At 71.6% G+C, this 56,520-nt stretch carries 51 protein-coding genes and 6 pseudogenes; 33 read left to right on the forward strand and 24 right to left on the reverse strand.

What is annotated here, in order from left to right; all coding sequences use genetic code 11:
- The first annotated feature begins 302 nt into the window (after positions 1-302).
- The 3 genes from ACIO5D_RS35680 (at position 303) to ACIO5D_RS35690 (ending at position 4,227) form a co-directional block, all read left to right on the forward strand.
- Positions 303-1,499 (forward strand): alpha/beta hydrolase family protein, encoded by a 1,197-nt coding sequence (locus tag ACIO5D_RS35680; RefSeq protein WP_400800267.1) that lies wholly within the window; start codon positions 303-305, stop codon positions 1,497-1,499.
- Between the two features lie 170 nt (positions 1,500-1,669).
- On the forward strand, positions 1,670-3,025 hold the full coding sequence (locus tag ACIO5D_RS35685) for an NtaA/DmoA family FMN-dependent monooxygenase (RefSeq protein ID WP_400800270.1): 1,356 nt from the start codon (positions 1,670-1,672) through the stop codon (positions 3,023-3,025).
- On the forward strand, positions 3,022-4,227 hold the full coding sequence (locus tag ACIO5D_RS35690; RefSeq protein WP_363615050.1) for an LLM class flavin-dependent oxidoreductase: 1,206 nt from the start codon (positions 3,022-3,024) through the stop codon (positions 4,225-4,227). The genes ACIO5D_RS35685 and ACIO5D_RS35690 overlap by 4 nt, the downstream gene beginning before the upstream one ends.
- 85 nt (positions 4,228-4,312) lie before the next feature.
- On the opposite strand, the gene ACIO5D_RS35695 is transcribed toward ACIO5D_RS35690, so the two are convergent.
- The 4 genes from ACIO5D_RS35695 to ACIO5D_RS35710 form a co-directional block, all read right to left on the reverse strand.
- Complete coding sequence (locus ACIO5D_RS35695; protein ID WP_400800273.1) at positions 4,313-5,155, reverse strand: SAM-dependent methyltransferase; 843 nt, start codon at positions 5,153-5,155, stop codon at positions 4,313-4,315.
- A gap of 170 nt (positions 5,156-5,325) precedes the next feature.
- Positions 5,326-5,901 (reverse strand): hypothetical protein, encoded by a 576-nt coding sequence (locus ACIO5D_RS35700; RefSeq protein ID WP_400763585.1) that lies wholly within the window; start codon positions 5,899-5,901, stop codon positions 5,326-5,328.
- A gap of 63 nt (positions 5,902-5,964) precedes the next feature.
- A complete protein-coding gene (locus tag ACIO5D_RS35705; RefSeq protein ID WP_400800276.1) occupies positions 5,965-7,443 on the reverse strand; it encodes a M16 family metallopeptidase in 1,479 nt (492 codons plus the stop codon).
- 7 nt (positions 7,444-7,450) lie between these two features.
- The gene (locus ACIO5D_RS35710; RefSeq protein ID WP_400800279.1) at positions 7,451-8,464 is read right to left on the reverse strand and encodes a LysR family transcriptional regulator; all 1,014 of its coding nucleotides are present in this window, start codon (positions 8,462-8,464) and stop codon (positions 7,451-7,453) included.
- A gap of 70 nt (positions 8,465-8,534) precedes the next feature.
- On the opposite strand from ACIO5D_RS35710, the gene ACIO5D_RS35715 reads away from it, so the two are divergent.
- Both ACIO5D_RS35715 and ACIO5D_RS35720 read left to right on the forward strand, forming a co-directional pair.
- The gene (locus ACIO5D_RS35715; protein ID WP_400800281.1) at positions 8,535-9,134 is read left to right on the forward strand and encodes a short chain dehydrogenase; all 600 of its coding nucleotides are present in this window, start codon (positions 8,535-8,537) and stop codon (positions 9,132-9,134) included.
- A gap of 538 nt (positions 9,135-9,672) precedes the next feature.
- Positions 9,673-10,227, forward strand: a complete 555-nt coding sequence (locus ACIO5D_RS35720) for an HAD domain-containing protein (protein WP_400800284.1) — start codon at positions 9,673-9,675, stop codon at positions 10,225-10,227.
- A gap of 258 nt (positions 10,228-10,485) precedes the next feature.
- Here ACIO5D_RS35720 and ACIO5D_RS35725 read toward each other — a convergent pair whose 3' ends face one another.
- Positions 10,486-10,617: a hypothetical protein gene (locus tag ACIO5D_RS35725; protein ID WP_400656779.1), complete on the reverse strand. Its 132-nt coding sequence runs from the start codon at positions 10,615-10,617 to the stop codon at positions 10,486-10,488.
- Entirely contained in the window at positions 10,614-11,459 is an 846-nt protein-coding gene (locus tag ACIO5D_RS35730) for a protein kinase (RefSeq protein WP_400800287.1), read from the reverse strand. The genes ACIO5D_RS35725 and ACIO5D_RS35730 overlap by 4 nt, the downstream gene beginning before the upstream one ends.
- Before the next feature lie 367 nt (positions 11,460-11,826).
- Here ACIO5D_RS35730 and ACIO5D_RS35735 point away from each other — a divergent pair, with 367 nt between their 5' ends.
- Positions 11,827-12,528: a formylglycine-generating enzyme family protein gene (locus ACIO5D_RS35735; protein WP_400800289.1), complete on the forward strand. Its 702-nt coding sequence runs from the start codon at positions 11,827-11,829 to the stop codon at positions 12,526-12,528.
- A gap of 41 nt (positions 12,529-12,569) precedes the next feature.
- On the opposite strand, the gene ACIO5D_RS35740 is transcribed toward ACIO5D_RS35735, so the two are convergent.
- Entirely contained in the window at positions 12,570-13,259 is a 690-nt protein-coding gene (locus ACIO5D_RS35740) for a 50S ribosomal protein L11 methyltransferase (RefSeq protein ID WP_363611808.1), read from the reverse strand.
- 236 nt (positions 13,260-13,495) lie between these two features.
- On the opposite strand from ACIO5D_RS35740, the gene ACIO5D_RS35745 reads away from it, so the two are divergent.
- Complete coding sequence (locus ACIO5D_RS35745; protein WP_400800368.1) at positions 13,496-13,822, forward strand: hypothetical protein; 327 nt, start codon at positions 13,496-13,498, stop codon at positions 13,820-13,822.
- Between the two features lie 15 nt (positions 13,823-13,837).
- On the opposite strand, the gene ACIO5D_RS35750 is transcribed toward ACIO5D_RS35745, so the two are convergent.
- Positions 13,838-14,782, reverse strand: a complete 945-nt coding sequence (locus ACIO5D_RS35750) for a DUF5996 family protein (protein ID WP_400763569.1) — start codon at positions 14,780-14,782, stop codon at positions 13,838-13,840.
- A gap of 377 nt (positions 14,783-15,159) precedes the next feature.
- Here ACIO5D_RS35750 and ACIO5D_RS35755 point away from each other — a divergent pair, with 377 nt between their 5' ends.
- Entirely contained in the window at positions 15,160-16,338 is a 1,179-nt protein-coding gene (locus ACIO5D_RS35755; protein ID WP_363611812.1) for an ROK family protein, read from the forward strand.
- Here the strand turns inward: ACIO5D_RS35755 and ACIO5D_RS35760 are convergent, their stop codons facing one another.
- Complete coding sequence (locus ACIO5D_RS35760) at positions 16,339-16,770, reverse strand: hypothetical protein (protein ID WP_400800293.1); 432 nt, start codon at positions 16,768-16,770, stop codon at positions 16,339-16,341.
- A gap of 118 nt (positions 16,771-16,888) precedes the next feature.
- Positions 16,889-17,662, reverse strand: coding sequence for a GntR family transcriptional regulator (locus ACIO5D_RS35765; protein ID WP_363611897.1), 774 nt, complete (start codon positions 17,660-17,662; stop codon positions 16,889-16,891).
- 271 nt (positions 17,663-17,933) lie between these two features.
- Here ACIO5D_RS35765 and ACIO5D_RS35770 point away from each other — a divergent pair, with 271 nt between their 5' ends.
- The gene (locus ACIO5D_RS35770; RefSeq protein ID WP_400800296.1) at positions 17,934-18,740 is read left to right on the forward strand and encodes an exodeoxyribonuclease III; all 807 of its coding nucleotides are present in this window, start codon (positions 17,934-17,936) and stop codon (positions 18,738-18,740) included.
- Positions 18,741-18,760: 20 nt separating this feature from the next.
- Here the strand turns inward: ACIO5D_RS35770 and ACIO5D_RS35775 are convergent, their stop codons facing one another.
- The gene (locus ACIO5D_RS35775; RefSeq protein ID WP_400800371.1) at positions 18,761-19,288 is read right to left on the reverse strand and encodes a transposase; all 528 of its coding nucleotides are present in this window, start codon (positions 19,286-19,288) and stop codon (positions 18,761-18,763) included.
- A 186-nt stretch (positions 19,289-19,474) separates the two neighbouring features.
- On the opposite strand from ACIO5D_RS35775, the gene ACIO5D_RS35780 reads away from it, so the two are divergent.
- Positions 19,475-21,553: a hypothetical protein gene (locus ACIO5D_RS35780; protein ID WP_400800299.1), complete on the forward strand. Its 2,079-nt coding sequence runs from the start codon at positions 19,475-19,477 to the stop codon at positions 21,551-21,553.
- Between the two features lie 98 nt (positions 21,554-21,651).
- On the opposite strand, the gene ACIO5D_RS35785 is transcribed toward ACIO5D_RS35780, so the two are convergent.
- Positions 21,652-21,921 (reverse strand): hypothetical protein, encoded by a 270-nt coding sequence (locus ACIO5D_RS35785; protein WP_400656800.1) that lies wholly within the window; start codon positions 21,919-21,921, stop codon positions 21,652-21,654.
- 67 nt (positions 21,922-21,988) lie between these two features.
- Here ACIO5D_RS35785 and ACIO5D_RS35790 point away from each other — a divergent pair, with 67 nt between their 5' ends.
- A complete protein-coding gene (locus tag ACIO5D_RS35790) occupies positions 21,989-22,471 on the forward strand; it encodes a hypothetical protein (protein WP_400763549.1) in 483 nt (160 codons plus the stop codon).
- Positions 22,472-22,496: 25 nt separating this feature from the next.
- Positions 22,497-23,291: pseudogene (locus ACIO5D_RS35795) on the forward strand (integrase core domain-containing protein); the annotation flags it as partial.
- A gap of 152 nt (positions 23,292-23,443) precedes the next feature.
- Here the strand turns inward: ACIO5D_RS35795 and ACIO5D_RS35800 are convergent.
- Positions 23,444-24,046 (reverse strand): hypothetical protein, encoded by a 603-nt coding sequence (locus ACIO5D_RS35800; protein WP_400656804.1) that lies wholly within the window; start codon positions 24,044-24,046, stop codon positions 23,444-23,446.
- A gap of 462 nt (positions 24,047-24,508) precedes the next feature.
- On the opposite strand from ACIO5D_RS35800, the pseudogene ACIO5D_RS35805 reads away from it, so the two are divergent.
- The 9 genes and pseudogenes from ACIO5D_RS35805 to ACIO5D_RS35845 form a co-directional block, all read left to right on the forward strand.
- Positions 24,509-24,646: pseudogene (locus tag ACIO5D_RS35805) on the forward strand (exodeoxyribonuclease III); the annotation flags it as partial.
- A gap of 291 nt (positions 24,647-24,937) precedes the next feature.
- Positions 24,938-25,168: a hypothetical protein gene (locus tag ACIO5D_RS35810; RefSeq protein WP_400656806.1), complete on the forward strand. Its 231-nt coding sequence runs from the start codon at positions 24,938-24,940 to the stop codon at positions 25,166-25,168.
- Positions 25,169-25,404: 236 nt separating this feature from the next.
- Positions 25,405-26,913, forward strand: a complete 1,509-nt coding sequence (locus ACIO5D_RS35815) for a hypothetical protein (protein WP_400656808.1) — start codon at positions 25,405-25,407, stop codon at positions 26,911-26,913.
- Between the two features lie 23 nt (positions 26,914-26,936).
- The gene (locus ACIO5D_RS35820; RefSeq protein ID WP_400656810.1) at positions 26,937-27,386 is read left to right on the forward strand and encodes a hypothetical protein; all 450 of its coding nucleotides are present in this window, start codon (positions 26,937-26,939) and stop codon (positions 27,384-27,386) included.
- Positions 27,386-28,477, forward strand: a complete 1,092-nt coding sequence (locus tag ACIO5D_RS35825; RefSeq protein ID WP_400656812.1) for an ATP-binding protein — start codon at positions 27,386-27,388, stop codon at positions 28,475-28,477. Before ACIO5D_RS35820 ends, ACIO5D_RS35825 begins: the two co-directional genes overlap by 1 nt.
- A gap of 653 nt (positions 28,478-29,130) precedes the next feature.
- The gene (locus ACIO5D_RS35830) at positions 29,131-29,934 is read left to right on the forward strand and encodes a DUF6271 family protein (protein WP_400800303.1); all 804 of its coding nucleotides are present in this window, start codon (positions 29,131-29,133) and stop codon (positions 29,932-29,934) included.
- Between the two features lie 33 nt (positions 29,935-29,967).
- On the forward strand, positions 29,968-31,293 hold the full coding sequence (locus tag ACIO5D_RS35835) for a DUF6271 family protein (protein WP_363611826.1): 1,326 nt from the start codon (positions 29,968-29,970) through the stop codon (positions 31,291-31,293).
- Positions 31,290-31,787 (forward strand): GNAT family N-acetyltransferase, encoded by a 498-nt coding sequence (locus ACIO5D_RS35840; RefSeq protein ID WP_400656816.1) that lies wholly within the window; start codon positions 31,290-31,292, stop codon positions 31,785-31,787. The genes ACIO5D_RS35835 and ACIO5D_RS35840 overlap by 4 nt, the downstream gene beginning before the upstream one ends.
- A pseudogene (locus ACIO5D_RS35845) lies at positions 31,786-31,914 on the forward strand (exodeoxyribonuclease III); the annotation flags it as partial. The gene ACIO5D_RS35840 and the pseudogene ACIO5D_RS35845, both read left to right, overlap by 2 nt.
- A gap of 404 nt (positions 31,915-32,318) precedes the next feature.
- Here the strand turns inward: ACIO5D_RS35845 and ACIO5D_RS35850 are convergent.
- Entirely contained in the window at positions 32,319-33,062 is a 744-nt protein-coding gene (locus ACIO5D_RS35850; protein WP_400800306.1) for a hypothetical protein, read from the reverse strand.
- Positions 33,063-33,349: 287 nt separating this feature from the next.
- Positions 33,350-33,646 (reverse strand): hypothetical protein, encoded by a 297-nt coding sequence (locus tag ACIO5D_RS35855; protein WP_400800377.1) that lies wholly within the window; start codon positions 33,644-33,646, stop codon positions 33,350-33,352.
- Between ACIO5D_RS35855 and ACIO5D_RS35860 the strand changes: the two genes are divergently transcribed.
- Positions 33,572-34,546 carry an alcohol dehydrogenase gene (locus ACIO5D_RS35860; RefSeq protein WP_400800374.1) on the forward strand — a complete coding sequence of 325 codons (975 nt, stop codon included), beginning with the start codon at positions 33,572-33,574 and terminating at the stop codon, positions 34,544-34,546. The genes ACIO5D_RS35855 and ACIO5D_RS35860 overlap by 75 nt on opposite strands.
- 320 nt (positions 34,547-34,866) lie before the next feature.
- On the opposite strand, the gene ACIO5D_RS35865 is transcribed toward ACIO5D_RS35860, so the two are convergent.
- Both ACIO5D_RS35865 and ACIO5D_RS35870 read right to left on the reverse strand, forming a co-directional pair.
- Positions 34,867-36,063 carry a hypothetical protein gene (locus ACIO5D_RS35865; protein ID WP_400800309.1) on the reverse strand — a complete coding sequence of 399 codons (1,197 nt, stop codon included), beginning with the start codon at positions 36,061-36,063 and terminating at the stop codon, positions 34,867-34,869.
- Complete coding sequence (locus tag ACIO5D_RS35870; protein ID WP_363611838.1) at positions 36,051-36,728, reverse strand: DsbA family oxidoreductase; 678 nt, start codon at positions 36,726-36,728, stop codon at positions 36,051-36,053. Before ACIO5D_RS35870 ends, ACIO5D_RS35865 begins: the two co-directional genes overlap by 13 nt.
- Positions 36,729-36,813: 85 nt before the next feature.
- Here ACIO5D_RS35870 and ACIO5D_RS35875 point away from each other — a divergent pair, with 85 nt between their 5' ends.
- Together ACIO5D_RS35875 and ACIO5D_RS35880 are read left to right on the forward strand one after the other, a co-directional pair.
- On the forward strand, positions 36,814-37,395 hold the full coding sequence (locus ACIO5D_RS35875; protein WP_363611840.1) for a TetR/AcrR family transcriptional regulator: 582 nt from the start codon (positions 36,814-36,816) through the stop codon (positions 37,393-37,395).
- 318 nt (positions 37,396-37,713) lie between these two features.
- Positions 37,714-40,044: a collagenase gene (locus ACIO5D_RS35880; RefSeq protein WP_400800313.1), complete on the forward strand. Its 2,331-nt coding sequence runs from the start codon at positions 37,714-37,716 to the stop codon at positions 40,042-40,044.
- A gap of 391 nt (positions 40,045-40,435) precedes the next feature.
- On the opposite strand, the gene ACIO5D_RS35885 is transcribed toward ACIO5D_RS35880, so the two are convergent.
- Positions 40,436-40,873: a hypothetical protein gene (locus tag ACIO5D_RS35885; protein WP_400800316.1), complete on the reverse strand. Its 438-nt coding sequence runs from the start codon at positions 40,871-40,873 to the stop codon at positions 40,436-40,438.
- On the opposite strand from ACIO5D_RS35885, the gene ACIO5D_RS35890 reads away from it, so the two are divergent.
- Complete coding sequence (locus tag ACIO5D_RS35890) at positions 40,854-41,363, forward strand: hypothetical protein (protein WP_400800319.1); 510 nt, start codon at positions 40,854-40,856, stop codon at positions 41,361-41,363. The genes ACIO5D_RS35885 and ACIO5D_RS35890 overlap by 20 nt on opposite strands.
- Before the next feature lie 61 nt (positions 41,364-41,424).
- Here ACIO5D_RS35890 and ACIO5D_RS35895 read toward each other — a convergent pair whose 3' ends face one another.
- Positions 41,425-41,574, reverse strand: a complete 150-nt coding sequence (locus tag ACIO5D_RS35895; protein ID WP_400656833.1) for a hypothetical protein — start codon at positions 41,572-41,574, stop codon at positions 41,425-41,427.
- Positions 41,575-41,615: 41 nt separating this feature from the next.
- Positions 41,616-42,188 carry a MarR family winged helix-turn-helix transcriptional regulator gene (locus ACIO5D_RS35900; RefSeq protein WP_400656836.1) on the reverse strand — a complete coding sequence of 191 codons (573 nt, stop codon included), beginning with the start codon at positions 42,186-42,188 and terminating at the stop codon, positions 41,616-41,618.
- A 233-nt stretch (positions 42,189-42,421) separates the two neighbouring features.
- Here ACIO5D_RS35900 and ACIO5D_RS35905 point away from each other — a divergent pair, with 233 nt between their 5' ends.
- From ACIO5D_RS35905 to ACIO5D_RS35915, 3 genes are all read left to right on the forward strand, one after another.
- Positions 42,422-43,621, forward strand: a complete 1,200-nt coding sequence (locus ACIO5D_RS35905; RefSeq protein WP_400800322.1) for a cytochrome P450 — start codon at positions 42,422-42,424, stop codon at positions 43,619-43,621.
- A gap of 197 nt (positions 43,622-43,818) precedes the next feature.
- Positions 43,819-44,016: a ferredoxin gene (locus ACIO5D_RS35910; RefSeq protein ID WP_400800324.1), complete on the forward strand. Its 198-nt coding sequence runs from the start codon at positions 43,819-43,821 to the stop codon at positions 44,014-44,016.
- Entirely contained in the window at positions 44,013-45,212 is a 1,200-nt protein-coding gene (locus tag ACIO5D_RS35915; protein ID WP_400800327.1) for an NAD(P)/FAD-dependent oxidoreductase, read from the forward strand. Before ACIO5D_RS35910 ends, ACIO5D_RS35915 begins: the two co-directional genes overlap by 4 nt.
- A gap of 62 nt (positions 45,213-45,274) precedes the next feature.
- On the opposite strand, the gene ACIO5D_RS35920 is transcribed toward ACIO5D_RS35915, so the two are convergent.
- Both ACIO5D_RS35920 and ACIO5D_RS35925 read right to left on the reverse strand, forming a co-directional pair.
- Positions 45,275-46,765, reverse strand: a complete 1,491-nt coding sequence (locus tag ACIO5D_RS35920) for a multicopper oxidase family protein (protein WP_400800330.1) — start codon at positions 46,763-46,765, stop codon at positions 45,275-45,277.
- Positions 46,766-46,862: 97 nt separating this feature from the next.
- Positions 46,863-48,566 carry an alpha-keto acid decarboxylase family protein gene (locus ACIO5D_RS35925; RefSeq protein WP_400800333.1) on the reverse strand — a complete coding sequence of 568 codons (1,704 nt, stop codon included), beginning with the start codon at positions 48,564-48,566 and terminating at the stop codon, positions 46,863-46,865.
- 468 nt (positions 48,567-49,034) lie between these two features.
- On the opposite strand from ACIO5D_RS35925, the gene ACIO5D_RS35930 reads away from it, so the two are divergent.
- From ACIO5D_RS35930 to ACIO5D_RS35950, 5 genes and pseudogenes are all read left to right on the forward strand, one after another.
- Positions 49,035-50,105 carry a fatty acid desaturase family protein gene (locus ACIO5D_RS35930; RefSeq protein WP_400800336.1) on the forward strand — a complete coding sequence of 357 codons (1,071 nt, stop codon included), beginning with the start codon at positions 49,035-49,037 and terminating at the stop codon, positions 50,103-50,105.
- A gap of 71 nt (positions 50,106-50,176) precedes the next feature.
- Positions 50,177-51,322 (forward strand): glycosyltransferase family 4 protein, encoded by a 1,146-nt coding sequence (locus tag ACIO5D_RS35935; RefSeq protein WP_400800339.1) that lies wholly within the window; start codon positions 50,177-50,179, stop codon positions 51,320-51,322.
- A gap of 55 nt (positions 51,323-51,377) precedes the next feature.
- Positions 51,378-52,274, forward strand: a complete 897-nt coding sequence (locus ACIO5D_RS35940) for an alpha/beta fold hydrolase (protein ID WP_400800342.1) — start codon at positions 51,378-51,380, stop codon at positions 52,272-52,274.
- A gap of 34 nt (positions 52,275-52,308) precedes the next feature.
- Positions 52,309-52,638: pseudogene (locus tag ACIO5D_RS35945) on the forward strand (pirin-like C-terminal cupin domain-containing protein); the annotation flags it as partial.
- A gap of 471 nt (positions 52,639-53,109) precedes the next feature.
- Positions 53,110-54,201: a site-specific integrase gene (locus ACIO5D_RS35950; RefSeq protein WP_400800345.1), complete on the forward strand. Its 1,092-nt coding sequence runs from the start codon at positions 53,110-53,112 to the stop codon at positions 54,199-54,201.
- Here ACIO5D_RS35950 and ACIO5D_RS35955 read toward each other — a convergent pair.
- Positions 54,129-54,988: pseudogene (locus ACIO5D_RS35955) on the reverse strand (IS5 family transposase). The gene ACIO5D_RS35950 and the pseudogene ACIO5D_RS35955 overlap by 73 nt on opposite strands.
- Positions 54,989-55,013: 25 nt before the next feature.
- Positions 55,014-55,256 (reverse strand): annotated as a pseudogene (locus ACIO5D_RS35960) (family 1 glycosylhydrolase); the annotation flags it as partial.
- Between the last annotated feature and the right edge of the window lie 1,264 nt (positions 55,257-56,520).

Genomic DNA, 56,520 nt, shown 5'->3' on the forward strand with positions numbered 1-56,520 from the left:
AACGCGCCCAACACCGCAACTGGCCACCACCCCAACCAGCCACCGTCACGATCACCAAGCGAGACACGAATTAAGTCACCGGCATTGGGCCTAGGGCTTGTCTGGCAGTTCCCGCCGCGCGGGCCACCGGCGGCGCGCGGCAGCCCTCGGGGTTCGAGTGCGCTCGAACCCCGAGGCTTCTCACCTGCGATGCAACTTCCTCCGTACGCCCGGGAGATGATCCTTCGTCAGCGCGCAGGAGGACGCCGGGCTCCCCCTGTGAGGCGATGCCGGGCCCGGTCCGGCCGCCTAGCGTGATCGTCATGACCAGAATCCGCCGTACCGCCCTGGCCGTCGTCGTCGCGCTCGCCCTCCCCCTGCCGCTGATCGGCGCGAGCGCCGCCTTCGCCGCCCCCGCGCCCGCCGCCCCGGTCACGTCCGCCACCGTGTCCGCTGCCTCGGAGGTGTCCGACCCCTCCGCCGCGCAGGCCCGGCTGCCCCGCCCGACAGGCCCGCACGCCGTCGGCCGCGGCACCCTGCACCTCGTCGACGAGCAGCGCCAGGACCCGTGGGTGCCCGCGGCCGGGGCCCGGGAGCTGATGGTGTCGATGTACTACCCGGCCCGGCCCGGCACCGGCGGGCCACCCGCCCCCTATCTGACCACCGAGGAGGCGCGGCTCCTGCTCCAGGAGAAGGTCCCCGGCTCGGGCTTCCCGCCCGAGCGGCTCGCCGCCGTCCGCACCTGGGCGCACCCCGACGCCCGCCCGGCGCCGGGCAGGTTCCCGCTGGTGGTGCTCTCCCCCGGCTTCACCCTGCCCCGGGCCACGCTCACCGGCCTCGCCGAGGACCTGGCCAGCCGCGGGTACGTCGTGGCGCTGGTCGACCACACCTACGAGGCCGCCGGCATCAGCTTCCCGGACGGGCGGACGCTCACCTGCGCGATCTGCGAACAGCCGCCGGCCGGCGGAGAGACCGCCATCACCGGGAGCCGGGCCAAGGACGTCTCCTTCGTGCTCGACCGGCTCACCGGCCGCCACCCGGGCTGGCAGTACGCGCGGATGATCGACACCACCCGGATCGGCATGGCCGGCCACTCGGCCGGCGGGGCCGCCACGCTCACCACCATGGCGGCCGACAACCGGGTGCGGGCCGGGGTGAACATGGACGGCACCTTCTGGGACGAGGTCCCCGCCCAGGGCCTGAACGGCCGCCCCTTCCTGATGCTCGGCGAGGAGACCAGCGGCCAGGACCAGTCCTGGCAGCACACCTGGACGAGCCTGGACGGCTGGCGGCGCTGGCTCTCCGTCAACGGCACCAACCACGGCAGCTTCACCGACCTGCCGATCCTCGCCGCGCTGGTGGGCGTGGGCGACCCGGACGAGATCTCCCCGGAGCGTGCGGAGCAGCTCACCCGGACCTGTGTCGCGGCCTTCTTCGACCAGTCCCTGAAGGGCATCGCCCAGCCGCTCCTCGACGGCCCGTCCCCGGCCAACCCGGAGGTCGTCGTCCGGCTGCCCTGACCGCCCCGTGGGGGCGGGGCCCCGCCCGCGAGCCGCCGCCGCGCGGCGGGGCCCGCACACAACATCATGTCCGTCCGTGAACAGTTGATTTCATCGGTTGCCCCGCCCCTCCCCCGCTTGCAGGATTGGCGAGTCCTCACAGCCCTGCTGACAGGAGGCGCTCAACCGTCATGCCCGGCAAGCAGATTCACCTCGCCGCGTTCTTTCCCGGGATCGGCACCACCACCGTCTGGTCCGATCCACGCTCGCGGAGCCAGATCGAGTTCGACTCCTTCCTGCACCTGGCACGCACCGCCGAGCGGGGGAAGTTCGACTTCTTCTTCCTCGCCGAGGGGCTGCGGCTGCGCGAGCACAAGGGCGCGATCTACGACCTCGACGTGGCCGGCCGGCCGGAGTCGCTGACCGTGCTGAGCGCGCTGGCGGCCGTCACCACCCGGCTCGGGCTCGCCGCGACCGTCAACTCCACCTTCAACGAGCCGTACGAGGTGGCGCGGCGGCTGGCCAGCCTGGACCACCTCAGCGACGGGCGGGCCGCGTGGAACGTGGTGACCAGCTTCGACACCTTCACCGGCGAGAACTTCCGCCGGGGCGGCTTCCTCGCGGAGTCGGACCGGTACACCCGGGCCGCGGAGTTCCTGCACACCGCACGCGAGTTGTGGGACAGCTGGGCGGCGGACGACCTCCGGGCGGACGCCGCGGCCGGCCGGTTCGTCGCTCCGGGCGCCGGCGAATTCTCCCACCGGGGAAAGCACTTCGACATCGCCGGGCGGTTCAACACGCCGCGCCCGCCACAGGGCCACCCGGTGATCATCCAGGCCGGCGACTCCCCGGAGGGCCGGGAGTTCGCCGCCGCCGACGCCGACGTCATCTTCAGCCGGTACAGCAGGCCCGAGGAGTCCCGCGCCTTCTACCGGGACGTCAAGGGCCGGCTCGCCACTCACGGCCGCGCACCGGAGGACCTGACGATCCTGCCCGCCGTGACGTACGTGCTCGGCGACACCACGGAGGAGGCGCACGAGCGCGCCGCCGAACTGCGCCGGGCCCAGATCGGCCCGCAGACGGCGCTGGCCTATCTGGAGGCGGTCTGGGGCCGCGATCTCTCCTCCTACGACCCGGACGGGCCGCTGCCCGCCGTCGAGCCCGACCCGGAGAGCCTCCTCCTCAAGGGCCACGCGCTGTTCCGCACCGACCGCGTCGCGACCGCCAGGCAGTGGCGGGAGCTGGCCGAGTCCCGCGGGCTGAGCATCCGGGAGCTGGTCACCGAGGTCACCGGGCGTCAGACGTTCATCGGCACGGCCCGCGAAGTCGCCGACGCGATGGACGAGTTCGTACAGAACGACGGCTCCGACGGCTTCGTCTTCACCCCGCACCTCACCCCGGGCGGGCTGGACGAACTCGTCGACCGGGTCGTCCCGCTGCTCCAGGAGAAGGGCGTGTACCGCACCGACTACACCGGCACCACGCTCCGCGACCACCTCGGGCTGAAGCCGCCGCGCACCGCCGACACCCGGGAGACGACCTCGTGACCCCGCCCCCGCACCTCGCCGTGGCCCTGGACGGCGCCGGCTGGCACCCGGCCGCGTGGCGCGCACCGGACGCCGACCCGGGCGGGCTGTTCACCGCCCGGTACTGGGCCGGTCTGGCCGCCGAGGCCGAGCACGGCCTGCTCGACTTCGTCACCTTCGAGGACACCCTCGCCCTGCAGTCCGGCAGCCCGATCGGCCCGGACGACCGGACCGACCAGGTCCGGGGCCGGCTGGACGCCGTGCTCGTGGCGGCCCGGGTCGCCCCGCTCACCTCGCGGATCGGGCTGGTCCCGACCACCAACGTCACCCACACCGAGCCGTTCCACCTCTCCGCCGGCATCGCCACCCTCGACTTCGCCAGCCGGGGCCGGGCCGGGTGGCGGCCGCAGCTCTCCTCCCGCGCGGACGACGCCGCGCACTTCGGCCGCCGGACCCTGCCGCAGCTCACCGCCGACGACGTCCGTGACCCGGAGCTGATCGCGGCACGCCTGCGCCCGCTGTTCGACGAGGCGGCGGACGTGGTCGAGGTGGTACGGCGGCTCTGGGACAGCTGGGAGGACGACGCGGAGATCCGGTCCGCCGCCACCGGCCGGTTCCTCGACCGCGACAGGCTGCACTACATCGACTTCACCGGCGAGCACTTCGACGTCCGCGGCCCGTCCGTCACCCCGCGCCCGCCGCAGGGCCAGCCCGTGGTCGCCGTCCTCGCGCACGCGGGGGTGCCGTACCGGCTGGCGGCGACCGGCGCCGACGTCGTCTTCGTCACGCCGCACTCGCGGGCGGGCACGGCGGCGGTCCTCGGCGAGGTCGAGGCGGCGAAGGCCGCCGTCCGGCGGCCCGCCGACCTGCCCCTCAAGGTCTTCGCCGACCTCGTCGTGTTCCTGGACGAGCGGCCGGGCGCCGCCGCCCTGCGCAAGGAGCGGCTGGACGACCTGGACGGCGCGCCGTTCACCTCCGACGCCGAGGTCTTCACCGGCACCCCGTCCGAACTCGCCGACCTGCTCCTCGACCGGCACGAGGCCGGGCTGGACGGCTTCCGGCTCCGCCCGGGCGCACTCCCCCACGACCTCACCGGCGTCACCCGCGCCCTCGTCCCCGAACTCCGCCGCCGCCGGGCCTTCCGCACCGCCTACGGGACCGACACCCTCCGCGCCCACCTCGGCCTCCCCCGCCCCACCAGCCGCTACGCGAAGCGGGGGTAGGGGGTTCCGGGAGGACGGGCGCCGACCGCACCCCGGCCCTGACGGCGGGCGGCGGGGGCGGCCGGGGCGTACGCCGACGGCCCGGTCAGCGCTTGACGGCCACTCCGCCGTACATCGCGATGTCCTGGTCCCGCACCGGCGCGGCGTCCTGGTCGGGCCGCCAGTGGTGGACCAGCGTCACCCCGGGGTCGAGCAGGTCGTACCCGTCGAAGAAGGCGAGGGCCTCCTTCTTGTCACGGATCTGCAGGGGGATGCCGCGCGCGTTGTACTCACGGCCGACGCCGCCGACGCCCACCGGGTCGGTGTCACCGGTGAAGACGGTCAGCGCCAGGACGCTGCCGGGGGCCAGTTGGTCCATGAACCGCCGCACGATGCCCTGCGGGTCGTCCTCGTCGAGCACGAAGTGCACGATCGCGATCAGGGAGAGCGCCACCGGCTGCGTCAGGTCCAGCACCTCGCGCAGCCGAGGCGAGCCGATGATCGAGTCGACGTCGCGGAGGTCGGCGTCGATGTAACAGGTCCTGCCCTGGGGGTTGCTCGACATCAGGGCCCGCGCGTGGGTCAGCACGATCGGGTCGTTGTCGACGTAGGCGACCCGCGACTCGGGGGCGATGCCCTGGGCGATCTCGTGCACGTTGGGCGAGGTGGGGATGCCGGTGCCGATGTCCAGGAACTGGCGGATCCCGTGCTGCTCGGTGAGGTGGCGGACCACGCGCTGCATGAAGGTGCGGGTGGTCCGCATCGAGACCGGGAGGGCCGGCCACGCCTGCACGGAGGCGTGGGCGGCCACCCGGTCCGCCTCGAAGTTGGTCTTGCCGCCGATGAGGTAGTCGTAGACCCGGGCCGAGTGCGGAACATCCATCCGCAGATCGACGGCCGGCCAGTGGTCGTCCTTCGGCGGCTGTGCTGTCGAGCCCGTGTCCGGCATCTTCACGCTCCTGTGTTCCCGGTTGATCCCACAACCAACTGCCGCATCGGCAAGCCGTGCTGGGCATGCTAACGGTCCTTCGGAAACGGTGGTGGAACCACCCCCCGACCCAGGACCGAACCAAGGCCGAACCGGGGCGGAACCAGGGCCGGACCGGAGCCGGGCCCGGGCTACCGCCCCTTGGCCTCGAACCGCACGAAGTCCCGCCCGGCGGGCCCCGCCTGGGCGAACAGCGACTGCCCGACCACCGTCTCCGGCGCCCCGACCAGCGCGCAGAGCCGACGCAGAACGTCCTCGGTGCTGGGCCGGGTGCCGTCCGGGCCCGGGTCGTTGCGGACCTCGGCGAGCACACCGGGCTCGGCCAGACCGGCCTTGCGGGCGATCTTGTCGCACTCCTTGGTCCAGGCGTCCCGGTGGGCGGCGAGCTCCGCCGGGTCGGTGGGCGGGGTCCAGTCGGCGGCCCAGCCGATCTGCTCGAAGCCCCCGCCGGGAAAGCACACCGTGGCGCAGGCGCCCCAGTCGGTCCCTTCCAGCAACCAGACCGCGGTCTTCGTGTCGACCGCGAGCGCCCAGGGGGCGTCGCGCAGACGACCGCGCGAGATCCGGCCGAACCGGGGCTTCGGCGGGTCGAACAGGACGGCGGTACCCGGGGTACCGGCGTAGAGGTAGCCGCCGGACTTGGAGCGCTTCAGCGCGGTCAGGACCTGGTCGGCGGGAGCGGAGGTGATGGCTGCGTACGTGGGCATGGAGGTTCTCTCGACAAGGGATGCGCGGGCCGCGCGGTAAAGGCCGGCCGGTCGGTCAGTCAGTCAGTCGGCGGGACGGAACGCGGACGCGGCGTAGATCAGGTGCGCGGGGACCCGGGCGTCGATGGCCCGGACGGCCGGGCCGAGGTTCGCGAACAGCTCCGGCACCACGGGGACGAAGCAGGTGCTGCGCCCGAAGACCACCCGGCCCGGGCCCCGCATCTCCACCCCCACGACCTCGTCGAACGGCACATGGTGGACCTCACCGTCCGGCTGACGCACCCAGACCCCGGCGTCGTCGACCACCAGCCGGGCCTTGCGCGCCCCGGAGTACCGCAGCCGGTCGGCCAGCGGCGGCCTGAACACCTGGCCGCCGGCGGGGAGTTCGACACCCTGCCCGCAGAGGTACCGCGGCAGCCCGATGCCGTCCGGCTGCACCAGGTCCACCTCGGTGTCGCACGGGACCACCAGCAGCGCCGTACGCAGCGCGTCCGCCAGCGCCTGCCGCACCTGTCCCGGGGTCACCCCGGCCAGGGTGTCGAGCCTGGTCGCGGCGTCCTGGTAGTCGTCGCCGAGCAGGAGGTCGGCGGCGGCCTCACCGAGTTCGTACGCGGTGGAGCGGGGGTCGTTCCAGGCCTCGCGCGCGCCTTCCAGTTCCTCCGCGAGCTCGTCCTCGGTCACGCCGTCACGGGCGAGGCGCAGCGCCTCCCGCCAGAGCAGTTCGGTGACCCGCTGCTCCTGGCCCTCGCGGGCGTCGAGGCAGATGGTGCGCTCGCCGTGGCCGGGGCCGGCGAAGACGGCGGAGCTGTCGACGTCGTAGGAGAGGCCGTGCTGGTGACGGACGGTCTCCCGCAGGCGGTGGGCGAGGACCTTGACGGCCAGCAGCAGCGCGGGGTCGTTGAGGTCCCCGTGCAGGGCGAGTCCGGGGCCGGGGACGTCCTCCTGACGCCACGAGGGGCCGGTGTGCAGCGCGGTCTGGGCGGGGCCGCGGTCGGGGCGCTCCCCGGCGGGCAGCGGCAGCCTGAGCCCGGCCGGCGGGGGGCCGGTGAGTACGAGGGCCGCGTTTCCGGCGTGGAAGTAGCGGGTGACGGTCTCCCGGACGGCGTCGAGGGGGATCCGGTCGGCACCGGGGCCGCGGTAGGCGGCCAGGCCCAGGCCCTGCACGCCGTAGCGGTGGGAGAGCAGTTCGCCGGTCTGCGGGTCGGCGACCCGGCCGTCCTCGGCCGCCAGGACGCCGGACTCCTGCTCGATCCGTTCCACCGGCAGGGCGGTGAGCGCCTCGCAGACCCGGGCCAGGAACTCGACCACCTGTTCCGGCCGTCCGGAGCAGGTGAACTGGGTGAGCGCCAGGTCGACCGAGGCGTTGTGGTCGTGGTGCAGTCTGGGCAGGGTGCTCATCGCGAGGTGCTCGACCAGGTGGGTCACACCGAGGGTGCGCATGGTCTCGTCCCGCGCGCCGCAGCCGAACATCAGGATGGCCTCGAGCGGCCCGGGGGCTTCCGTCCAGAAGACGGGAATGGTGTCAATGACCTCGCGATTCACCGGTCGATCATATGCGCGATTCAGGCCATTCCCGCCAAGGTTTTCCGCCACGGGCCGGCCCGCTTCCTCCTTCGCCCGCGGAGGCCGCTCCCGGAGGAGAGGTCCACGTCTGACGGGTGTCGGCCGCGCTCCCCTGTTCCGTGCTGCGCACCGCCTGGGCGAGGAAGGCCTCGGTGGCGGGGTGTGTCGGGGTGCGGGGCCGGACCAGGTAGACCGTCACGGGATCCGCGTCGGTGAGCGGGAGATAGCGGATGCCGGGGTGCGGATGGCTGTGCCCGGTGCCCTCCGCGGTGACTCCGACGGCCTCGCCCGTGGCAATGGCGGTGAGCCATTCGGCGACGCCCGGGACCGCGAAGGTGTACGGGCGCCGGGCGGTGGGCCACAGATCCGCGCCGGTGGTCGCGGCCGTGGCGCACAGCACCACCGGCTGGTCCGCGAGGTCGGCCAGCCGCACGCCGTCGCGGCCGGCGAGCGGGTGTCCGTCGTGCACCGCGGCCAGGCGGGCCTCGCGCACCAGCGCCAGAACGGCCAGCCCGGTGTCGGCCGCCGGTTTCGTCCGGAGGAAGGCCGCGTCGGCCTCTCCCCGGCGCAGGGCGGCCTCGGGATCGTCGTGGCTCAGGACCTGGACGGGGGTGTCGGGGTGCTGCTCGCGCCAGGCGCGCAGCAGGGGGACGGTGTGGCGGCCGAGCGCCGCCCAGGCGAACGCGACCCGCAGCGGGCGCGGCCGCGTGGTGGCCTCGGCCAGCGCGTCGTCCAGCTGGTTGAGGATGCGGTGGGCGTGTTCCCACAGGCGCGTTCCGGCCTCGGTGAGGGCCAGCCGGCGGGTGGTGCGTTCGACCAGGCGGGTGCCGAGGCGCCGCTCCAGCTGGTCCAGGGTGCGGGACAGCGCGGGCTGGCTGATCCCCAGGGCGATCGCGGCGTCGGTGATGGTCCCCTCGTCACCGATCGCGGCGAGGGCCCGCAGATGGCGCAGCTCCACGTTCGCCACCGCCGCGCCCTTCACCTCCGGCAAGCCGTTCATAACCGCCAAGCATAAGTACCGCGCGGCGGGTATTTCCCTCCCGGGACCGGCGGGACCTAGCGTCACGGGCATGAAGATTCTGCTCATCGGCGCCACCGGAAAGCTCGGCACGGCCGTCCGCGAGACCCTGTCCGGCCGCGGCCACGAGGTCGTCACCGTCGGCCGCACCGGCGGCGATCTGCGCCACGACATCACCGACCCCACGCAGGTCACGGCCCTGTACCAGGCGGTCGGCCGGGTGGACGCGGTGGTCAGCGCCGCCGGCGAGGTCCCCTACAAGCCCGTCACCGAGATGACGCCCGCCGACTACCAGGCCGCGTTCCGGGGCAAGGCGCTCAGCCAGATCGAGCTGGTCCGCCAGGGCACCTCCCGGATCGCCGAACGGGGCTCCTTCACCCTGATCACCGGGGTGCTGTCCCGCGAGCCCGTCCCCACGGCGAGCGCCGCATCGATGGCCAACGGCGCGGTGGAGGCGTTCGTCCGGGCGGCCGCCATCGAGATCGCCCCGCAGCGCGTCAACGCCGTCAGCCCGACGGTCTTCACCGAGAGCCTCGCGGACTACGAGTCCTTCTTCCCCGGCATGCCGTCGGTCGATCTCGCCCTGGTCGCCCAGGCGTACGTCCGCTCCGTCGAGGGCGCCCAGACCGGCCAGGTCTACACCCTGCCGTAGCGGGCGTACCCCGGAGACGGCCCCCGGGGTGCGGGCGCGGCGGTGGGGACGTCGCCGTCCGCCCGCCTCCCGGGATCAGCCGGTGAAGGGGGCGATGACGGCCAGGATCTCGGCGAGCCGTTCCCGCAGGGCCTCCCGGTGCGGCAGGGTCACCACCGCCGCCTCCCGGTCCGCGCCGGGTCCACCTCGGCGCACAGCCCGAACGCGCCGAGCGGGTCCGCACCGTGCGCGACGGTATGCAGCCGGCCGAGAGCCGGTCGGGCAGGCTCGGGACCCACTCGGACAGCACGGTGAACGCCTGCCCGTCACGCACGAGTCGATCGGGCGACCGCGGCATCCCGGCCAGTTCCCGGCCGAGCCCCTCGACCGCCGGCCCGTCCGCGCCGCCCGGAACCGGGCATCCGTCGTCGGCCATCATCCGCTGCCGGTTCGTCATGGCCGGTCGCGTGGCGCACGCCCGGGCCCGTCCCGTCACCGGTTCGACGGGCCAACCCCCGGGAGGCGTACCGACGATGGCGGCCGCCGTTATCCTGCGGCCGTGACCGGTTCCACGCGCTCTTCGCAGCCGCTGCTCTTCCTCGATGTCGACGGCCCCCTCATTCCCTTCGGCGCGACGCCGGAGCAACTGCCGGACGGGTACCCCACCTGGCCGACGGAGCCCGACACGCCGGAGCCCAATCCACTGCTGGCCCGGATCAATCCCGCCCACGGCCCCCGGCTCGCGGCGCTGCCCTGCCGATTGATCTGGGCAACGACCTGGCTCGACGACGCGAACGAGTGCGTCGCACCGCGGCTCGGTCTGCCCCGGCTGCCGGTGGTGGAGTGGCCGGAACCGTCCGCAGCCGACGGCCTGGACGAACGGACCGGGCTGCACTGGAAGACCCGCGCCCTCGTCACCCGGGCCGCGGGGCGCCCCTTCGCCTGGGTCGACGACGAGATCACCGACACCGACCGCGCCTGGGTCCGCGCCCACCACCGGGGAGACGCCCTGCTCCACCGCGTCGACCCCCACCGGGGCCTCACCGACGCCGACTTCACCGCTCTCGCCGAGTGGTTGCGCCCCCACGCGGTCCCGATCGGCACCTCGCTCTGACCGCTCCGGACGGAGCCGGGATCCAGCCGACCCGATCCGGGTCGACGACGTGGACTTCCGCGTCGCCCGTTCCCTCCTGCCCTGAGCCCGGACCCTCACCCCGTGAGGGCGTCAGGCGCGAGGGCATCACGCCGGGGCGAGCTGCCAGACGGTCGTGGTCTTGAGGTCGGTGTCCTCCAGATCCGCGACGACCGGTACGTCGTAGGCGGCCAGGGCGGTGAAGCGGTCGCGCGGGAAGCCAGCGGGGGTGCGAGGTGGTCAGTGGCGGTCGAACACACGGATGTCGAGGGTCAGCCGGCGCCGCCAGACCTCGAACCCGGTCGATTCCGGGCTGTAGATGCGTTGGAGGGCGGTGGCGTCGTCCGGGGTCAGCTCCCGCAGTTCGATCACGCGTCCACCGCTTGAACGAGGTCGGCCAGTTGGGCGGCGGTCGGCCTGTCGTCGGGCTCGGCCAGCAGGACGTACCGCAGCCGGGCCTGGAGGGCGGGCCAGGGCATCACGGCGGACATCGGGACGCCTCTGGTGGCGATGGCCTTGCGCATCTCCTCCACCGGCGCCCTCTGGCCGAGTCCGGCGGCCTCGTAGTCCAGCGGCCACTTGCCCGTGACACACGTCCACAGGGTGCCGGCGAGGGCGTACACGTCGGCGGCCTGTGTCGTGTCGACCGGCTGGGGGCCGGTGATGATCCGGGCGGCCAGCTCGGGGGCGGTGAGGTGGACCATCGTCCCGTCGAACGTCGTCCACGGAGTGATGCCGACCCGCCGGGACCAGGCGAAGTCGAGGAGGCGCACCGTCCCGTCCTCGCTGTGGATGCCGTGCTGGGGCTGGAGGTCGCCGTGCACCCACCCCTCGGCGTGGAGGGCGGCCACGGCTCGGCAAAGCCCTACCGCAGCGGCAAGGGCCTCGGGCCGCCCGCCATCGCCCTTGCGCATGGGGCGGAAGACGTCCCAGGTGGACGGCCCGGCCAGCCACGGGGTGACGTACCAGACGCCGTTGTCGAAGCGACCGGCGGTCACGGTGTAACCGGGAAGCCGGTCCAGCACGGAGGCTTCGCGCGCCGTGACCTCGGCGGCCTCGCCAGTGCCGAGCTTGATGCTCGCCACGCCCTGCGGACCGGTCGCCTTCCAGACCGCTGAGCCCCGCCGGTTGCTGATCTCCTCCAACTCCAGCGGCCCGTAGACGGCCTCCGCGGCCTTCAGCGCTTCAGCGGCCTCGGAAGTGAACTCGCCCATTCTCTCACTGCCTTCCAATCGCAAGGGATGTGCTCGAACACGTCGCGGCCATCGTCCACGGGCCCCGGCCACCGCCGCCGCGAGGTCGGGTGTGTTCGTCAGGAACTTCGGGTCCAGGGGCCGGACGGCCGCTCGTACGGGGAGAAACGAGAACGGGGCCGCCGGGATGTCGTGCCCGACACGGCTGGTCTCGACAGCCCCCTTGACGAACTTGCCGAACATCACGCCGACCGGCCCGTAGAGGTTCTTCAACGCCCAATGGGGCCACGCCGGCAACTCGCGGTGGTCGGCGTCCGCGCACTGCCCGAGCAGCACCACGTTCTCGCACGGAGCCGGGGTCCAGCCGACCCGATAGGATCACCTGCTCATGAGCGCGCGCGCAGAAGCCGAGATGATCTCCGTCCCACCGGGGCGGGTGACACTGTCCGACCGGCGGACGGAACGCAGTTGGAGCGTCGACCTCGCACCCTACGAGCTCTCGGCGGTCCAGGTCACCCAGGCCCGGTACGCCGAGATCACCGGCCTGCGGCCGGGCACCGCCCGGGGCGACCGGCTGCCCGTCGAGGGTGTCTCCTGGTGGGACGCGCTCCGGTTCTGCAACGCCCTGTCCCGGCGCGACGCGCTGACGCCCGCCTACCTCCTGGGCCCCGACGGCGAGGGTGGCGAGAGCGACGGCAGCGGTGACGGTGTCGAATGGGACGCGTCGGCCGACGGCTACCGGCTGCCGACCGAGGCCGAATGGGAGCACGCCTGCCGCGCCGGTACGGCGGGACCGCGCTACGGGCCGCTCGACGACATCGCCTGGTACCGCGGCAACTCGGACGAGCGGATCCACGACGTGGGCGGCAAGCGGCCCAACCCGTGGGGCTTCCACGACATGCTCGGCAACGCCTGGGACTGGTGCTGGGACGTCTACGACGCCGAGGTCTACGGCGCCTACCGGGTGCTGCGCGGCGGCGGCTGGTTCGACGAGCACTGGAGCTGCCGGGCCTCCGTGCGGCGCCGCAGCCACCCCACCTTCCGGGTCGACGACGTGGGATTCCGCGTCGCCCGTTCCCTCCTGCCCTGAGCCCGGCCCTCACCCCCGCGAGGGCGTCAGGCGCGCGGGCATCACACCGGGGCGAGCTGCCAGACGGTCGTGGTCTTGAGGTCGGCGTCCTCCAGGTCCGCGACGACCGGTACGTCGTAGGCGGCCAGGGCGGTGAAGCGGTCGCGCGGGAGGTACGCCCGGCCCGGGTCGCCGACGATGACGCGGGCGCCCCTGGCCCGGGCCCGTTCCAGGAACGGAAGGAAGCGCGCGGCCATCGCCCGCTCGTAGAAGACGTCCCCCGCGAGGACCACCTCGGCCGGGCCGCCGTCACCGTCGAGGAGGTCCTCGACCGCCGCGTCGATCCGGACGCCGTTCGCCTCGGCGTTGATCCCGATGGCGGCCACCGCGTAGGCGTCGATCTCGGCGGCCCGGACGGCCGTCGCGCCGCGCATCGCGGCCGCGATGCCGACCAGACCGGACCCCGCCGCCAGGTCGAGCACCGTCTTCCCGGCCACCGATTCGGGATGGTCCAGGACATACCGGGCGACGGCCACGCCGCCGGCCCACGCGAACGCCCAGAACGGCGGCGGCAGGCCGATCTCACCTCGCGCAGCCTCCGTCGTCTCCCAGAGGGCGATGGCGTCGTCGGCCATGTGCAGACGGACCTCGGGAACGAAGGGAACGGCCGTCAGACCGGTCTCCCGTCGCACGAAGCCGCTGTCCGACGCCAGGGTCGTGCCTGGCTGGAGGGTGCGGATCTCGTTCGGCATGCCCGCAGCATAGGACCTCGCCGGGCCACCCGAGGTGACGGAGTGCCAGCTCCCGGAGCCCGCCTCCCGCTCGGGCACCCGGCGGGAATCGTCAGACACGCCCTAGGATCGACCCCATGCCGCAACTCCCCAAGCTCTCCGAGCTCTCCGCGTTCGCCGCCTGCTCCGGAACCTCGTCGGCGCCGTGCGCCACGGACTCCTTGCTGTCGATCGGTTCGATCGGCTCGGCCCTCTCGATCGGATCGGTCGGCTCGGCCCTCTCGATCGGATCGGTCGGCTCGGCCCTCTCGATCGGATCGGTCGGCTCGACCCTCTCGATCGGATCGGTCGGGTCCGTCCTGTCGGTGGGCTCGGTCGGCAGCGTGCTGTCGGTCGGCTCCGTCGGTTCGGCGCTCTCCCTGCTGTCGGCCGGGTCCTGGCTCAGCCTCGGCTCGCTGCTGTCCGCCCGGTCCCGGTGGTCGGTGCTGTCCTGCGGCTCCCGGCGCGGCGTGCTGGCCGGCGGTGTGCTGACGGCGGTGGCCGCCGCCGCTCTGCTCGGCGGGGCCGGCCGCAGCACCCGGTAGCCGTCCCGCCGGGCCTCAGCACCCCGGGGCCGGCGGACGCGGGTCGGTGATCCCGCCCGGGCAGGCCAGGGCGGCGACGTCCCAGCCCGCGCGGCGGGCCCCGGCCTGGTACGCGCTCTCGTAGAAGGCGAGCACCGCCGCCCTCGGATCGCGTTCGGCGCGGGCGTCCTCGTAGCTCAGGACGGCCAGATGGCTGCCGTTGCGCGGTACCCAGCGGGCGGCCGGGGGGCTGAGCGGCTCGGCGTCCAGCCCGGGCGGCTCGGGCGCGGTGTACGCGTAGAAGGCGGGCTCGGCGAAGCTGTCGTCCCCGAACCAGAACCCGAAGCTGATCACCTCCCGCGAGTACGCCTCGCGGGTCACCGGGTCGGCCTGCGGCGGCGGCTCGACGTGGCGCTCGGAGAACCGGGTGTGGGCGACGTCGAAGGTGTGCCAGAAGTGGTGCACCGGGCTGGACTTCCCGGAGAAGCCCGCCGCGAACTCCTCCAGGACCAGCGCCACCTGGCTGAGCACCCGCCAGTAGCGGTTGGCGTGCGTCGGGTCGTACGTCGCGTGCTCGGTGTCCTCGGCGAACGGCCGGCCCGCGTCGGGCAGGCCGAAGGGCCGGGGCCGCGCGATCTCCACCCGGGCGCCCAGCGCGTCGAGGGCCGCCAGCGTGTTCCGGTGGAACGAGGCCACGGACTGGCCCGGCAGCGGGAAGGACACCTCCCGCCCGTCCGGCGCGGTGGCCACCAGCCGGTGGCCGACGAAGTCGAAGTCGAGCGTGAAGACCGGGCCGCCGTCGGCCCGCCCGGTCGGCCGGGTGGTGAGCCCCCGGCCGGTCAGATGGAACGGTACGTTCCACCAGTGGTTGCGGCGCACACTGGCGGCCAGCCGGATCTTGCCCACCACTTGCGCGAAGCGGTGCAAGGTCTCCTTGGTGTCCTGCCACTCGGCCAGCGGAATCGGCGGGAACAGCTCCATCGCACAGCCCTTTCCTGTCCGCCCCGTCCCATGATGGCCCCGGCGTCCCGCCCACGCGCCGCGGGGCTCACCCGCCCGGGTCCTGCCCGGGTGCCGCCCGCCTCCCGGTGGGCCTGGTCCTGGTTGAAAGCTGGATTACGCGCTGCCACCCGATGCGTACCATTTCGATACCGAAGCCCGGGTGAGCTGCGAAGATGCTCGCCCACCCGGCCCGGGCCCGGGTAGCATCCGGCACATGCCCTCCGGCCCTGGCGCAGGCGGCCCAGCGCTGTCGTGCCCGCGTTCCGGGCGGCGGACTCACGCGGGCCATCAGGGTGGTCACCGCGCACTCGACAACGCGCGCCAGGGCTGTCGCGCGCACGGCGAAGGGCATCGTCTTGGCGGATCGGCTCACCGGAGGAGACTCCTCACTGCTGCGACGGATCAACGCGGCGGTCACGCTCCGGGCGTTGCGGACCGGCCACGCGGTGACCCTCACTCAGCTGGTCGGGGACACCGGACTGTCCCGGCCGACGGTGGAGGGAGTGATCGAGGGACTGGTCGAGACCGGCCTGGTGGCCGAGGTCGACCAGCCGCAGAACGGCGGCCAGCCCGGCGGCGGCCGCCGGGGGCGGCCGGCCCGCTGGTTCCGGTTCCGCGCCGAGGCCGGGCACATCCTCGGCATCGAGATCGGTGTCCACGACATCCGCGTCATCCTCGCCGACCTCACCGGCGAGGTGGTGGGCAGCCATTTCAGACCCGTCGACGAGACCCTGGAGGCGGAGGACCGGCTGACCGCCGTCCGCAGCGTGGTCGCCGAGGTGCTGCGCAAGGCCGGGATCTCCCGGGACAACCTGTGGGCCGTCGGTGTCGGCACCCCGGGCATCCTCGACCGGGACGGCACCGTCCGGCTGGGCACCGCGATGCCGGGCTGGACCGGCCTGGACCTGGGCGCGCGGCTGCGCCGCTCGTTCCGCTGCCCGGTCCTCATCGAGAACGACGCCAACCTGGCCGCCATCGCCGAGCACTGGCAGGGCGCCGCGGTCGGCATGGGTGACGTCGTCTTCGTGATGGCCGGGCTGAGCCCGGGCGCCGGCTCGCTGATCAACGGCAAGCTGCACCGCGGTTTCGGCGGCGCCGCGGGCGAGATCGGCGCGCTGCACCTGCTCGGACAGGAGGTCACGCCCGAACGGCTGCTCTCCACCACCGGCAAGCCGCTCAACCCGCTGGACGAGGCGGCCGTCGCCCGGGTGCTGCGGCTGGCCCGGGAGGGCGACGAGGTCGCGCAGGTCGCGATGGACCGCTTCCTGACCAGGCTGGTGCAGAGCGTCGCGGCCCTGGTGCTGGCGATCGACCCGCAGCTGGTGGTGGTCGGCGGCTGGGCCGCCGGTCTGGACGGCGTCCTGGAGCCCCTGCGCGAACGCCTCGCCCAGTTCACCCTGCGCGCCCCCGAGGTGGCCCTGGCCGCCCTGGGCTCCGAGGTGGTCGCCATGGGCGCCCTCCGGGTGGGCCTGGACCACGTCGAGGAACAGCTCTTCGCCGTGGACCCGCCCAGCAGCGGCGGCGGCCGGAGCTGATCAGCGGCCCACCGCATGGTCGGGGCCGGTGAGGTCGATGGTGATCGAGTTGCCCAGATTGTTGGTGAAGCTCGCCACCGGCCAGTCGACGGTGATCCGGACGAACTCGTTGGACTCGCCGAGGTGCAGCAGCCAGACCAGCTTCCGGTCCACATCGAACCGGGCGAAGAGGCCCTCCGACCCGTGCGACCCCCCTCCACCGCAGAGGGAGCCCGAGCCGTCCGGCAACACAGCCTCGACGAAGACACTGACCGAGGTCAGGGCTTCGGGGTGTTCCTCCATCAGCTCCTCCAGGTCGACCTCCTCGCCGAGTTCGAAGCCGTCCAGGTCCGGGCCTGCGACGTCGGCGTCCCTCGACCGCCCGTCCGCCCGGAACAACCCCTCCCAGGCCGGTGCCCAACCCTCGGCCCACAGGTCGTCAAGTCGGCTCATCACCACCCCCTCTCCCCGCGGCCATTGTCGTCCCGGCGCCTTCGCCCGCACAAACGGCCCAGGCCCGGGCGCTCGAGGAGCGTCCGGGCCTGGGCCTGAGGGTGTTCGGAAAAGTGGTTCAGGAAGCGGTGCGGACCTCGGCGGTCGCACCGACGGGGGTGACCTCGACGAGGCCGGTCTCGCCGAAGGTCAGCTTGCAGGTGTCTGCGCGGTAGGTGGAGACCGCGAGCGCCACCAGCCGGCCGGCCGAGGCGTACTGGGTGGTCATCACCAGGACCGGCGAGCCCGGCGGGCGCTCCAGCAGGGCGGCCTGCTCGGCCTCGGCGACGCCGAGCTCGACCGAGCGGGACTCGCCGTCCACCTCCAGGCGCTCCAGCTGGCGCAGCACCGAGCGGGCGCGGTCGCTCTCGGCACGGAAACCGGGCAGGTGCGGCAGCACGGCGGCGGGGACGTGCAGCGACTCGGTGGCCATGTTCTGGCCCTGGACGATGCGCACCCGGCGGACGGTGTGCACGGTGGCGCCCTCGGCGATACCCAGGCTCCTGGCGAGCTGGGCGGAGGCGGGGGCGGTGGTGCAGTCCACGCTGCGCCAGGCCTGGCTGCGGGCGGTGCCGGGCCAGCCCTCCTCGTGCCGGTTGACCGGGACGCCGACCCGGGGGGCGGCGATCAGGGTGCCGATGCCGCGGCGGCGGACCAGCCGGCCCTCCAGCTCCAGCTGGTCGAGCGCCTGGCGCAGGGTGGCCCGGGCCACGCCGAAGCGGGCGGAGAGCTCACGCTCGTTGGGAAGGACCTGGCCGGTGGAGAACTCCGTGCCGATGGCGCGGAGCAGCACCGTGCGCAGGTGCCAGTACTTCGGTTCCGGAACTGCCGTGAGCTGTCCTGTCGTCCCCACCGTGTCCTCCACCCTGATTCTTTCGCCCTGCCGCAGGAGGGCGGACCCGACCCGCTGTCCGCTGTTGCGGCAGGTGGGAGAGCGGGCTTTATCCGTCCTTCTTTATTAAAGGTCCTTGCAGTAAGCGACCCTAGGGGCTGCGTCCGGAGATGGTCAAGACCAATGGCCGGGTTGGTGCCGTTGTCGCGCAGATTCATGCCGCGTTCACGACAGCTCCACATCCGACGCGTCGGTCGTCGGACGGGGCCGTGGCGCTCGATAGGCTGCTCGGGTGATCGTGGTGACGAGTGTGAATGTGAACGGAATCCGGGCGGCGGCCAAGAAGGGCTTCACCGAGTGGCTGTCGGCCACCGAGGCGGACGTGGTCTGCCTGCAGGAAGTGCGCTCCGAGCCCGGGCAGCTGCCCGCCGAACTGCGCGACCTGGACGGCTGGCACGCGCTGTGGGCGCCGGCCGCCACCAAGGGCCGGGCCGGAGTGGCGGTGCTGTCACGGCGGGAGCCGGAGCGTACGGCGATCGGCTTCGAGTCGGCGGAATTCGACAATTCGGGCAGGTATGCCGAAATCGACCTGCCGGGGCTGACCGTCGCCAGCCTCTACCTCCCCTCCGGCGAGGTCGGCACCGAACGCCAGGAGGAGAAGGAACGCTTCATGGCGGAGTTCCTGGTCCACCTCGGCAAGCTGCGCACCCGGGCGGCCGCAGCCGGCCGCGAGGTCGTGGTCTGCGGCGACTGGAACATCGCCCACCGCCCCGAGGACCTGAAGAACTGGAAGGCCAACCAGAAGTCGGCCGGCTTCCTCCCCGAGGAACGCGCCTGGCTCAGCCGGGTCTACGACGAGGCCGGCTACGTCGACGTGGTCCGCGCCCTCCACCCCGACCGCACCGGCCCGTACTCCTGGTGGTCCTACCGCGGCCGTGCCTTCGACAACGACTCCGGCTGGAGAATTGACCTAGTTGTCTCTACTAGAAACCTCGCTGAGAAATGCGTCGAGGCCTACGTCGAACGAGCAGCCTCCCATGCCGAACGCTGGTCCGACCACGCGCCCGTCACAGCGGTATTCAAGCTGAACAACTACTGAACTTGAATGGGTGATGTCGGTCAGCCGTCCATGATCAGGCCGGTGCCGGCGAGGCACCCGTCGACCAGGTCCGGGCGGTACTGGATCTGCTTGAGGCGGTGTTTCACGGCCCTGGTGATCTGGCCGAGGTCGGCGGCGGCGAGGTTGCCGATGTCGCGCTTGACCAGCGGCCAGATGCCCTCCTGCGGGTTCAGGTCCGGTGCGTAGGTGGGCAGCTGGAACACGGTGAGCCACTCGGCGTTCGCCTCGATGAAGTCCCGCAGCGGCTTGGTCAGGTGGAGGCGGGCGTTGTCCCGCACGAGGACGATCGGGCCGCCAAGCTGGGTGCGGGCGCGGATGATCAGGTCGCGGAAGTCGCGCCAGCCGAAGCCCTTCGGCTGGCCCTTGCGGCCCCGGTACTCGCGGATCGCGTAGATCAGCCGGGACCGCTCGCCCGGCTTGTAGCAGGTCATGCCCGCCATCGAGACCCGGCCCGAGCCCCGGCCGCGAACCCGCACCACGGGCGTCTGCCCGATCCGGCCCCATGTCCTGGCGCGCGGCGGCGTCATCGACTGCCCGGCTTCGTCCTCGAAGACCAGCCAGGCTCCGAGCTCCGCCGCAATGCTCTTACCCGCGGCCAGGTCTCCTTCTTCCACACCTCGACCGCCGCATCGTCACGCTCGATCGCCCGACGGGCGGGCTAGGACGCGCCCGGCGCCCCGGCCGCACTGGCCACCGATCAGCAGGTCACGGCGGTGTCCCAGCAGGGCCACCTGCTGGCCGAGAGCGTCGAACCGGCCTGGGTCAACCGGGTTGCCGCGCACGGCGAACCGCTCGACGCGGCCGCGCAGCAGATCAGGGCGAGCGTGCGCGCGGTGCACAGCGGCGCCCGGTCCGACGGGACCGTGACCACCGACCCCGCCGCACCGACCCTGCTGACCGGCGACGCCGCCGGCACGACGGCGAGCACCGAGGGGCAGGCCGCACCGGAGGACAGGACGGTCGGCGGCGCTCCCGGGAGCGTCGCCGCGCTCACCTCGGAGGACGGCTCCACCTGGGGTGACGTCACCGGCGGCCTGGTGAGCACGGATCCGGCCACCGAGGCCAAGTGGGCCACCCCCAAGTGTGCCGTGAAGCGGAACGACCCGAACGCCCAGGCCATGCAGCCGACCCCGGCCATGGTCCAGTGGGCGGTCGACCGGGCCGTCACCAACAGCCTGAACGTCCAGCGGCCGGCGAACTACCTGGGCGCCGGCCAGCCGGCGTACACACCCCAGGGGATGTTCCCCGAGCCCGGCCTGGGCCCGCAGAAGGAGAAGGGCCTGGTCCCCGCGCAGGTGCTGCTCGGCCTGATCGCGCAGGAGAGCAACCTGTCCCAGGCGACCTTTCACGCGGTGGCCGGCGACGCGGGGAACCCAGCGACCGGCGTTTACTACGGCAACGACAACCTGCTTCGGAGCAGCGCCGACGCCGCCGCGGGCCGGACCGTCCCGGTCGCCATCAACTACAGCAAAGCGGACTGCGGCTACGGCATCGGCCAGATCACCACCGGCATGACCGCCACCGACACGACGACCTGGAGCGCGGCGCAGAAGTCCGCGATCGTGACGGACTACGCCGCCAACATCGCGGCGGCCCTGCAGATGCTCGAGGGCAAGTGGGAGCAGGTGCGCACGGCCGGCCTGCTGCCCAACGGCGGTGACCCGCGGTACATCGAGAACTGGTACCTGGCGCTCTGGGCCTACAACACCGGCTTCTACGTCCAGGGCGGCGACCCGGCCGGCTGGGGGCTGGGCTACCTCAACAACCCGTCCAACCCGATCTACCCGGCCAACCGCCAGCCGTTCCTGCGGGCCTCCTACGCGGACGCCGCGAAGCCCTCGCAGTGGCCGTACCAGGAGCGGGTGCTCGGCTGGGCGGAGCGCCCGCAGAACGACTACAAGGGCGCGATGGCCTACCTCCAACCCACCTACTCATACCTACACTCGCTCAACCTGTCCACCAACTACGGACTGTTCTGCGGCTCCGGGAACAACTGCACCCCCGGCACCGGGTGCCCGGCACTGAACAGCACCTGCTGGTGGCACGGACCCGCGGTCTCCTGGATCGGCGCCCCAATGGACGTGAACGCGAGCATCCAGCGGCTCGCCCACACGACGTCGGACCCGGAACCCGCGATGGTCGCACGCTACCCCAGTCCGGACTGCACGCTGCCGCCGAGCTGGGACGCGGCCCAGACCAGGGTGGTGTACACCCAGCTCAGCCCGGCGAAGAACGCCTACGGCTGCAACAGGCGGATCCAGGACGACGAGAGCAAGTTCACCCTGCGCACAGGCGACAACTACTCCCACGCCGCCTACCTGGCCCAGATCGACCTCCACCAGTTCGGCGCCGGCTACGGCGGCCGGATGTACTTCACCCACACCTACGACAACGGGACCGTCACGCAGCCGCAGTACGCGAACTACGGCTGGTACAAGTCGCCGCCCCAGATCCCGAAGAACATCTCGCACAAGGTCGTGGCGACCTGGACTCCCGAGCTGACGCTGCCCGCCTACAAGATCTTCATCCACCTCCCCACCCACGGGGCCCAGGCGACCAACGTGCCGTACTACATCTACTCGGGCTGCGGCACGATGGGACAGGGCCTCATCCCGAGCACCTACTACCTGGACCAGTCGCAGACCAAGACGGCGGGGCAGGGCTGGTACCAACTCGGCACCGGAAACATGCTGTTGTGCTCCGGCGCTCGAGTCCAGATGAGCAACCTGGTCGACACGGGCGGCTTCAGCGGGCCGGACATCGCGATCGACGCGGTCGCCTTCACCCCCTGACCCGACACGTCCCGACCGGACACGAGGGCTCCGCCCTCGCCGACCGGCAACCCCGCCGCCGGATCGATGCCCTTCCCGGCCAGCATCCGAAAGGCTGATCACGTGACGTACCGAAGGCGCCGGTCCCCGGTGGCGCTGTCAACCCTGCTCCTGGTGGTGGCGCTCCCGATCGCCGGGTGCTCCTCCGGCCCGAAGCCGCCGAACGCGGCGACCGGGGAATCCCGACAGGCGTCAGGCACAGTGTCGTCACCGGCGCACGGCGCCTCCGGTCCGGCCTCGTCGGCGGCCAGTCCGGCGGCCGGCTCGGCGGCCGATCCGGGAGCCGCGCCGACCGCACCGGCCGGCGAGCGGCCGACCGCCGTTCCCACCCCGTCCGTGCCCCTGCCGGGGACCGGGGCCCAGCCGACGGCTGTCCAGCCGCCGGAAGCGGTGCCGATGGCTGAGCAGACGCCGTACTGGCGGGGTTCGGCCCTCCCGGGCCCCAAGGCCGACACCGTGGCCGAACGGCTGAAGCAGCGGTGGGGGCTGGAGTTCCACGTCCAGCAGATCCGAGCCGTCAGCGCCGGGCTGCCCGGCCACGTCCGGTACGAGGCGCTGAAGGAGTTCCCCGAGGCGTACAGCCTGATCGTCATGATCCAGGCCGACGGGGACGGCCGGCCCAGGAACATCGTCCTCGCCGCGAACGGGGCACCGTCCGCGGCGATGGCGGCCACCCTGGTGCAGGGCTTCGACCTCATCCTGGACGGCCACGCCGGTGACGAGCGGAAGTCCTGGGTCCAGAGCCAGTTCGCGGCGTACGGGCAGTCCGCCCAGGTCTCGCCCATGGTCCCGCGCCGGACGGACGGGGAGGTGACCACCTCCCTGAGTGTGGCGTCCGACCACACGACCCTCCAGCTCAGCGGCTCACTCGCCCCGTAGCGGATCCGGGCCCGGATGCCATGGGCCCGGCACGCGAGGGCGGCCGCGTACCGTACGCTCCATCCGCGCCCTGCTCCTGCGCCTGGCCGCAGAGAATCCGGGGTGGGGGTACCGCCGCCTTCACGGCGAGCTTCTCGTCCTCGGCGTGAAGGTGGCCGCGTCCACAGTGTGGGAGATCCTCCAGAAGGCCCGGATCCCGCCGTCACCCGAGCGGACCTCCACCACGTGCGCGGACTTTCTGCGCTCCCAGGCCGACGCGCTCCTCGCATGCGACTTCTTCGAGACAGTCACCCTGTCCGGGGCCCGGTTGTACGTGTTCGCGGTGATCGAACACGCCAGCCGCCGTATCCGGGTCCTGGGCGTGACCGCGCATCCGACCGCAGCCTGGGTGGCCCAGACGGCGAGGAATCTCGCCATGGATCTTGAGGACGCCGGCTGCCGGGCCCGCTTTCTGATCCGGGACCGGGACGGGAAGCTCCCGCAGCTGTTCGACGAGGTACTCGAGGACGCGGGCATCGAGGTGGTACTCGGCGGCGTCCGGATGCCGAGAATGAACTCCATCATGGAGCGCCGGGTACAAACCTGCAGGCGAGAACTACTGGACCGGACACTGATCTGGGACCAGCGCCATCTCCCGCACTCCCTGCGCGAGTTCGAGACGTTCTACAACGGGCACCGGCCACACCAGGGCATCGCCAACGCCCGCCCACCCCACCCACTCCCCCAACCGATCACCGATCCAGGGCAAATCGCCCGCCTCGACATACGCCGACGCGACCGACTCGGCGGCCTCCTCCATGAGTACCAACATGCTGCCTGATCAGAGCGGATGACGTTTTCGGCAAGGGCAGCGTTCTGGCCGGTCCGTGCGGCGGCGGCCCTTCGCGCTCCAGGCCGGCGGCCCTTGCCGGCCGCCGATGGCCGTCACCCCCGCTGGGTGACGGCCACCGAACAGGGCTCACACCGTGGTCACTAGCACGACCACGGCGTGGTGACGTGGCCCGTCACGGTGTCCACCGCCACCGTCCTGCCCTCGCTGGGAATGCAGAAGTAGTAGGTGGGATGCGGGTTCTGCACGACCGGCTCATTGAGGTACAGGGGCTTGAACGCGCCGGTGTGCCCGGCCTTGACGGCCAGATCGTGGGCCTGGACCTCCGTCATGGTGAACGGGGAGATGGCCTGGATCCCGATCGGGACGCTCCACGGCTGCGTGCTCTGGTACTGACCGGTGGTCGAGTACTTGTACTGGAAGGACGGCTCCGAGCCCTTGGCCCGGAAGCGGATCCACCAGGCCTGGACGTCATTGGGGTTGGTCGTGGGTGTCAGCAGGACGGCGTCCGCGTCGTAGAACTGCGAGCCGGGGTGCTCCTGCTGCGCCTTCACCTTGGCCTCCCGCACGATCTGTGTGAGCGGGAGGTGGGGTGCCGCGCTGGCGGTGGACGGGGCGATCGGCAGCAGCGACAGGGCCGTGGCGGTCGCGGCGAGCCCGATCCGTGCCCGAAGGCGGCGGCGTGATGTCCGGCACCCGTTCAGTGCGGGTGTCGCGGGCGTGCGGGCGGTGCGCGTGGTGTTCATGTCCTTCATCTCCTTCGACCCGGACCCTGCGTGGTCACGGTGGAAGTCGACTGCCGGGTTCGGCGTGAGCGGTGGCCGACGGGCGAGAGGTCCTCGGCCGGGCTCCGCGGGGGATGCAGCCTCCCGGGGTCCAACGTTAGGAAGGTCTCCGGGCGCCGTCTCCTGGCCGTCATCCTCGCTGAGCCGAACGGGCGAACCTCTCACACGGAGCGATGTCCGTCCGGGGTTTCGCCGCGCGGTCCCGGCCGGTGGGCCCGATCCTGTGCCGCTCCTTGACCATCGCCGACTGTTATGCGGTGGTGACAATCCGCGCACAACCGATACGCGAACCAACCACCGCCCGAACCGGCGCCGAAACCGTCATGATGCCCATGGGCCTCCCCCTACCTCCAAGGCCAGCAGGCACCCTCGAACAAGCTGCACTCGAACGGGTGGACCTTTTTCGAAAAGGTGTCGTTCCGCTGGCCCATCGACCTCCAGGTCGCCACCCCCGGCCTCGCCGCCAAGGCGGTCGAGGCCTACGTCGAGCGCGCCGACACGCACGCCGAACGCTGGTCCGACCACGCCCCCGTCACCGTGGCCTACGACCTCAAGTCCTGACCACAATCAGGAAGCCGGGCTGCCCGTCCTTGATCAGCAGCCCGGCCGGGACCGACGCGCGCAGCGGCAATCCGGCGGCCCGTCAGCATCCGTTGCAGTCGGCGACCACAGTCGGCGACCACAGCCGGGGCCGCAGGCCTCTGGCCGCCCAGATCGCCGCAGGCTGATCGAGGCCGCCTACTCACCACCCGCGAAGCGTGCTCTGAAAGCGGCGTGCCGTCTTGAACATGTCTTCCCCGGTCGACCTCGTCGATGGTGAGCCGCGGGGTGTATGAAGTCAGTCGTACCCCCGTGACGAGTTGCCTGCGGGAGTGGCTGGCGGCGAAGAAGAAGGTGCTCGCGCCGAACGCCTGTGCCAGGTACGAGGACTGTGTCGAGCGGGACCTGATCCCGGCCTTCGGCCGCTGCCGACTCCTGGACCTGCGCCCGAGGCAGATCGACGACTGGGTCACCGTCCAGCAGAAAACCAGCCGGGGCGCGTCACCGTCTACCGGGTCGTGGCCACCCCGCGCAACGCGCTGAACGCCGCGGTCCGCTCCTGGCAGATGCGCCACAACCCGGCCAAGCACTCGGTCCCGCCCAAGCCGCGCGCCCAGGCCAGTGAGCCGAGTACGCGACCACAACACCGTGCTGGCCGGCGCCTTCTATCGGGCCTCGTTCGCCGCAGCCCCAGCAGGGAGTCGGTTGCGCCGATACAGCGATGGGCAACCGGCGCAACTCACCAACTTCCCTTGCATGGTTGGCTATTGTCTTGGGGCATGACGCGACAGTTGCCACCCGGCTCCCACAGCGCATCCGACGAGCTGTGGGCGGCGGTTCCGCCCGTCGGCCGCGACACGAGCCAGGATGCCGTGATCGTGGTTCCCGGGATCATGGGCAGCACGCTGCAGGACACGGTGACAGGTGCTCGGATTTGGGGCTTGGGCGTCAAGTCAATGGCGGATACCTGGCTAGGACCCGATGGGATGCTCCCCCTGCACCTCACGCCCGACGAACAGGACGGCCGGTTCGGCCGGGTGCGGGCTACTGGGCTGCTGGAGCGGGTTGGTTGGGCACCGTTTCTGCAGGGTTTCGAGCCGTATACCGATCTGGTGCGCGGTGTGGGTGAGGTCGTCGCACATCCCAAGGCGGTACTGGCGTTCGCCTACGACTGGAGACTGCCGGTCGGCGTCAACGCGGCGCTCCTCGCCGAGGCCGCCCGCCGCCACCTCAGCGCATGGCGTGCGCATCCGGCCCACGACCGGATCCGGCGGCTTCGGGCCGACGAACGCCCGGCCCAGCTGGTCTTCGTCGCTCACTCCATGGGCGGCCTGGTGACCCGTGCTGCGTTGACTCACACCCCTGATCTTGAACCGGACACCCGCGCGGTCATCACCCTCGGCACTCCCTTCCACGGCGCGGTCAAAGCTGCCGTGATACTCAACGGTCACCGCGGCAAAGGCGGTCGCGCCGCGCGGGGGCCTGGCGCGCTTCTCCGACGCCGCATGCAGGCACTGGCAACCACGCTGCCCGGTATACATGACCTGCTCCCGGGCTTCCGGTGCGTCGACGACAGCCGGGAGGTACGCCGCCTCACCCCGAGCGATATCGAGGCACTCGGCGGCGACAGGGAGCTCGCCGCCCGGTCACAGGAGTTCCAGCAGTGGATGCGCCTCAACGGACGCTCGCTGCCCGGTCACCGGGCCGTCGTCGGAGTGGCTCAGCCGACCGTGCAGAGCATGAGGTTGAAGGAGGGGGTGGTCCACGCGCAGTACGTTACTTTCCGGACGCACTCCGACGGTCAACTGGTTCGTGACGCCGTTGGTGTGCCGCAACGCGTTGACCTAGCGGGGGACGGGACCGTGTATCGCGACTCCGGTTCCCTCGGCGGCCCCGCGGTCACCCATCTCCCGCTGCAGCACGGTCCGATGTCCAGGGACAGTGACGTCATCCGTCACGTGCGGAATGTGATCACCTCTCCGGACGAGCCTCTCGGTCCGCCCATGGGCGAGAGTCAGATCGGTCTCGATGTGCCGGATGCCGTAGAAGCCGGGGCCGGCTGGAACGTGCGGCTGACGGGTACGGACACGCACGCGGGCGTCACCTGTAGCGTCCACGACGCCGAGACCGACCGGCGGATTGCCACGCCCCGTTTCGGCTGGCAGGACGATACGATCGGCGCTCGGGTGACCCTGCCCGCGCCGGGGCTGTACCGGCTGCGGGTCGAGAGCGGAGGCAATGCCCCGGTCACCCAGCTCGTCCTGGCGGCCGAGCCGGACGACAGCTGACGCGCACCGTGGAACACCGCAGCATGAATGCCGCCATCGGCGGGAACGCCGAAAGACCGCTGCAATTCTTCCCGGTCGCCATCGGCCAGTACCGCGATCACCCCCCGCTCGACACCAAGACCGAGGTCGCCGGCATCGCTGAACTGCTCGCACCGTTCGGCGCCGAGACCCGTGACTGGGAAGTCGAGGAGATCGACCGGGGCTTGGACGCGGTCGACGGGCGGCTGCGGGAGTGGTCCGAGCCGCAGAACGCCGGGGACACCATCCTGTACTGGACCGGGCACGGGGAGAGCGACGGGGACCAAAGGGCACTGCTCGCTCATGCCCTCAGCCCCCGCCCCCTCGCCACGAGCGGCATCACCCCGCAACAGCTGGTGAGCTACCTGACCGCCCGCGAGGCGCATCGTAAGGGAAAGACGGATGGGCGATCGTCATCATCGACGCCTGCAAATCCGCCCGATTCGTCGAGCTGATGAGTGCGGACGTGAACCGGGACCCCGCCGGCGCGCGCAACTTCCTGCTGGTGGCCACGTCCGGGCAAGGTACCGCGAACCTGGGTACGTTCCGCAAGGTCCTGTCCACGGTCCTCACCGTGACCTTCCGTGCCGACGACAGCATCGACCTGTGGCACCTTGCCACAGAGCTCCGCCGGAATCTCGACGGATGTCCGGTGGAGGTGAAAACCGTTCCGGGCCGTGCCATGCTCCACCGCAGAGTGCCCGTGCTCACTCAGACGTCGCTGGACCAGCTGGCCGAGATCGAAACCGTCCTGGACAAGCTTTCCGACGACGAACGACGCCACTTCGTCCCCAAAGCCAGCGGTGCCGAACTCGGCGAACAAACCTGGTACTTCGAGGGTCGGCAAGAAGAACGCCACCAGATTCTTACCTGGCTCGACACTGTGCACAGGGGCCTGCTCGTGATCACCGGAGCAGCGGGCTCGGGCAAGTCCGCACTGCTCGGACACATTCTCGTACACACCCAGCCCGAACTGCGGCGAGTCCTTGAAGCGGCCGGCCAGCTGACCCCGCTCCCGGCCGCCTCGCCCCAGCCGTGCGACCCGTTCCACGCCGTTGTCCACCTCACCGGCGCCACTCCTCGGGACCTGGTGGCACGGATCGCCCGAGCGGCCGGACTTGAGACCCCGCCCGCCAGTGAGGAACTGAACGTTCAGAGCGACTGGTTGATCAACGGCATGCGCGGACGCGGCCAGCCGTTCACGCTGCTGGTGGACGCCCTCGACGAAGCGTACTCACCTCTGGCGACAGCAGACCGGATCCTGCGCCGGCTCGCCGCACTGCCGATGACCCGCGTCATCGTGGGGACCCGCCGGTCACCGCATGAAGGCCCTGACCCGTCGCAGCCCGACGACCGGTATCTCCTGGACGCTCTGGGCGCCGTAGCGGACACGGCCACCGTCGTCCGCGTAGGACGTGACAGCGACGCGATGACCCGATACGTACGTCGACGCCTGACCGCCGCCGCACGCCACGGAGTTCTTCAGGCGGAGCAGCGGCAGATCGACCACGCGGCGCACGCCATCGGCGCGCTCGACCGGGAATAACCCCAAGCGCACCGCCTCCTCATCAGGTATCGGGACAGCTCGCCCGGCCGTGATCGGAACGATCCGATTTCTACGCTGCAGACGTCTGTCGGCAACGGCTCAGAACGGGTTCTGGATCATTTTCCGTGCCGGAGCCACGGAGCGTCACCGGAACCGCGATCATGAACGGTCGTGACTGACGCTCTCCACGGGCGCTGATGGGGTGCTGCGTCCTACCCTGTGCCCGAGTCACCGCAGGTAGGTGCGGATCTTGCGGGAGCTGTAGCCCCCCCTGCACGCGAGCCGATCCGCGCATTGCCCTCGGTCGCCGCGCACCACCGATGCGCGGACCGCATCCTCGGACCCCGCCCGGCGAGCCCTGCCGAAGTCCGTGCGAGGGCAGGGGCGCTTGCCCGATCGGGCAGTGTCGGCGTGCGCCGCCCGATCCCTGAAAGCATCCCGTTGACACCAAAGTTGGTCTAGTCCACCTTGGTGAAGCAAGGTCGTCCACATGAGTCCGGCGGAGCCGCGCGACCCGGCACTGACACCGCTCGGGACTCATCGACTCCCTTGACTCAACTACTTCACCGCGGCCTTGAGTGAGCCATGTGGCATTGCCGTGCCTTGGTCCCCGGACGGGCACATGGATCTGACGATCGATTGGAGACGCCCGCATGCGCAGAACCTGCTTGGCCCTGCCGACCAGCCGGGCCCGTCCCGCCTCGATCGCGGCCATGGGCAAGGAGGCCGTATACGCGGCGGGGAACTTCGGCGTGGAGGTCCGCCTCCTGCCCCTGGACTCCTCGGACGACACCACCTTCACCGACCACGCCAAGACCGTCGGCGAGCTTCTCCCCGCACCGAACGTGTACGAGCGCGTGCCGCCGCCACCGGCCACCGAGACCGTCGGCAGCGACCACTTCCTCCCGTACGTCGTCCTCGATGCCGCCCTGACCGGCGTCGCGCACAATCGACCCATCGTCAACTACTGCACACCGAGGCGCCGTTCAGGTAGCGGCTTCATCGCCCACCAGGTGCGGTTGACGAGGCTCCCGTTCTCGATGCTCTACTTCCACCCCGTCTACGGCGAGACGACGGGCATCGGCGGCGACCGGGCGCGGAACGTCCGCCGACTCGACGCCCTCGACGCGTCTACCGCAAACCGGGCGGCAAGTACGCCGGGTTCGCCGGCCATCCGGCGCCGCCGCGGGAGCGCCTGCCCGACGAGACCCAGGCCGACGCCGAAGAATGCGCCCACCCGATCCGGGCCCGGGGACCTCTGGTGGAGGCGGCCTGCCCCGACCTCGGCGAGGGTGGAAGAGTCTGCGGCCGATCGTGCGGAGGGGGCGCAGTCCACCCCCGCCGGGCCCCGCTGTGGATCTCTGACATCACAAGCGGCCTGGTCCATGGTGGCACGACGGGCCGGCCAGAGCCGCCGTCCAGTGCACCATCCTGCACTCAACTGGCAACTGCTGTAACGAATCTGACGATCAGACGGAGAATCCCACACCATGCAACGAGTCTGCCTCGCCCTGCCCACCATGCGTTCCTGCCCCGGCACCATCGTGGACCTCGCCGAGGAAGCGGCCTACGCCGTCGCGAACTTCGGGGTCGAGGTGCACCTCCTCGTCCTCGACACCACCGACGCCGCCGAATTCGCGAAGAACGCGGACGCCGTGGCCTCACTGGCCCCCACTCCCGGCGTCTTCGTCCACCACCTCGGCGAGGCGCAGCAGCGGGAGTTCCTGCGCCGGGTGGCCGAGCGCTCCGGCGCCGCCGACCCCGAGCTGCTGCTCGACCTGATGCTCCCGCAGGCCGTCGCGTACGGTTCCTGCGTCAACCGGCTCTTCCTGGGCGCGGCCGCCCTGGGCTGCACCTCGGCGCACCTGCGCAACGACGACGCCGACTTCCAGGTCGTCGACGGTCAGAAGATCTTCCCGATCCACCACGAGCTGCTCTCGATCGGCCGGCCGGCCGGCGACGCGGTGGCCGGCGTGTCCCGCTCCGAGCTCGACCCGGCCGACGCGGACAAGCCGGTGATGCTGGTCAGCGGCTCCTTCATCGGCGAACTCAACGTGGACATAGGCGAGATCCACGAGATGGACCCGGCCGTCTACCGCGACTTGGTGCGCCTGTGGACCCCGCCGGTGTGGTCGGAGGAGGAGAGGGACGCGATGGTGGACGTCTCCTTCAAGGGAACCGGCTCCGAGCCGTTCAGCACCGACGAATCCGTCCTCGGCGTGCCCGACATCTGGGACGTCTACATGTGCAATATCGCCCTGGACCACCGGGCCTACGAGGTGCTGCCGCTGCTGCCCTCGATCGAGACCATCGGCTGCGACTACGCCCTGCTGCACGCCATGGTCCACGCCCGGCTGCCCGGCGTCGTCCACAACCGCCACATCGTCAACTACTACACGCCCGAGCGCCGCATCGGCGCCGGCTTCATCTCCTACCAGATGCGGTTCGTCAAGTTCCTGCTCTCGATGCTGTACCTCTACCCGGTCTACGGCGGAATGATCGACCTCGGCCGCGGGCTGCTGGACGAGCGGCACGGGCTGAAGGTCGAGCCGATCCTCGACCTGGTGCGGGGCAGCGTCGACTGGGACCGGGCCGGAAACGAGCACTGCCTGGACGTCCTGGACCGCTCCTACCGCAAGCTGGGCGGCAAGTACGCCGAGCTCGCGGACGTGGTGGCCGGACAGCGGCAGCAGCTCCTGGACGAGGCCCAGGAGGACGCCGAGCGCTGGGCGGTGCTGATCGACGCCTGGGCGGGGATGGCGGCCGCCGCCCGCGCCGAGGGACTCCGCCCCGGCGTGGACGGGGCGGCCGGGTGAACGAGGACATCCTGATACGGCAGCTGACCGACAACGACTGGGACGCCGTGGTCGCGCTGGAACACGACGCCTACGCGGCCGACGGCCTGTCGGAGGGCCGGGAGGCACTGCAGTCCCGCGCCCTCGGCTCGCCGGAGACCTGCTTCGTGCTGGAGCAGCGCGGCACGGTCCGCGGCTACCTGCTGAGCCTGCCGTACCCGCCGCTGCGCTGCCCGGACCTCGCCCAGGCGGAGGACGCGGTGTTCGAGTCGGGCAACCTGCACGTGCACGACCTGGTGATCGCCGAGGACCTGCGCGGCCGGGACGTCGCGCTGGGGTTCATGCGGTACTTCCGGGCGCGGGCGGAGGAGCTGGGCTTCGAGCGGATCTCGATGGTCGCGGTGCGCGGGGCGGACATCCTGCTGCGGCTCATCGGCTACCGCGCGCACCGGGAGGTGGCCGTCCCCGCGTCCTACGGGCGGCGTGCGGTCTACATGTCGATGCCGGTGCACTGACCTGCGGGTCGCCGCCCCCGGCCTCGCCGCCAAGGCGGTCGAGGCCCACGTCGAGCGCGCCAGTACGCACGCTGAACGCTGGTCCGACCACGCCCCCGTCACAGTCGCCTACGACCACAACGTCTGATGTGGTGGGGCGACCGGGCCGCCTTGAGCCAGTCGGCTGCTCCCACTGTTCGTCGAGTTGATCTTGAGGGGCGGACCGGTCGCCGGAGGTAGTCCTGCGACGGCGCCCCCGGAAGGTGCGGGCCTCCCGGAGGCCCCGCCCGGCAAGAGCCGGGCGAGGGCGTCCGGGAGGCGGCACAACGCCGATCGCGGCGTGATCCAGCTCTCCGGCGATGTTTCGGCCTCACGGGTCGGCGGCGCCCGGGCCGACTCCGACGAAGTGGACGGTCACGAGGATTCAGACCACCGTATCGCGACGCTGGACCAGGCTCTTGCCGCTCACGGAGAAAGGTCTGGACCGAGCGAGTTCCCGACCCATCGGGGAATCCGAGGGCTGCGATTCAGGCCTTCTGAAGAAAGCCTGGATCAGTAGTCCTCGTAGCCGCCTTCGTAGCCGCCTTCGTAGCCGCCCTCGCGGCCGCCCTCGCGGCCACGCTCGCGGCCGCCCTCGTGGCCCCGGACGACCCGGAAGCTGGCCACCACTCCGTTCTCGACGAAGACGCCCTCGGCGCAACGCGGGTCCACACCGTCGTTGGAGCTGCGGGGCCCAACGGTGGCGATGGGAGCGCCTCCGTCACAGACCGCCCCGCGGAAGACCTCGACGGTCCTGTGGCTTTCGTTGCGGATGTTCAGGCTCCTGGCACCCAGGCCACTGACCACAGTGATGCAGCCGTCCCAGCGAGCGGAGTACGTCCGCTCGTTGATGTGGATCCGGCCCTCCTCACGGTGCCCCCGATGCCCCCTGCCCTCGCCACCCCTGCCCTCGCCGCCCCTGCCTTCCCCGCCCCTGCCCTCGCCGCCCTTCCCCTCGCCGCCCCTGCCCTCGCCGCCCTTCCCCTCGCCGCCCTTCCCCTCGCCGCCCCTGCCCTCGCCGCTCTTCCCCTCGTCGACGAAGGACGCCTGTGCGGGAGCGGCCTCCCGCTGGACGGCCGGGACTGCCTGCTGGACGGCCGGGGCCGCCTGCTGAACAGCCGGGGCTGCCTGCTGGACGGCCGGGGCCGCCTGGGTCGTCGACTGGGGGGCGCCCGAGGCGTAAGTGAGGCCGGTCACGGCCAGGGCCGCGGCGGAGCTTACGGCCGCGGTGATGACGGTGGTGCGGGTGATCTGCATGGAACTTCTCCTGGTCCTTGAGCGGCCGGTTGAGCCGCCGACGCGTGATTTGAACGTACGGACGGCGGTCATATCGGGCATATGGAAGGGTCGCCACTGGGGGGCCGAACGGGTGGCAGAGCAAGGATTTGGAGAACTGACAGATAGTCATATTATTTACAAGACACGAGAATTGACTTGCGGTTGATCCTTCTGAGTGATACATGGCGCCTACTCACTCCTCCGGCGGCGGGGCGCCTGAAACTGCCGACGCGATGAGGTGAGTGGCCTCCGGGGAATGGGACGCCTCAAGGAGATCGGACCCGCGTCGTGCTCGCCGGCCCGCTCCACCCGCAGGTCAACCCGTCGGGCATGGCGGTGGGCTCGCTCGCGCCCGTTCCCTTTTCGGCGCGCGCGATCGGGTCGAAGCTGATCTGCTGGATTGAGGGGGCCGTCGCGCTCTTCCGGGAGAGAGCCAGATGAGTACATACCGAGTTGCACAGGTCGCCACCGCCGGCGGGCCATTCGAGATCGTTGAGCGCGAGGTACCGGAGCCGGGCCCCGGCCACGTACGGGTTGCCGTGGATGCCTGCGGGATCTGCCACAGCGACGTCCTTTTCGTGGAGGCCGGGTTACCTGGCGTCCGATTTCCGCTGGTACCCGGCCATGAGATCGCCGGGCGCATCGAGGCGCTGGGCGAACTGAGACACCACCCCGACTGGAAGGTCGGCGACCGAGTGGCCGTTGGCTGGTTCGGCGGCAGCTGCCACCACTGCACACCCTGCAGACAGGGCGACTTCATCGTGTGCGAGAACCTCAAGGTCCCCGGATGGGCATACGACGGGGGCTTCGCCGAGACGGTGATCGCACCGGTCGATGCCCTGGCTCGGATCCCCGACGCGCTGGCGGCGACCGATGCGGCGCCCATGGCGTGCGCGGGGGTGACCACGTACAACGGGCTGCGGCGCAGCTCCGCCCGGCCGGGCGACCTGGTCGCCGTCCTCGGCATCGGCGGCCTCGGCCACCTGGGGGTGCAGTACGCGGCCGCGATGGGTTTCGAGACCGTGGCCATCGCCCGCGGAGCCGACAAGGCCGACTTCGCCAAGCGGCTCGGCGCTCACCACTACATCGACAGCACGGCGGACACCACCGTCGCCGACGCGCTGCAGTCCCTCGGTGGCGCCAAAGTCGTCCTGGCCACCGCTGCCAACTCCAGCGCCATCACCGCGACCGTGGACGGGCTGTCACACCGGGGCGAACTGGTGGTGATCGGCGCGGACGCCGACCCGCTGGGAATCAGCCCGGTCCAGCTGCTCATGAGCGGCAAGATCGTGCGCGGCCATCCGTCCGGCACCGCGCAGGATGTGCAGGACACCATGGCGTTCAGCGCTCTGCACGGCATCCGCCCGACGGTCGAGGTCGTGCCGCTGGACCAGGCCGCTGCGGCGTACCAGAAGATGCTCTCGGGCGCCGCCCGTTTCCGGATGGTGCTCGCCACCCGCTGACCTCGCCACCCGCTGACGCATCCGCCCCTTCGGGTGTCACCGGCCGGCCGTTGCTCGTCGGGGAACGCGTGCACCGGCCGTGGCCGGGGAATGGCATGCGGGCCGGGTGCGCACGGTGGGGCGAGTCACCGATGACGGCGCTCGCCACGCCGCGCCACTCGGGCTCGGAGCATCGTGGCTCCCACTCCCCCTGCCCGAGTGGCTCCCGTTCACCGTTCACCCTGTCGAAAACACCCTGGCACGGTTCAGGAGTACTGCGTCTTCCGTCCCTGGAAACCCGCCCGGGCAAGGGCCGGTACCGGCTACCTACCGGTGCGCGGTCAACTGCGCCGCTCCGCACCCCACCAGGTCCGATCGTCGGTGCCCGCGGTTGTCTCCGAGTCGCTGAGGCCCAGCCTGTGCCCGAGGCTGACTCCCTGGCTGTGGATGGCGGTTCCCTCTGCGAGGCGGAGCCGTTCCCATGCCTGCAGGGCGGTGTCCGCGGACGGCGCCTGCTGCAGGGCGTGGAGGAGGGTGATGGCCTCGGCGGCGGCTTTCTCCGTACTGGCGGCGGTGTGGGGCCGGACCACGAAGGCGGCGTCCCCGGTCAGCAGGATCCGGTGGTTGCGCATCCTGGTGGCGCGTGCGTCGAGGATCGCCTGCAGGAAGGGTTCCGTGGTGTGTTCCACCAGCTGGCGCAGGGGCTGTGGCAGTGTCGAGCGTGCGCGGGCCAGGAGGTCCGTGCGGACCTGGGGTGCGAGCAGTCCCGGCGGCAGTGACAGTCCGTGGCGGGTGCCGTTTCGGTCGGTGGTGATGCGTGCGAGTTCGGGCGGGTCCGCCCGTGTGTACCAGACCCAGTTCATCCGGCGGTGGCCCGTTGCGGTCGTGCCGAAGTCACCCGGGATGAAGTAGCACAGGAACTGGCCGCGCTCCCCGTCCCAGAAGCTGAACCGGTCGCCGAAGCGCGTCACCAGCTCCTGGGGGAGGTCGGCTTCGTCGATGACACCGCGGTAGGCGACGTAGCCGGCGTAGCGCGGCGCACCGTCCGGTGCGACGAGTCCACGATGCCGGGAGGCGGATCCGTCCGCGATGATCGCCAGGTCGACCGCCCGTGCCGCCTCGCCGACGTGGACGGTGGCCCCTGCGGGGCCGGGCACGAGGGCGGTCACCGGCTGCCCGTCGTGGTAGCGCTCGGCGGGCAGCGTGTCCCGTAGGGCCTTGTAGATCGTTCCCCAGGAGATCATCTGCTGCCGCATGGGCACGATCCGGACGTTCCCGTCCCCGGTGAAGAACTGTCTGTGGGTGACGGGGACGCTGACGCGGTCGGGGTCGACGCCGCAGAACCCGCGCAGGAACCAGGCGACACCCGGTTGCAGCACGATGCCGGCGCCGCGGTCGTCGGGGCGGCCCGTGGAGCGTTCCCAGACGTCGACGTCCAGGCCGAGCTCCGTGAGCGCGACCGCGTGGAACAGGCCTGCGAGCGACCCACCCACGATGCCGACCGACGTGATGTCGGGCGTCGCGGTCACTGCGAGCACGCCCCCTCATCGCACACGGCTCCGGCCTGTGGCCTGGTCGCCCGCCGTTCCAGGGCTTCGATGAGTCGCTCGATCTCGACCGCGCCGTTGATCGCACGCTCGCCCAGGATGAACAGCGGCACGCCTCGCAGCCCCAGCTGCTCGGCGATTTCCTCGTCCGCACGCACGGCCCTCTCCAGTGCCGGGTCGTCCAGGCGCTGCGCCACGCCGACGGCGAGGCCGTCGTCTTCGCCCAGCCGGGCCAGCACGGCCGGGTCGCCGATGTCCCGTCCCTCGGCGAAGTAGGCGGCGAACAGCCGGTCCGCCATCACGGCACCCAGCCCTGCCTCTCGCTGCGCCAGGGCGATCAGGCGGTGTCCGGCCCGGGTGTTCGGTGTCCTGGTGATCTTCTCGTAGTCGAAGGCGGTGCCTTCGCTGCGGCCGGCCAGGACGGTGCCCTGGTCGAGTTGCCGCGACCGTTCCCAGCTGCCGAACTTCGCGCTCCGGTAGGCGCGCCGGTCCATCCCTGCCAGGGGCATGGTCGGGTTCAGCTCGAACGCGCGGTGGTGGATCCGGAACTCGGCGCCGGTGCGTCCTTCGACGATGTCGACCGCCCGCTTCAAGCGGCGTCCGCCGATGTAGCACCAGGGGCAGATCAGATCGCTGAACACGTCGATCGTGAACATGTGCCCTCCTCATCGAACCGACTAGTCTGTTCGATCCGAACAGCAGTCGAGCTGTACCCATTCCCGCGCCCGTCGGAGGCAACCGATGACCACTCCTGAAACGACACGTGCCAGGATCGTCGAGGCCGCTGCCGATCTGTTCACCCGCTGCGGAGTGCGTGCGGTGGGGATCAACGAGATCTGGCGTGCGGCAGAGGTCGCCAAGTCGACGCTCTACCAGCACTTCCGGTCGAAGGACGAGTTGGTGGCGGCGGTCTTGCGCCGGCGCAACGACGCGTGGTGCGCGCGGCTGCGCGCGCTCGCCGAGAGCCGCGAGGCGCCGGCCGACCGGCTCCTCGCCATCCTCGACCTGCTCGGCGAGGAGTTCGCCGATCCCGCCTACCGAGGCAACGACCTGGTGAACGTCGCCGCCGAGTACCCCGACCCCGACCACCCCGTGCGGGTCGCCATCCGGGACCACAAGCGGGAGATCCTCCGCTACCTCACCGGCCTCGCCGCCGCCGCGGGAACGGACGTACCTGAGGGTGCCGCCGCCTTGGTACTCATGCTCGCCGATGGAGCCGTATGCGCCCGGGTCGGTCTCGGTGACACCGACGCCGCCCGCACCGCGCGCGGGGCAGCGGCACGACTGTTGTCGGCCGGCCCGGCGGGCACCACCGCCCCGTGACGAGGGGTCAGGCGCAGGCCCGGGCTTCACCCCTGTTTGTGGACACTTCCGAGAAGCGGATCTTCGGGTCCGCGGAGAGGATGTCCTCATGAGTGCTGCGAGGCACTCGGGGGAGTTCAAGCGGGACGCGGTGGCGCCGGTGGAGTCTCGGCAGGAGCAGGTCCTGAGCCGCCCGGTCTGACAACGTTTCGGTTGCGGCGGACGGCAATCCCGCCCTGGGCCTTCCCGACGCTATGCGACATGTGCCATTTTACATGTCACACATCGAGAGGCCGCGTCCCCAACACGCGGTCACAACGGCCCCGGAGGCCCCCACAGATGACGCGTCCCTCCCGGATATCAAAGGTCAATGCGCGTAGACTCCCCGCGCTCGGCGCGGCCTTCTTCATCGCGCTCGGCCTGTTCACGCCGCAGAGCCAGGCCGCCCCCGTCGGCGCCACGGCCCCGGCCGGCGCGAACGCCGCCGGACCCGCCGCGCAGGCGCCGCGGTCGATCCCGGTCCCCAAGTCACCCGACGCCAGGAACAACAGCCCCTTCAAGCTCTTCGCCCAGGACCACGCCGAGGAGGCCACCGCGCCGGGCGCCCCGGTCAGCGAGCCCGCCAAGGCGGCCAAGCAGTTCTCGGCCACCGCCGGGGAGCCCTGTCCGAACCTGTCCGGAGTGATCAACGCCACGGGCAGCGCGTTGGTCCAGCAGCTCAAGGCACTGCCGAACGTCCCCTGCGCCTACCCGCTGTTCAACCTCACCGGCGCCGACGCCGGGAAGGCCTTCGGCGAGTCCCAGATGGTGACCGTCGCCAACGCGCTGCGCGACACCTCCGCCACCTACCCGGGCGACAACAGCACGTCCATCGGGCAGCTGGTGATGTTCCTGCGCGCCGGCTACTACGTGCAGGAGACCCGCCCGAACGAGGTCGGCAGCTACGGCGCCACCCTGGACACCGCGGCCCGCGGCGCGCTGGACGCCTTCTTCGCCGCCCCGCACAGCAAGGACGTCACCGACGCCAACGGCGAGACCCTCAACGAGGTCGTCACGGTGATCGGCCAGACCCACACGCTCGGCCGGTACGCCGGCGTCGCCAAGTGGGTGCTCGCCAACTACAACGGCACCTGGCCCCAGTTGATGACCCTCTCCCTGGACCACTTCGAGTGGGTCATCAAGGACGGCTTCGACTCCAAGACCGACAGCCAGGGCTGGAAGGCCGCCCTCAAGGCCGATCCCGGCATCCTCGACACCTGGGCCGGCTTCATCACCCGCAACGACTCCCAGCTGAACCGCCTGGACATCGTCAGCAACATCGGCCGCTACCTCGGTTACGCCCTCGACGTCCCCGAGCTCAAGGACCGGCTGCGGCCCCTGCTCAAGGACCTGATCAACCGCTACCCGAACGTCGGCCCCACCGCCCCGATCACCATGAACCTGGGCTGGGCCACCCGCCAGTTCGACAAGGGCAACTGCGCGGCCTACGCCATCTGCGACCTGAACGACCGTCTGCTCCCGGTGATCCTGCCGATCCAGCAGACCTGCAACCCGGGGCTGAAGATCCGCGCCCAGGACATGTCCCCCGGGCAGCTGGCCACCACCTGCACCAGCCTGATCAACCAGGACGCCTACTTCCACAAGGTGATCGGCGACAAGGGCGCGATCCCCGGTGACGTGAACACCAACCTGGAGGTCGTCGTCTTCGACGACTACACCCAGTACGCGCTGTACGCCTGGGCCTTCTACGACATCGACGTGGACAACGGCGGCATGTACGAGGAGGGCGACCCGGCCAAGGCCGGCAACCAGGCCCGCTTCATCGCCCACGAGGCCAGCTGGCTGCGCCCCGACTTCCAGATCTGGAACCTCAACCACGAGTACACCCACTACCTCGACGGCCGCTACAACATGTACGGCGACTTCGACGCCGGCATGGTGACCCCGACCATCTGGTGGGTCGAGGGCATCGCCGAGAACATCTCGTACGGCTACCGCAACGAGCGCAACACCGCCGCGATCAACGAGGCCGGTAAGAACACCTACAAGCTCAGCGAGCTGTTCGACACCGTCTACGGCCAGGAGGCTGACGCCGACGTCAACTCGAACCGGGTCTACCGGTGGGGCTGGCTGGCGGTCCGCTACATGCTCCAGGAGCACCGCGCGGACATCGAGACCGTGCTCACCAAGTACCGCGCCGGCGACTGGAACGGTGCCCGCACCTTCCTGAAGCAGACCATCGGCACCAGCTACGACGCCGGCTTCGCCACCTGGCTGAAGACCACCTGCGCGACCAACGAGTGCGGCCCCCTGCCGGAGGCCCCGGCCCCGGCCGCACCGCTCTGCACCATCGCCGACCCGCGCCAGTTCGACAAGAACTGCCGCCGCGACGACCTCGCGGCCACCACCGGCAACTACAGCTTCCACTTCCTGTACCTGCCGGCCGGCGTCAAGCAGCTGACCATCACCAGCAGCGGCGGCACCGGCAACGCCGACCTGTACTACGGCGGCAGCAGCTGGGCCACCACCAGCAGCTACCAGGCGAAGTCCACCAACGCCGGCAACAACGAGACCCTGACCATCAACAACCCGCCGTCCGGCTGGGTCTACTTCAGCCTCGCCGCCCAGCAGGACTTCACCGGCGCCAGCGTCACCACGCAGTACCAGTAACCGCACACCCACGACCTCGGGCGAGCGGTGAAGGGCCCGAGCGTGTAAGGGTTCCTGTACAAGTAGCCGTTGTCGTACCGCTCAAGGAGCCTGCCGATCGAACGGGAGTCTCGATCGGGTGATCGCGGTCGGTAGCGGTATGGAAGCAGGGCCTCCTGGTAGCTCGGAGGGCGTCTACGCCAACGAGCGATCCAGGAGGCCCTGCTTCCGCGGTTTCTCGCAGTCGCGGCCGCGGAGCCCGGCCCGGTCACCCTCGTGTGTGACTGCCTGGCACACCCGGTTCGGAAACGCCGGCGACAACGAGGCCCGCGGGCGTCGACCCGCAAGCACATCGCCCGGGCACGCCGCCGGGTGAGGAAAGCAAACGCGGAGGCCCCCGGCAGCGGCGGGTTCAGCCCACGCTGAAGGTCTCGGCGCGGGTCGGGACGACGGACACCTGCGCCGTGACCGGGCCGCCGTTGCGGGAGAGCTCGGCCAGCAGGCAGACCGTCTCCTGGGCGGAGCTCCACCCGCCCGGGTACAGCACGTCCGCCATCACACCGACCTGGACGGAGACTTCCTTCCTGGCCGCGGTGACGACGTGCACCGCCGTGCCCTTGGCGAGCGCCTCCAGCGAATCGACGGTCTGCGGCCCGGATTCGAAGGCCGGGGCGAGCCTGGCCGCGTACGTCCGGGCACTCGCCTCCGCCCCGGCCGCCGCCCGTACCCGGCGCTCCTCGGTCTCGACCCGGTCGCGGTGGACGATCACCACAACGGCCGCGATCGCCAGCGCCACGAGGACGGCGAGCCCGGCCAAGGGCGGGAAGCCCGTGCCCAGCGCACCGGCCACGGACGGGCTGCAGCCGCCCGGCTGGCGAAGCGCTGCGATCACCTCGGTCAAGGACACCGACCTGCTCCAGCGGTTCAAGGACCACTGGGGCCTCGACTTCATCACCCAGCAGATCGAGGGCGTCCCCGGCACCCTGCCCGACCACGTCTGCTACCAGGCGCTCAAGAAGCTCCCCGACGGCCACACCCTCGCCATCGAGATACGCGCCGACTACGAGGGCAACCCGCGCATGATCCTCGCCCTCTCCCGGGGGCAGGCCGACGACGCGTCGGCGGCGGATCTGACGGAGACCCTGGACATCGCCCTCAAGGGTCAGGCGACGGAGGATCAGAAGTCGTGGATGCAAGCCCAGTTCGCAAGCCAGCGGCCCGGCGCCGACCCGGCCCAGCCCCCCGTCCCCCGGCTGATCGCCGGAGGGCTGAACGTCGGCCTCAGCATCACGGCGGAGTACGCGTCGCTGGATATATTCTCCGACGCACCCTGGCCGTGAACCCGCCGCCCGCCGCGCCGGGAGGGAGCGCGACCCCTCTCCCGGCACCGCCGGCCGGCGGTCAGAGGCAGCGCCGCCGCCCCTCGCCGTCCGGCGGCGACCGCCACTGGTCGTAGTTGGTGGCGCCGTCGCCGAAGAAGCCGGCCCGGACCGCAGAGCGCGGCCGGCGGGTGAGCGCGGCAGCACCCGCCTTTCCCGCGCACGCCCGCAACGCCCGCTCCCCCGTCCGGGACCGCCGGCGGGGCGGCCGTGTCAGGTGCGGCGGGGCGGGCCCGAGTCGGCGTTCCCGGCGGCACCGGCGGTGTCGACGCTCCCGGCCGCCCGGCTCGGGGGCGTGGCGTCCTCGGACAGCATCGTGATCCGGACCTGCCGCACGTACCGGTCCACCAGGTGGCACAGCACGCTGACCGTGGCGGCGACGTCCGGCGCCGGAATACCGTCCAGCGCGCCGGTCAGGCTGGCGATGTTGGCCTGTTTCAGACGGTTGAGCATCGCCCGCCCTTCGGCCGTGAGCGCCACCTGGCGGGCTCGGCGGTCCAGCGTGTCCGGGGTGCGTTCCACCAGTTGCTGGCTCTGCAGCCGGTCGATCTGCCGGGTGACGTGGGAGGGCTTGACCATCAGCCGGGCGGCCAGGTCGCCCACCCGGCTGGCCTCCTCGGCCTCGGCGAGCGCGCGCAGCAGGTAGACGTCCGAGCGCGCCGCCTTGATGCCGGCCCGCGCCATCTGGCGCTCGTGCTCCTGCGAACGAGTCAGCAGGTAGGCCAGCGAGGCCAGCACCGCCTCCAGCTCGGAGGTGGCGGTCGGATTGTCTGTCGCGTCCGGCATGGGGGAACTGTAGCGACCCCGTTCGGGGCGTGGCTCCCGTGTCGGCCCCCGCCCGGTTTTCGGACAGATTCGGCCGTCACCGGATGGGCTCTTTCGCCGCCACGGAACGCGAGTTAGCGTGACGGTGAGTTAGTTGCTTAGGGCATGTAATGGTCCTGGGCGCTACTCCACGGCACCGCAGGCCCATCCGCTCGGCGCCACCGGCAGATCCCGCTCCGAGAAGGGAGCCCATGATGGCCACCACCGCTCAAACCCCCCGGTTCACCCACCCCGCCGCCCGTGGCGGCTGCCCGTTCGACCCGCCGTCGGCCTACCAGCAGGCCCGGCAGGAGGAACCGGTCAGCCGGATCGCGCTCTGGGACGGCGCCCCCAGCTGGCTGGTCACCCGCCACGACGACATCAAGGCGGTGCTCAGCGACGCCCGCTTCAGCTCGGACGCCGACCGGCCCGGCTTCCCGTTCATCAGCGCCGGAGCCCGCCAGTTGAGCACGGGTCAGCGGACCCTCATCCGGATGGACGACCCGGAGCACGCCCAGCTGCGCCGGATGCTCACCAGCGAATTCATGATCAAGAAGGTCGAGGCGCTGCGTCCCGAGGTCCAGCGCATCGCCGACGAGCTCCTCGACGAGATGACCGCCGACCGCTCCTCCGGCGACCTGGTCCGCGGGTTCGCACTGCCGCTGCCCTCTCTGGTCATCTGTCTGCTGCTCGGCGTCCCCTACCAGGACCACGGCTTCTTCCAGGAGTGCAGCCGGGTCCTGCTGCGCCACGACTCCTCGGCCGAGGAGGTGCGGATCGCCCAGAAGAACCTGGCCGACTACCTGACCAAGCTCACCGACTCCAAGCGCACCGAGCCCGACGACGGCATCCTCAGCCGGCTGGTGGCCCGCGGCGAGCTGAGCACCGAGGAGATCGGCGCCATGGGCCGGCTGCTGCTGGTCGCCGGGCACGAGACCACGGCGAACATGACCGCGCTCTCCGTCCTGGCCCTGCTGCGGAACCCCGACCAGCTCGCCCGCCTGCGCGAGCACCCGGAGTCGGTCACCGGCGCGGTCGAGGAACTGCTGCGCTACCTGACCATCGTGCACTCCGGCCTGACCCGGGTCGCCACCGAGGACGTCACCGTCGGCGGCGTCCGGATCCGGGCGGGCGAGGGCGTGATCTGCATGATCAGCACCGCGAACCGGGACGAGCGGCGGTTCCCGGGCGGCGACGAGCTCGACCTCTCCCGCGACTCGCGCCTGCACCTGGCCTTCGGCTTCGGCGTCCACCAGTGCCTGGGACAGCCGCTGGCCCGGCTGGAACTGCAGATCGCACTGAACACCATCCTGCGCCGACTGCCCGAACTGCGCCTGGCCGTACCGTTCGAGGAGATCCGGTTCCGGGGTGACATGCTCATCTACGGCGTCCACGAGCTGCCGCTCGCCTGGTGACGCGGCATCACCGCGGCCGACCCTGCTGACCGGCCGCCACCCTGCCCCACCGCCCCGCCGCCCCGGGCCGGTCACCCCGGGCCGGTCGCACACGTCGGCGGGACCAGCCCGGCACCACCGTTCGCACCTACGAGATCCACCCCACCACGGTTCGCCCTCCACGGGGTCCGAACCATTCATGTTCCGAAGGGAAAGCCATGCTCGTCCACATCGACCAGGAAAAGTGCTGCGGCGCCGGACACTGCGTGCTCGCCGCCCCCGAGGTCTTCGACCAGCGGGACGAGGACGGCATCGTCGTCCTGCTCGATGCCGAGCCGCCCACCGAGTTCCACCAGGCCGTCCGGGACGCCGCCGCGGTCTGCCCGGCCGCGGCGATCCGGCTGGAACAGCTGTGACCGCTCTGCGGGAGGTGGCCGTCGTCGGGGCCGGCGCGGCCGGGCTGCACGCCGCCGAGGCGCTGCGCCGGGCCGGCTACGACGGCCGCCTCACCCTGATCGGGGCCGAGGACGAGCCGCCCTACGACCGGCCGCCGCTCTCCAAGCACCTGCTCAGCGGGAAGTGGCAGCCGGACCGCCTGGTGCTGCGCGGCCCGGAGGCGCTGCACCAGCTCGCCGTCGATCTGCGCCTGGGGGTGCGGGCCGAGCGCCTGGACCGCCGGGACCGGACCGTGCGGCTGGCCGACGGCGGTCGGGTGCGCTGCGAGGCCGTCATCCTGGCCACCGGGGTCCGCCCGCGCCGGCTGCCCGGCGCCGAAGCACCGCTGGCCGGGGCCCACGTGCTGCGCACCCTCGCGGACGCCCTCGCCCTGCGCGAGGAACTACGCGCGGGAGCACGGCTGCTGGTGGTCGGCGGCGGGCTGCTCGGGGCCGAGGCCGCGGCCACCGCCGTCGAACTCGGCGCCGAGGTGACCTGGCTGGTCTCCACCGCCACACCACTGGCCGGGGTACTGGGCAGAGAGACGGCCGCGCTGCTGGCAGGCCTGCACCGCGAGCACGGGGTACGGATCCGCCGGGGCGTGGCCGCCGCGGTCACCGAACGGCACGGCCGGGCCTCCGGCGTGCGGCTGGCGGACGGATCCCAACTGGCCGCCGACGCCGTGCTGATGGCCGTCGGATCCGAGCCGGCCACCGAGTGGCTGGCCGGCAGCGGCGTCCTGCTGGACGACGGCGTGGTCTGCGACGCCTACTGCGCCGCCGGCCCCGGCGTCTGGGCGGCCGGTGACACCGCCTCCTGGCCCGACCCGCGCACCGGCCGTCACCGGCGCCTCGAACAGCGCACCAACGCCAGCGAGCAGGCGCTGTACGCCGCCCGGAACCTGCTGGCCGGTCCGGACGGCGCCCGGCAGGCCTACGAGCCGGTCCCGTACCTGTGGACCGACCAGTACGGCCTGCGGGTCCAGGCCTTCGGCAGGCCGGGCGGCGCCGAGCGGTTCGAGGTGGTCGACGGCAGCCTCGCGGAGCGGCGGTTCGCCGCCGTCTGCGTGCGGGACGGGCTGGTCTGCGGGGCGGTGGGCATCGCCTCCGCCAGGGCGATGCGCGGGCTGCGCGCGCGGGTGGCGGCGCACAGCCCGTGGCCGACGGGGCCGGCGTGAGCCGAGCCCGGGGCGATCCGGCCGCGGTGAGCCGACGGTCTGCGGTTTTCGGCCGCCGGACCCTACCGCTGCCGTTCCGTCGCACTGCCGGGGACGATGTCCAGAACCGCCATCATGCCGTTGTCCTCGTGGTTGAGGATGTGGCAGTGCAGCACGGTCCTGCCGGTGAAGTCGGCGAAGCGGATGCGCAGCACGGCGTTTCCCCCGGCCGGGACGTTGATGGTGTCGTACCACCGGTGCCCGCTCCCGGTGGGCCGGCCGTTGACGCTCATCAGCTGGAACTGGTTGGTGTGGACGTGGAAGGAGTGATCCTCGCCGGTGTTGTTGACGACGGTCCACTCCTCGACGGTGTTCAGCCCGGAGGTGATGTCCACCCTGTTCGGGTCGAACTTCTGGCCGTTGATGTAGAACTCGGTGCCTGCCGCGTTCTCCGTGTAGACGATGTCGTGGCGGGCGGCGACGACGGCACCGCTGAGGTCCTCGTTCGGTGCGAAGCGGTCGGGCAGCCGCTCCGGCTGCACCGGACTGCCCTCCGTGACCACGGTCGCCAGATCCACCTGGGGGAACTGGTTCCCGGCGGGCCCGGTGTCGTAGGCCAGCGTCTGCAGCGGGGCCTGGCCGGGCGACCCGCCCTGCACCAGCACGTCGAAGCGGGCACCGGCCGGGACGACCAGGGAGTCCGCGGAGTAGACGTGCTCGACGGGGTAGCCGTCCTGGGCGATCACATGGAACTGCCGGCCCGGCAGGTGCAGCTCGTAGTAGATGTTGGCGCCGATGTTGGCCAGCCGCCACAGTTGGGTCTCGCCCGGCCCGATGCTGATGACGGGTTTCTGCTGACCGTTGATCGTGCGGTTGGTGGGCGCGCCGATGCTCAGGTTCTCGATCTTGACGGAGTCACCCTCGGTCTGGTCGTCCTTGAGCGCGATGACGCGCTCGGTGATGTCCTTCAGGGGGTGGGGCAGGTATTCCCTCAGCCCGTCGACGATGATGATGCCCGACTCGCCGCCGGCCACCTGCGAGGCGGAACGCATGTCGGCGTGGGAGTGGTACCAGTAGGTCCCCGGAGTGATGTCGTGAGGGATCCGGTACGAGTAGTGGAAGGTCCCACCGGGTTTGATCTCGATGAAGATGTCGTCGGACGGGCTCTCGGGTGAGACATGGAGCCCGTGGACGTGGAGGTTGGTGTCCTCGGTCCACTCGTTGACCATGTCCAGCTCCACCCGGTCGCCCGGACGGATGCGGAGGGTGGGCGGCATGTAGGAGCCGTTGTAGGTGAGGGCGAACAGCTCGCTGTCCCCCACGGCCACCTTCCGCCTGGAGACGGTGATCCGCGCCTTGAGGACGCCGTCATGGCTCACCAGCTGCGGAGGGTCCTGCAGCGGTCGGCCGGTACCGGCGGGGGACGCCGCGGGTGAGTGCGGCGGGTCCGCGGACGGCGGCGCCGCGGGTCTGACCGACTGCACGGCCCAGGACGTGCCGGCACCGCCGGTGGCGGCCGCCGTGATGAACACCAGACCGGCGGCGAGCAGGGACAGGGACGAACTGGGCCGCATGGGTTGTCTCCATCGGGGTCATGGACGGTGACGGCCTGGTGGAGACCGTCGATGAGCTGACGACGCCGGCGACGTTCGCCGGGAGTGGCTTCTTTCTTCAGAGCTGGACGCCGGGCCGGTGCTGCGGGCCGCGGGGGCCGTAGTCGACCTCCGCCATACCGTGGCCGGAGTCGATGACGAGCTGCGGGGCGTCGTACTTGTCCATGAGCGCCTCGATGAAGATCATGCTGTCGTGCGGGGCGGCCAGCGCCTCCTTGAGTTCGGCCGGCGTCTTCACGACGAACGTCCGGGCGGTCGTTCCCGGGTGCAGGACCTTCGGCAGTTCGGCGTAGGCCCAGTTGGCGATGTCGTTGAAGTGCCCCTGCTTGCCGCAGATGGCGCGCTCGACGGTGTAACCGCCGTTGTTGATCAGAAAGATGACGGGCTTGAGGTCGTGCCGGAGGATCGTCGACACCTCCTGCGCCGTGAGCTGGAAGGACCCGTCACCCACGAAGAGCAGGTGCCGCCGCTTCGGCGCGGCGAGGAGCGTACCGAGGACCGATCCCACGCTGTAGCCGATCGAGCCCCAGACGGCCTGGGTGACGACGGAGCACTTCGGCGGCAGCCGCAGCCCCCAGCAGCCCGCCTCGGAGGTGCCGTCCTCGGCGATGAGCACGTCGCCCTCGCGGATGAAGTCCTGGACCATGCTCCAGTACGCCGCCTGGGTGAGCGGGTCGGACATCACGACCGCGCTCGGCTCCTGTGGCGTCTCGGCCTGCCGGAAGTATCCCGAGGTCCTGGCCGGGGCCTTGTCGGCGACCCGGCGGAGCAGTTCCTTGAGGTAGACGGCCTGGTAGTTGTCCGGGCCGATGTCCACGGCGTCACCGCGGGCGTCGATCCGTCCGGCGGGAAGCGCGTCGCTGAAACCCCCGGACGTCGTGTCCACGCGCCGTACGCCGATCGCCAGCAGGCCGTCGCTGTTCTCCACCGTCTCGCGGATCTCGGGCTTACTGCCCGCTCCCGCGTAGAGGCCGAGGAAGTACGGGCTGGTCTCGTCGATGAGCCCCTTGACGGTGTTGACGGCGGCGATCGGCAGCCGCATCCTGCCCGCCAGTTCCAGCAGTTCGCCGGTCACGTCGAAGCGGTCCGCGTCGATGTCGACGAGGATCACGGGCGAGCGCGCGTTGGTGAGCCGGGCGACGATCGCGTCGGCGCACGTGCTCAGCCGTTCGGGATCGCTCGGTGGCATGGCGAGTTCCAGCGGCTCCGGCGGGACCTCGACGTCCAGGTAGGCGATGTCGGAGGGCAGTTCCAGGTAGACGGGGAGCTTGCGCTGCCAGGCGGTGAGGATGAGCCGGTCGATCTCCGTCACGGCGTTCCGCGGCGTCAGCCTGGTCTGTGCCGCGGTGACCTGGGCGTAGCCGCGCATGACGTCGTCGTGGTCGGTGTCGCCCGAGGTGTGGTGCATCAGCAGCTTCCGGTCCAGCGCCTTCAGCGGAAGCGACCCGCAGACGCAGACGACGGGAACGCGCTCGCTGTAGGCGCCGGCGACACCGTTGATGGCGCTCCAGGCGCCGACGCCGTGGGTCACCACGAGCCCCGAGATGCCCTTGAGCCGCGCGTACCCGTCGGCCGCGTAGGCGGCGTTCAGCTCGTTGCAGTTGCCGACCCACGTGAACTCGTCGCGGTCCTCCATCTGCAGGAGGAACTCGAGGTTGTAGTCGCCGGCCACTCCGAACAGGTGCGAGATGCCCGCCTCCCGCAGGCGGCGCAGCAGGAAGTCGCCGATGGTCATGGTCGAACGTGCGGTCGTGATCGTCATGTGGTTCCCTGTCTCGCGGCTTCCCGAGCCCCCTCCTGCCCCTCCCAGGCAAACCCGCCCGGAGCACCCCCGCGACCGGGAGGCAGCCGCCGGAGTGACCAGGTGGGGCGGACGTGGTCCCATCACCGCTTCGAGCCGGGAGGGGCTCTGCGGGACGGACGGGCCGGGACGGGCCGGGACGGGCCGGGGCGGTCGGTGTCAGGCACGCCCGGCCACGCGAGGTGCCGAGCACCCGGACAGGTCGGCGGTCGATCGCACCGGACGCACGGGAAGGCGAACAGCCGACCGTGCTTCGGATGCGTGACGGAGCGGCGAGGCCCGCCGCCCGCCCGATCGAGCCGTCTCCGCCCGCGACACGGAGCGGTGCCGGGACAACGACGGGTCGGGTACTGAACGCTGAGACCACCCGGCCCGGGGCCTCACCGCGAGGCTGCCACGGCCGGAGCGACCCGAGACCGGGATGGTGGCATGACCGTTCAGGACACCCCGACCACCGGGACCACCCGGCGCGGCGACTTCGCCGAGTTGTACCGGCGCGTCTCGGAGGCCGGTCTGCTGCGCAGGCGCCCGCTGCACTACGCGTGCCGGAGCGCCGCGCTGTTCACGGCCCTGGCGCTGCTCCTGGCCTGGTTCGTCGTGCTCGGCGCGAGCTGGTGGCAGCTGTGCCTCGCGCCCCTGTTCGCCTTCTTGCTCGGCCAGTTGGCACTGCTCGGCCACGACGTCGCCCACCGCGCGGTGTTCGCCGGCCGCCGGGCGACCGACCTGGCCGGCATCCTGCTGGGAAACCTCGTGGTCGGCATGAGCTACGGGTGGTGGGTGAGCGACCACAACCGGCATCACGCGCATCCGAACCGCGCGGGGTACGACCCGGCCGCCGACTCCATCCTCTTCGTCCGGACCGCCGAACAGGCCGGCCGGGCCAGGGGGTTGAGGCGGCTCGTCGCCAGGTACCAGGCAGAGCTGTTCTTCCCGCTGCTCTCCCTCCAGGCGCTCGGCCTCCTCGTCGCCACCTGGCTGACCCTGACCCGGGGCCCGGTCCGGTACCCGGCCCTGGAACGCACCCTCGCCGCGCTGCACTACATCCTGTCGGCGGCCCTGCTGGCCGTCGTCCTCTCACCGCTCCAGGCCCTGGCCTTCGCCGCGGTGTGCGGATCCGTGCTCGGCGTGTACCTGGGGTGCGTCTTCGCGCCCAACCACAAGGGCATGCCGATGACGGGCCCGGACGCGGAGCGGACGGACTTCCTCCGGCGGCAGGTACTGCCCTCCCGCAATCTGCGGGCCGGCCGGTTCGTCCACCTCGTGTTCGGCGGTCTCGGCTACCAGATCGAGCACCATCTCTTCCCCGCCATGCCGGTGGTGGCGCTGCGCCCCGCCTCGCGCATCGTGCGCGACTACTGCGCGGAGATCGGCGTGGAGTACTGCGAGGCGGGCCTCTCCGACTCGTTCCGGGAGATCCTCCGGGACCTGCGCGCGGTCGGCCGGTCCCTCCCGGCGGGCCCGGCCCGCCCGGCCGTGCCGGGAACCGGCGGTGCCGGGTGAGCCGGGTCCTGCGCGGGCCTGCGGCACGCCCCGCGGACGTCCCGGCTCCCGGTGGTGACCGGCTCCGCGTCGTGATCGTCGCCGAGTCCTTCGCGCCGCAGCTCAACGGTGTCGCCCACAGCGTGCTCAGGGCCGCGGAGCACCTCGTGGCCCGGGGGCACACTCCGGTCGTGGTGGCACCGGCGCCGGGGGCCGCTCGGCGGTACGGGGGCGACGGCCCCGAGCGGGCGTACGGCTACGAGGTGGTCCGCGTCCCTTCCGTGCCGCTGCCCGGCTACCCGGAGGTACGGATCGCGCTCCCGGGGCGGCAGGTGGCCGACGCCATCGCCCGGCACCGCCCCCATCTGGTGCACCTGGCCGGTCCGTTCATGCTCGGGGCGGCCGGAGGGGCCGCTGCCGGGCGGGCGGGGATCCCGGTCGTGGCGGTGTTCCAGACGGACATGGCCGCCTATGCCAGGGCCTATCTGCCGGTGGCGGGAGCTGCCGGCGCCAGGCTGGCCTGGCGGCACCTCCGGCACATCCACGCCCCGGCCGCACGCACGCTGGCGCCGTCCCGGGCGTCGCTCCGCGCCCTGGTGGCGCAGGGCGTTCCCCGGGTCCACCTGTGGCCGCGCGGCGTGGACTGCCTGCGGTTCCACCCCCGCCACCGCGACGAGGCCCTGCGCCGGCACCTCGGCTCCCCCGGGGAGGTCCTGGTGGGATACGTCGGGCGCCTGGCGGCGGAGAAGCAGGTCGACCGGCTGGCGGAGGTGTCCCGGCTCCCGGGCGTACGGCTGGTGGTCGTCGGCGACGGTCCCCTCCGGTCCCGGCTGGAGGCCGCACTGCCGGACGCGGTCTTCCTGGGCCGCCGGACCGGGCACGAACTCGCCCGGCTCTACGCCTCGTTCGACGTGTTCGTCCATGCGGGGCCGTTCGAGACGTTCGGCCAGACCCTCCAGGAGGCCATGGCGAGCGGCCTGCCCGTCGTCGCCCCGGCGGCCGGCGGACCGCTGGACCTCGTACGTCCGGGGCGGACCGGATTCCTCGTCCCGCCCGATGCGCGGAGGGGGTTCCGGGAAGCCGTGGAAAGGCTCGCCCGGAGCAGGGAGCTGCGGGTGGCGCTCGGGCGGGCCGGCCGTGCCGCCGTGGCGGAACGCAGCTGGGAAGCGGTCGGTGACCGGCTCATCGGGCACTACCGGCTCGCCATCGCGGAGACGGCCGGGCCCCTGCGGGAGTGAGCCGGCCGGCAGGAGACGAGGACGGGTTGGGACCATTCCGGAGGAACAGACCATCATGCAGCAGACTCTCGCCGTCGAGTACGTCCGCAGCGCCGCCCCGGCCACCGACACCGCCGTGTTCCTGCACGGGCTGGGCGGGTGGACCCACAACTGGGCCGGCCTGATCGACCTGTTGCGGACCTCGGCGCACTGCCTGGCCCTCGACCTCCCGGGCTTCGGGAGGTCGGCGCCCCCACCCGACGGCGATGTCACCGTCGAACGCCAGGCCGCGGCCGTGGCCGACCACCTCGACCGGACCGGACACCGCCGCGTACACCTGGTCGGCAACTCCCTCGGCGGCCTGATCGCACTCCACCTCGCCACCCGACGACCCGATCTGGTCGGCACGTTGACGCTCATCTCGCCCGTACTGCCGACATTCCCGCCGGCGCAGGCCCTCCGGGTGGCCCTGCTCGGGCTGCCGGGCGCCCCGCGACTGTACTCCCGGCTCCTGGCCGCCCAGAGCCCCGACCGCCGGCTGGACGACCTCTACCGCCTCATCTACGCGAACCCCGCCCTCGTCGGCACCGAGCAGCGGGCGGTGGAGGCCCGCGAACGCCGGCGCCGCACGGAACTGCCGTACGCGCAGGACATGCTGGCCGAGGGGGTGCGCTCACTGGCCCGCGCGTTCGTGCGGCAGGGCGAGGCGTCGGCCTGGCGCCAGGCCCGCCGGGTCACCGCCCCCACCCTGCTCGTCTACGGACGGGACGACAACCTCGTCCCCTTCCGCACGGCGCCCCGGGCCTACGCGGCCTTCCGCGACGTCCGCCTCCTCACCCTGCCCGGCGTCGGCCACGTCGCCATGCAGGAGCGGCCGGCCCCCGTGGCCACGGCGATCCGCGCCCTGATCACCGAAGCGAGCCGCGAGCCCCCGCCGGGAAGGGACGGCCGCACGGGGACGGTACCGGGGTAACGCGGGCCCTCTCGCATCACCTGTCCCCGCCCGGGACGGCGGCGAGGTCCGGATGGCCGGCACGCCGCTGCGCCCGGCCGAACTCGGCTACCTCGGCCCCGGATCCGCCACACTGACCCTCACCGACACCGGTGACGAGACCGCCCGGGCCATCCTGCTCGGCGGCCCGCCCTTCGCGGAGCGGATCGTCATGTGGTGGAACTTCATCGGGCGGTCTCACGAGGACATTACCCGAGCCCGCGAGGAATGGATGAGCTCCGCGAACCCCGACCGCTTCGGCGAGGTCCAGGGCTACCCGGGCGACCGCCTGCCCGCCCCGGAGCTCCCGGGAATCCCCTTGAAGCCCCGCGGAAACGCGCGCTGACCTGCGTGTTACGCAATCGGGGGTGCGGCGACCAGGTCCACCGCACCCCCGATCCGGAGCCCCCTGGCGCTCACTCCGAAGTACCCCTGTCGGCGCTCGCTCCCGCACTCGACGCATGACATCGTTCGACCATCCGCGACAGCGCTTGACAGGACCAATGCTGACCCAATGCCGAGTTTGCTGACGACCAATCAGAATCGACCGGGGCATTCACGGAGTCCGGGAAGTCATCGTCGGGTGCCGCTGCGGGAACCGGCGAATGCCCTGGCGCGGCCCCCTCGCCGGCTGCCGAAGGACGGTCACCACCGGAACGGGGCAGGCCGGAGAACACGGCCACCATGCCGCCCGTGCCCCCATCGACGATCTTGCTTCAGGCCAGTTATTAAATCCGAGACCTCCTGCGAGGCGTTCCGAGTCCCCTCTGCCGGCAGGAGCCCGCCGACCCGCCCCGACCCGGCGCTAGGGTGACCTATGGCGGACGCCCCGACGACAGCAGCACCCTCGGTCGAGGCGCTGGACACCCTCGTCGAGCGCGCCTGCGAACCGCCGACTGGCATGTCCCGGGCGAAGCAACTGCGCTGGGTCGCCGGCGAACTGCGCACCGCCCTGGAGCGGGGCGCGATCGTGCCCACGGCCGCCGGCTCACTCGCCCAGCTCTTCGCGCCGGACACCCTCGCCGACTACCTCGCCGCCGCCGAGCGGGGCCTGCTGCGGCGCAAGCCCGCCGCACGACCGGGCCAAGCCTCAGCCGCGTCCATGCGCGTCCGGGAGGACTGCCTCCGCATCCTCGGCGCCCGAGCCGGCATCGCCGTCACGCTCCCGGAGCGCAACCCGCCGCGAGTCGAGCTCCGGCCCGTGGTCGCCGCCCGCCCGCGCAGCATCCTGCTCGGCCACCTGGAACACTCAACCCGCCCCGGCCGGTCCGAGTCCCGCAGCCGGATCCTCGCCATCATCGGCACCGTGCTGGACACCGGCTGCCGCGCCGGCGAACTCTGCGCCCTGCGCACGGACGACGTAGACCTGCACCACGGCACGATCCGCCTCACCCACCTCCCCCAGCACCGCAACCCGCGCACCACGCCCGCCACAGTGACGGTCTGCCTGTCCGGGCCCACCCGGGCCGCGATGCGCCACTGGCTCACCGTCCGCAGCCACCTCGTCGCACGCGACACCACCCAACCCGTCGGCCCGGGCAACGAGACCACCGACGCCCTGTGGGTGAGCATCGCCCCCAGCGGCCACCCCCGCCCCGGCCTGCCCCTGCACTTCCGCGGCCTGGCACGGGCCTACGCCCGCGCAATCCACGACCTCAACACCGAGATGGCCGCAGAACCCGGCTGGCACCCCCTGCCCCAACGCATGGAACAACTACGCCGCGCCATCGAGCTCGAACCGGCTGACCCCGACGGTGCGACCCTCCGCCGCCGCACCCCCACACCTGCCGCTGGCCCCGAGGCAACGGCACAGGCTTTAAGGTCCTTGCTTTTGGATCAGCGGGCGGACCAGATGAAGATGCCGGCGATGTGGAGTCCGGCTTGGAAGACGGTGGCGGTCTTCTCGTAGCGGGTGGCCAGGCCTCGCCAGTTCTTCAGGCGGTTGATGCAGCGTTCGACGGTGTTGCGCTGTTTGTAGGCCTCGCGGTCGAAGGCCGGCGGGCGGCCTCCGTGCCGGCCTCTGCGTTTGCGGTTGGCGATCTGGCCGGCGGGCTGCGGGATGACCGCGCGGATCCCGCGCCTTCGCAAGTGCTCGCGGATGGCCCGGGACGAGTAGGCCCGATCGGCCAGGACCACGAAGGGCCTGGTGCGCGGCCTGCCGATCGTCCTGGGCACCCGCAGGGCGGCCAGGACGTGCTCGAACGCGGGTGCGTCACCGGCCTGGCCGGGTGTGAGGTGGAAGCACGGCGGACGGCAGCGGCCGTCCGCCGCGAGGTGAATCTTGGTGGTCAGCCCGCCGCGGGAGCGCCCGATGGCGTGGTGGTGCGGTTCATCGGCCGGGGCCCCTTTTGACGGGCCCCGGCCGCGTTCTGGTCCGCGCGCACGATCGTGGAGTCGACCGAGACGACCCAGTCCAGGTCGCCCTCTGCGTCGGCCTGGGCGAGCAGGGCGGTGAAGACCCGCTCCCAGGTACCGTCGATCGCCCAGTTCCACAGCCGGGTGTAGACGCCCTTCCACGAGCCGTACTCAGCGGGCAGGTGCACCCACTGCGAGCCGGTCTGGAACTTCCACGCAATCGCGTCGATCACCTGACGATGGTCACGCCACCGCCCGCCCCGTTTCGGCGTCCGGTCCGGCAACAGCGGCTCTATCCGTGCCCACTGCGCGTCAGTCAACGGCCCGACCAGACCAACGATCCGATGATCGGAAAGAAACGCCCCAGACGGAGAAACGGTAACCGCCCAGCCCGAGGCCCTTCATCAGGGCGATGTCCTCGGGGCACCGGTGGTGGTGGTCGCAGGCGACCACTCCCGTGTGCCCGTCGCGGACGGCGCCGCGGCGGGCGCAGAAGACGTCCCAGACGGAGGGGCCGCGGCCGTCCTCGTCGACGGCACCCTCGATCTGGTAGGCGGCGGTGGCGGCACCCCAGCGGAACCCCGCCGGCAAGTCGAAGCGGTTCGGCATGGCAGCCTCCCGACGATTATATGAGAAGTCCTCACGTTATCGACGCCGTACCGGAACACCAGAGGACCATCGACCACGTCCGGAGACCCTACAACTGGTGTCTCAGAACCCACTTGACCCCCAGTCGCCCGGGCATAGCCATCGCCGCACGTCAGACGGTAGACGGCCCGCGCTGTTCGTTCACCGAAGGGCGCCTCAGAGGCGGTGGTGAACGACGCGTGGTCCCCGGCAAGTCCCCCCACTACTCCAATGAGCGACCGCCACTCGCATCTCAGGGCCCGGCTCGGCACCGCACCGGAAGTGCGATCCTCGGCCGCCCGGACGAGCGGCCGCCACTGCCGACCCCTCCGCCAGGCGCATCATCGTGATGCGATCCTCGGCCGCCCCAAAGGGCAACCGTCACCACCAGCTACTCAACGCCGTGGCCCGGCACGGGAAGTTGCGATCCTCGGCCGCCCCGAAGGGCGACCGCCACAGCCACGTGCGGTGCCGGCCATGAGCCGGTTGTCGAAGTTGCGATCCTCGGCCGCCCGGGAGGGCGACCGCCACCACATTCCCGCCGTTGGCGAAGTACGAGTAAACCGCGTTGCGATCCTCAGCCGCCCAGGAGGGCGACCGCCATCAGGTGTGCCCGGCCGTCAACAGCAGCGCCTACCTGCTACGATCCTCGGCCGCCCCAGAGGGCGACCGCCACGGGCCTGCGGACGGGCGACGCGGTGCACCGGGAACGGGTTGCGATCCTCGGCCGCCGCTGGGGGCGACCGCCACCTGGTACTACAACGGCGAGTACAACAACGGAGACCTGTTACGATCCTCTGCCGCCCCGAGGGGCGACCGCCAGTACTGTCTTCCGTCCGCGGAGTCTTTGCGAGTGTCGTAGTTGCGATCCTCGGCCACCCCGGAGGGCGACCGCCACGTGCCCTGCGGGCCGGAGTCCGCATAGCAGTGATCACAGTTGCGATCCTCGGCCACCCCAGGGGGCGACCACCACCTCGGAAGTGTCCGGGGTGCGTGAAGACGGCCATCCCAGTTGCGACCCTCCGTTCGCCACCGGGAGCGACCGCCACCGGTCACCTGACTGCACATGCCGGTCGTGATGACGTTGTTGCGATCCTCGGCCAGCCCGAAGGACGACCGCCACGAGTAGGACGGCAATCTTGCCGGCGCGGGCCTCGTGGTTGCGATCCTCGGCCGCCCGAAGGGCAACCGCCACGTGCGGTGGTCGCCGAACCGGCCCGACAGATGCTGTTGCGATCCTCGGCCG

This window comes from Kitasatospora sp. NPDC087315, assembly GCF_044744345.1.
Taxonomy (GTDB): Bacteria; Actinomycetota; Actinomycetes; order Streptomycetales; family Streptomycetaceae; genus Kitasatospora.

Coding starts and splice junctions, on each gene's coding strand:
- ACIO5D_RS35710 (WP_400800279.1), bottom strand. CDS start 8,464: ATGAACGGCTTGCCGGAGGTGAAGGGCGCGGCGGTGGCGAACGTGGAG.
- ACIO5D_RS35825 (WP_400656812.1), top strand. CDS start 27,386: ATGAGTGCGGACGTGAACCGGGACCCCGCCGGCGCGCGCAACTTCCTG.
- ACIO5D_RS35950 (WP_400800345.1), top strand. CDS start 53,110: ATGGCGGACGCCCCGACGACAGCAGCACCCTCGGTCGAGGCGCTGGAC.
- ACIO5D_RS35905 (WP_400800322.1), top strand. CDS start 42,422: ATGGCCACCACCGCTCAAACCCCCCGGTTCACCCACCCCGCCGCCCGT.
- ACIO5D_RS35820 (WP_400656810.1), top strand. CDS start 26,937: ATGAATGCCGCCATCGGCGGGAACGCCGAAAGACCGCTGCAATTCTTC.
- ACIO5D_RS35940 (WP_400800342.1), top strand. CDS start 51,378: ATGCAGCAGACTCTCGCCGTCGAGTACGTCCGCAGCGCCGCCCCGGCC.
- ACIO5D_RS35790 (WP_400763549.1), top strand. CDS start 21,989: ATGGCTGAGCAGACGCCGTACTGGCGGGGTTCGGCCCTCCCGGGCCCC.
- ACIO5D_RS35880 (WP_400800313.1), top strand. CDS start 37,714: ATGACGCGTCCCTCCCGGATATCAAAGGTCAATGCGCGTAGACTCCCC.
- ACIO5D_RS35685 (WP_400800270.1), top strand. CDS start 1,670: ATGCCCGGCAAGCAGATTCACCTCGCCGCGTTCTTTCCCGGGATCGGC.
- ACIO5D_RS35715 (WP_400800281.1), top strand. CDS start 8,535: ATGAAGATTCTGCTCATCGGCGCCACCGGAAAGCTCGGCACGGCCGTC.
- ACIO5D_RS35870 (WP_363611838.1), bottom strand. CDS start 36,728: ATGTTCACGATCGACGTGTTCAGCGATCTGATCTGCCCCTGGTGCTAC.
- ACIO5D_RS35930 (WP_400800336.1), top strand. CDS start 49,035: ATGACCGTTCAGGACACCCCGACCACCGGGACCACCCGGCGCGGCGAC.
- ACIO5D_RS35740 (WP_363611808.1), bottom strand. CDS start 13,259: ATGCCGAACGAGATCCGCACCCTCCAGCCAGGCACGACCCTGGCGTCG.
- ACIO5D_RS35735 (WP_400800289.1), top strand. CDS start 11,827: ATGAGCGCGCGCGCAGAAGCCGAGATGATCTCCGTCCCACCGGGGCGG.
- ACIO5D_RS35775 (WP_400800371.1), bottom strand. CDS start 19,288: ATGACGCCGCCGCGCGCCAGGACATGGGGCCGGATCGGGCAGACGCCC.
- ACIO5D_RS35680 (WP_400800267.1), top strand. CDS start 303: ATGACCAGAATCCGCCGTACCGCCCTGGCCGTCGTCGTCGCGCTCGCC.
- ACIO5D_RS35925 (WP_400800333.1), bottom strand. CDS start 48,566: ATGACGATCACGACCGCACGTTCGACCATGACCATCGGCGACTTCCTG.
- ACIO5D_RS35730 (WP_400800287.1), bottom strand. CDS start 11,459: ATGGGCGAGTTCACTTCCGAGGCCGCTGAAGCGCTGAAGGCCGCGGAG.
- ACIO5D_RS35815 (WP_400656808.1), top strand. CDS start 25,405: ATGACGCGACAGTTGCCACCCGGCTCCCACAGCGCATCCGACGAGCTG.
- ACIO5D_RS35760 (WP_400800293.1), bottom strand. CDS start 16,770: ATGAGCCGACTTGACGACCTGTGGGCCGAGGGTTGGGCACCGGCCTGG.
- ACIO5D_RS35835 (WP_363611826.1), top strand. CDS start 29,968: ATGCAACGAGTCTGCCTCGCCCTGCCCACCATGCGTTCCTGCCCCGGC.
- ACIO5D_RS35750 (WP_400763569.1), bottom strand. CDS start 14,782: ATGGAGCTGTTCCCGCCGATTCCGCTGGCCGAGTGGCAGGACACCAAG.
- ACIO5D_RS35900 (WP_400656836.1), bottom strand. CDS start 42,188: ATGCCGGACGCGACAGACAATCCGACCGCCACCTCCGAGCTGGAGGCG.
- ACIO5D_RS35875 (WP_363611840.1), top strand. CDS start 36,814: ATGACCACTCCTGAAACGACACGTGCCAGGATCGTCGAGGCCGCTGCC.
- ACIO5D_RS35850 (WP_400800306.1), bottom strand. CDS start 33,062: ATGCAGATCACCCGCACCACCGTCATCACCGCGGCCGTAAGCTCCGCC.
- ACIO5D_RS35695 (WP_400800273.1), bottom strand. CDS start 5,155: ATGCCGGACACGGGCTCGACAGCACAGCCGCCGAAGGACGACCACTGG.
- ACIO5D_RS35800 (WP_400656804.1), bottom strand. CDS start 24,046: ATGAACACCACGCGCACCGCCCGCACGCCCGCGACACCCGCACTGAAC.
- ACIO5D_RS35910 (WP_400800324.1), top strand. CDS start 43,819: ATGCTCGTCCACATCGACCAGGAAAAGTGCTGCGGCGCCGGACACTGC.
- ACIO5D_RS35830 (WP_400800303.1), top strand. CDS start 29,131: ATGCGCAGAACCTGCTTGGCCCTGCCGACCAGCCGGGCCCGTCCCGCC.
- ACIO5D_RS35920 (WP_400800330.1), bottom strand. CDS start 46,765: ATGCGGCCCAGTTCGTCCCTGTCCCTGCTCGCCGCCGGTCTGGTGTTC.
- ACIO5D_RS35700 (WP_400763585.1), bottom strand. CDS start 5,901: ATGCCCACGTACGCAGCCATCACCTCCGCTCCCGCCGACCAGGTCCTG.